Annotated in this window: 54 protein-coding genes (1 of these 54 cut by a window edge); 40 read left to right on the plus strand and 14 right to left on the minus strand. The window is 66.1% G+C overall.

Translation table 11 applies throughout. The features are described 5' to 3' along the window. The first annotated feature begins 655 nt into the window (after positions 1–655). Positions 656–943, plus strand: coding sequence for a putative quinol monooxygenase (locus A9977_RS10920; protein WP_183024859.1), 288 nt, complete (start codon positions 656–658; stop codon positions 941–943). A gap of 304 nt (positions 944–1247) precedes the next feature. On the opposite strand, the gene A9977_RS10925 is transcribed toward A9977_RS10920, so the two are convergent. Further along, complete coding sequence (locus tag A9977_RS10925) at positions 1248–2885, minus strand: argininosuccinate lyase (protein ID WP_183024860.1); 1638 nt, start codon at positions 2883–2885, stop codon at positions 1248–1250. 163 nt (positions 2886–3048) lie between these two features. On the opposite strand from A9977_RS10925, the gene A9977_RS10930 reads away from it, so the two are divergent. Together A9977_RS10930 and A9977_RS10935 are read left to right on the plus strand one after the other, a co-directional pair. Beyond that, positions 3049–3993, plus strand: coding sequence for a LysR family transcriptional regulator (locus A9977_RS10930; protein WP_183024861.1), 945 nt, complete (start codon positions 3049–3051; stop codon positions 3991–3993). Positions 3994–4001: 8 nt separating this feature from the next. Next, on the plus strand, positions 4002–4994 hold the full coding sequence (locus A9977_RS10935; protein WP_183024862.1) for a tripartite tricarboxylate transporter substrate binding protein: 993 nt from the start codon (positions 4002–4004) through the stop codon (positions 4992–4994). 347 nt (positions 4995–5341) lie between these two features. Here the strand turns inward: A9977_RS10935 and A9977_RS10940 are convergent, their stop codons facing one another. After that, positions 5342–6166 carry a hypothetical protein gene (locus A9977_RS10940; RefSeq protein ID WP_183024863.1) on the minus strand — a complete coding sequence of 275 codons (825 nt, stop codon included), beginning with the start codon at positions 6164–6166 and terminating at the stop codon, positions 5342–5344. Between the two features lie 463 nt (positions 6167–6629). On the opposite strand from A9977_RS10940, the gene A9977_RS10945 reads away from it, so the two are divergent. Together A9977_RS10945 and A9977_RS10950 are read left to right on the plus strand one after the other, a co-directional pair. After that, positions 6630–8543: a metallophosphoesterase gene (locus A9977_RS10945; protein WP_183024864.1), complete on the plus strand. Its 1914-nt coding sequence runs from the start codon at positions 6630–6632 to the stop codon at positions 8541–8543. An 89-nt stretch (positions 8544–8632) separates the two neighbouring features. Next, complete coding sequence (locus A9977_RS10950) at positions 8633–9469, plus strand: hypothetical protein (RefSeq protein ID WP_183024865.1); 837 nt, start codon at positions 8633–8635, stop codon at positions 9467–9469. A 348-nt stretch (positions 9470–9817) separates the two neighbouring features. Here the strand turns inward: A9977_RS10950 and A9977_RS10955 are convergent, their stop codons facing one another. The 8 genes from A9977_RS10955 to A9977_RS10990 are packed head-to-tail and all read right to left on the minus strand — an operon-like array spanning position 9818 to position 16423. Next, positions 9818–10204, minus strand: a complete 387-nt coding sequence (locus tag A9977_RS10955) for a RidA family protein (protein ID WP_183024866.1) — start codon at positions 10202–10204, stop codon at positions 9818–9820. 19 nt (positions 10205–10223) lie between these two features. After that, positions 10224–11450: a pyridoxal phosphate-dependent aminotransferase gene (locus tag A9977_RS10960; RefSeq protein ID WP_183024867.1), complete on the minus strand. Its 1227-nt coding sequence runs from the start codon at positions 11448–11450 to the stop codon at positions 10224–10226. Between the two features lie 58 nt (positions 11451–11508). Beyond that, a complete protein-coding gene (locus A9977_RS10965) occupies positions 11509–12600 on the minus strand; it encodes a threonine/serine dehydratase (protein WP_259651910.1) in 1092 nt (363 codons plus the stop codon). Positions 12601–12624: 24 nt separating this feature from the next. Next, positions 12625–13353: an amino acid ABC transporter ATP-binding protein gene (locus A9977_RS10970; protein WP_183024868.1), complete on the minus strand. Its 729-nt coding sequence runs from the start codon at positions 13351–13353 to the stop codon at positions 12625–12627. 29 nt (positions 13354–13382) lie between these two features. Beyond that, entirely contained in the window at positions 13383–14045 is a 663-nt protein-coding gene (locus A9977_RS10975) for an amino acid ABC transporter permease (RefSeq protein ID WP_183024869.1), read from the minus strand. Continuing rightward, the gene (locus A9977_RS10980) at positions 14042–14758 is read right to left on the minus strand and encodes an amino acid ABC transporter permease (RefSeq protein WP_183024870.1); all 717 of its coding nucleotides are present in this window, start codon (positions 14756–14758) and stop codon (positions 14042–14044) included. Before A9977_RS10980 ends, A9977_RS10975 begins: the two co-directional genes overlap by 4 nt. A 25-nt stretch (positions 14759–14783) precedes the next feature. After that, a complete protein-coding gene (locus A9977_RS10985) occupies positions 14784–15671 on the minus strand; it encodes an amino acid ABC transporter substrate-binding protein (RefSeq protein WP_183024871.1) in 888 nt (295 codons plus the stop codon). Positions 15672–15682: 11 nt separating this feature from the next. Beyond that, positions 15683–16423, minus strand: coding sequence for an HAD-IA family hydrolase (locus A9977_RS10990; protein ID WP_183024872.1), 741 nt, complete (start codon positions 16421–16423; stop codon positions 15683–15685). A gap of 102 nt (positions 16424–16525) precedes the next feature. Here A9977_RS10990 and A9977_RS10995 point away from each other — a divergent pair, with 102 nt between their 5' ends. After that, positions 16526–17215, plus strand: a complete 690-nt coding sequence (locus A9977_RS10995; RefSeq protein WP_183024873.1) for a GntR family transcriptional regulator — start codon at positions 16526–16528, stop codon at positions 17213–17215. Positions 17216–17558: 343 nt separating this feature from the next. Here the strand turns inward: A9977_RS10995 and A9977_RS11000 are convergent, their stop codons facing one another. Continuing rightward, complete coding sequence (locus tag A9977_RS11000) at positions 17559–18461, minus strand: DMT family transporter (protein ID WP_183024874.1); 903 nt, start codon at positions 18459–18461, stop codon at positions 17559–17561. Positions 18462–18467: 6 nt separating this feature from the next. Next, positions 18468–20036, minus strand: coding sequence for a class I adenylate-forming enzyme family protein (locus A9977_RS11005; RefSeq protein WP_220811680.1), 1569 nt, complete (start codon positions 20034–20036; stop codon positions 18468–18470). Positions 20037–20254: 218 nt separating this feature from the next. Here A9977_RS11005 and A9977_RS11010 point away from each other — a divergent pair, with 218 nt between their 5' ends. The 11 genes from A9977_RS11010 to A9977_RS11060 all read left to right on the plus strand — a co-directional run bounded on the left by A9977_RS11010 (position 20255) and on the right by A9977_RS11060 (position 31635). Further along, positions 20255–21460, plus strand: coding sequence for an ABC transporter substrate-binding protein (locus tag A9977_RS11010; protein ID WP_183024876.1), 1206 nt, complete (start codon positions 20255–20257; stop codon positions 21458–21460). 196 nt (positions 21461–21656) lie between these two features. After that, positions 21657–22547, plus strand: coding sequence for an acyl-CoA thioesterase II (locus tag A9977_RS11015; RefSeq protein WP_183024877.1), 891 nt, complete (start codon positions 21657–21659; stop codon positions 22545–22547). 178 nt (positions 22548–22725) lie between these two features. Then, on the plus strand, positions 22726–23847 hold the full coding sequence (locus A9977_RS11020) for a hypothetical protein (protein ID WP_183024878.1): 1122 nt from the start codon (positions 22726–22728) through the stop codon (positions 23845–23847). Positions 23848–23867: 20 nt separating this feature from the next. After that, positions 23868–25421 (plus strand): long-chain fatty acid--CoA ligase, encoded by a 1554-nt coding sequence (locus A9977_RS11025; protein ID WP_183024879.1) that lies wholly within the window; start codon positions 23868–23870, stop codon positions 25419–25421. Between the two features lie 25 nt (positions 25422–25446). Continuing rightward, a complete protein-coding gene (locus A9977_RS11030) occupies positions 25447–26652 on the plus strand; it encodes an ABC transporter substrate-binding protein (protein WP_183024880.1) in 1206 nt (401 codons plus the stop codon). 16 nt (positions 26653–26668) lie between these two features. After that, positions 26669–27442 carry an ABC transporter ATP-binding protein gene (locus A9977_RS11035; protein WP_183024881.1) on the plus strand — a complete coding sequence of 258 codons (774 nt, stop codon included), beginning with the start codon at positions 26669–26671 and terminating at the stop codon, positions 27440–27442. Continuing rightward, the gene (locus A9977_RS11040) at positions 27439–28155 is read left to right on the plus strand and encodes an ABC transporter ATP-binding protein (RefSeq protein ID WP_183024882.1); all 717 of its coding nucleotides are present in this window, start codon (positions 27439–27441) and stop codon (positions 28153–28155) included. Before A9977_RS11035 ends, A9977_RS11040 begins: the two co-directional genes overlap by 4 nt. Before the next feature lie 21 nt (positions 28156–28176). After that, positions 28177–29058: a branched-chain amino acid ABC transporter permease gene (locus A9977_RS11045; RefSeq protein WP_183024883.1), complete on the plus strand. Its 882-nt coding sequence runs from the start codon at positions 28177–28179 to the stop codon at positions 29056–29058. Between the two features lie 2 nt (positions 29059–29060). Then, positions 29061–30125 carry a branched-chain amino acid ABC transporter permease gene (locus tag A9977_RS11050; protein WP_183024940.1) on the plus strand — a complete coding sequence of 355 codons (1065 nt, stop codon included), beginning with the start codon at positions 29061–29063 and terminating at the stop codon, positions 30123–30125. Beyond that, on the plus strand, positions 30122–31153 hold the full coding sequence (locus A9977_RS11055; RefSeq protein ID WP_183024884.1) for a phosphotransferase family protein: 1032 nt from the start codon (positions 30122–30124) through the stop codon (positions 31151–31153). The genes A9977_RS11050 and A9977_RS11055 overlap by 4 nt, the downstream gene beginning before the upstream one ends. Then, the gene (locus A9977_RS11060; RefSeq protein WP_183024885.1) at positions 31150–31635 is read left to right on the plus strand and encodes a hypothetical protein; all 486 of its coding nucleotides are present in this window, start codon (positions 31150–31152) and stop codon (positions 31633–31635) included. The genes A9977_RS11055 and A9977_RS11060 overlap by 4 nt, the downstream gene beginning before the upstream one ends. Before the next feature lie 139 nt (positions 31636–31774). Here the strand turns inward: A9977_RS11060 and A9977_RS11065 are convergent, their stop codons facing one another. Continuing rightward, positions 31775–32095 carry a 2Fe-2S iron-sulfur cluster-binding protein gene (locus A9977_RS11065; RefSeq protein WP_183024886.1) on the minus strand — a complete coding sequence of 107 codons (321 nt, stop codon included), beginning with the start codon at positions 32093–32095 and terminating at the stop codon, positions 31775–31777. A gap of 177 nt (positions 32096–32272) precedes the next feature. Here A9977_RS11065 and A9977_RS11070 point away from each other — a divergent pair, with 177 nt between their 5' ends. The 17 genes from A9977_RS11070 to A9977_RS11150 all read left to right on the plus strand — a co-directional run bounded on the left by A9977_RS11070 (position 32273) and on the right by A9977_RS11150 (position 50871). Further along, on the plus strand, positions 32273–33562 hold the full coding sequence (locus A9977_RS11070) for a Rieske 2Fe-2S domain-containing protein (RefSeq protein WP_183024887.1): 1290 nt from the start codon (positions 32273–32275) through the stop codon (positions 33560–33562). A gap of 2 nt (positions 33563–33564) precedes the next feature. Beyond that, positions 33565–34053 carry an aromatic-ring-hydroxylating dioxygenase subunit beta gene (locus A9977_RS11075; RefSeq protein ID WP_183024888.1) on the plus strand — a complete coding sequence of 163 codons (489 nt, stop codon included), beginning with the start codon at positions 33565–33567 and terminating at the stop codon, positions 34051–34053. Positions 34054–34095: 42 nt separating this feature from the next. Further along, a complete protein-coding gene (locus tag A9977_RS11080) occupies positions 34096–34935 on the plus strand; it encodes an enoyl-CoA hydratase/isomerase family protein (protein ID WP_183024889.1) in 840 nt (279 codons plus the stop codon). Beyond that, on the plus strand, positions 34932–35660 hold the full coding sequence (locus A9977_RS11085; protein WP_259651911.1) for an SDR family oxidoreductase: 729 nt from the start codon (positions 34932–34934) through the stop codon (positions 35658–35660). The genes A9977_RS11080 and A9977_RS11085 overlap by 4 nt, the downstream gene beginning before the upstream one ends. Next, complete coding sequence (locus A9977_RS11090) at positions 35657–36595, plus strand: alpha/beta hydrolase (protein ID WP_183024891.1); 939 nt, start codon at positions 35657–35659, stop codon at positions 36593–36595. Before A9977_RS11085 ends, A9977_RS11090 begins: the two co-directional genes overlap by 4 nt. A gap of 2 nt (positions 36596–36597) precedes the next feature. Next, positions 36598–38073 carry a hydroxymethylglutaryl-CoA synthase family protein gene (locus A9977_RS11095; protein WP_183024892.1) on the plus strand — a complete coding sequence of 492 codons (1476 nt, stop codon included), beginning with the start codon at positions 36598–36600 and terminating at the stop codon, positions 38071–38073. Positions 38074–38076: 3 nt separating this feature from the next. After that, positions 38077–39279, plus strand: a complete 1203-nt coding sequence (locus A9977_RS11100; protein WP_183024893.1) for an acetyl-CoA acetyltransferase — start codon at positions 38077–38079, stop codon at positions 39277–39279. Positions 39280–39320: 41 nt separating this feature from the next. Continuing rightward, entirely contained in the window at positions 39321–40880 is a 1560-nt protein-coding gene (locus A9977_RS11105; RefSeq protein ID WP_183024894.1) for a long-chain fatty acid--CoA ligase, read from the plus strand. Positions 40881–40920: 40 nt separating this feature from the next. Further along, positions 40921–41730 carry an enoyl-CoA hydratase/isomerase family protein gene (locus A9977_RS11110; protein WP_183024895.1) on the plus strand — a complete coding sequence of 270 codons (810 nt, stop codon included), beginning with the start codon at positions 40921–40923 and terminating at the stop codon, positions 41728–41730. Continuing rightward, positions 41727–42518 carry an enoyl-CoA hydratase-related protein gene (locus A9977_RS11115; protein WP_183024896.1) on the plus strand — a complete coding sequence of 264 codons (792 nt, stop codon included), beginning with the start codon at positions 41727–41729 and terminating at the stop codon, positions 42516–42518. Before A9977_RS11110 ends, A9977_RS11115 begins: the two co-directional genes overlap by 4 nt. A gap of 1 nt (position 42519) precedes the next feature. Further along, entirely contained in the window at positions 42520–44034 is a 1515-nt protein-coding gene (locus A9977_RS11120; protein ID WP_183024897.1) for a 3-hydroxyacyl-CoA dehydrogenase, read from the plus strand. After that, positions 44031–44894, plus strand: coding sequence for a MaoC family dehydratase N-terminal domain-containing protein (locus tag A9977_RS11125; protein ID WP_183024898.1), 864 nt, complete (start codon positions 44031–44033; stop codon positions 44892–44894). Before A9977_RS11120 ends, A9977_RS11125 begins: the two co-directional genes overlap by 4 nt. Positions 44895–44946: 52 nt before the next feature. Next, positions 44947–45822 (plus strand): CoA ester lyase, encoded by an 876-nt coding sequence (locus A9977_RS11130; RefSeq protein ID WP_183024899.1) that lies wholly within the window; start codon positions 44947–44949, stop codon positions 45820–45822. Further along, positions 45819–47132, plus strand: coding sequence for an NAD(P)/FAD-dependent oxidoreductase (locus A9977_RS11135; RefSeq protein ID WP_220811682.1), 1314 nt, complete (start codon positions 45819–45821; stop codon positions 47130–47132). Before A9977_RS11130 ends, A9977_RS11135 begins: the two co-directional genes overlap by 4 nt. 11 nt (positions 47133–47143) lie before the next feature. Then, a complete protein-coding gene (locus tag A9977_RS11140; RefSeq protein ID WP_183024900.1) occupies positions 47144–48847 on the plus strand; it encodes an acyl-CoA dehydrogenase family protein in 1704 nt (567 codons plus the stop codon). Positions 48848–48860: 13 nt separating this feature from the next. Continuing rightward, positions 48861–50075, plus strand: coding sequence for a CoA transferase (locus tag A9977_RS11145; protein WP_183024901.1), 1215 nt, complete (start codon positions 48861–48863; stop codon positions 50073–50075). A 94-nt stretch (positions 50076–50169) separates the two neighbouring features. Continuing rightward, on the plus strand, positions 50170–50871 hold the full coding sequence (locus A9977_RS11150; RefSeq protein WP_183024902.1) for a nitroreductase: 702 nt from the start codon (positions 50170–50172) through the stop codon (positions 50869–50871). 9 nt (positions 50872–50880) lie between these two features. On the opposite strand, the gene A9977_RS11155 is transcribed toward A9977_RS11150, so the two are convergent. Next, a complete protein-coding gene (locus A9977_RS11155) occupies positions 50881–51504 on the minus strand; it encodes a TetR/AcrR family transcriptional regulator (RefSeq protein WP_183024903.1) in 624 nt (207 codons plus the stop codon). Positions 51505–51673: 169 nt separating this feature from the next. On the opposite strand from A9977_RS11155, the gene A9977_RS11160 reads away from it, so the two are divergent. The 6 genes from A9977_RS11160 to A9977_RS11185 form a co-directional block, all read left to right on the plus strand. After that, a complete protein-coding gene (locus A9977_RS11160) occupies positions 51674–52954 on the plus strand; it encodes an NAD(P)/FAD-dependent oxidoreductase (RefSeq protein WP_183024904.1) in 1281 nt (426 codons plus the stop codon). Positions 52955–53041: 87 nt separating this feature from the next. Next, positions 53042–53794, plus strand: a complete 753-nt coding sequence (locus tag A9977_RS11165) for an NAD(P)H-dependent oxidoreductase (protein ID WP_183024905.1) — start codon at positions 53042–53044, stop codon at positions 53792–53794. Continuing rightward, the gene (locus A9977_RS11170; RefSeq protein ID WP_183024906.1) at positions 53791–54000 is read left to right on the plus strand and encodes a hypothetical protein; all 210 of its coding nucleotides are present in this window, start codon (positions 53791–53793) and stop codon (positions 53998–54000) included. The genes A9977_RS11165 and A9977_RS11170 overlap by 4 nt, the downstream gene beginning before the upstream one ends. 233 nt (positions 54001–54233) lie before the next feature. Continuing rightward, positions 54234–55064, plus strand: a complete 831-nt coding sequence (locus A9977_RS11175; RefSeq protein ID WP_183024907.1) for an ABC transporter ATP-binding protein — start codon at positions 54234–54236, stop codon at positions 55062–55064. After that, a complete protein-coding gene (locus tag A9977_RS11180; protein WP_183024908.1) occupies positions 55061–55852 on the plus strand; it encodes an ABC transporter ATP-binding protein in 792 nt (263 codons plus the stop codon). The genes A9977_RS11175 and A9977_RS11180 overlap by 4 nt, the downstream gene beginning before the upstream one ends. Continuing rightward, positions 55845–56640: the 5' portion of a long-chain fatty acid--CoA ligase gene (locus A9977_RS11185; protein ID WP_183024909.1), read on the plus strand. Its footprint extends 1067 nt past the window's final position; 796 of the gene's 1863 nt are visible here — the first part of the coding sequence; its start codon is at positions 55845–55847; its stop codon lies off the right edge, out of view. The genes A9977_RS11180 and A9977_RS11185 overlap by 8 nt, the downstream gene beginning before the upstream one ends.

Raw genomic sequence — 56640 nt, forward strand, 5'->3', positions numbered from 1 at the left:
CGCGTCTCGGCGATACAAGGACGCTTGTGGTCCAGCATCATCCCGTCGCCGTGGGGAACTGAGTTGCCAGCGGCCATGGCGCCCCGTGGGATTTCCACAGCAATGTAAGCAGTCACCAATATAGACCTTGTCGAGCCCTGGAGGCCGATGATGCAGGAAGGACACGAGTGTAAGGGGCGCGCGCATGGTGCCGGGCGCCTCAAATTGGCGTGATCTTGGCGAACCGACGACCGTAAGTGGGTAGGGTAATCAGCGCAGAACACAGCCCATTCCTCGCCGACGGAGGTACTTGATAGGGGGTCTTAACGTCAGTTAAGGAGAAATCCATAAAGTCGTTTAACACCCGTGGCGCCATACCGACCGGCTGCAGCCGGTCAGAATCGGACCCTACCGACGATGCGCCGGTTGGCCAAGCTCATTCCAGCCGAGTAAGTTTATCGTCACATCGGACGGCTGCTCTAGGCGGACTGCCGCCACTACTTGCAGCGTCAGCATTCACCTCACCGATCACTTCACCCTGAGGAATTTAGTGCCCAGGACAAATCGGTTGGGCTGGTCTTTCGTGTTGACCGTCGCTGAGATCGAGGGAAATATCGGCTGCTTCCGGGAAGCTATAGTTTAAAGCCGGTTCACAGAAATAATAAATACGTCAGCAATGCTCAAAGTCATCGCTCAAGATTTCATCAAGCCGGAGTGCGTTGCAGAAGTCTTGCCTCTGTATCGGGAGCTCGTGGCGAAGACAAAGGCTGAGCCCCTCTGCATATCCTACGATCTTTTTATTCATCAAAAAGATTCGGGACATTTCGTATTTATAGAAGAGTGGCCAGATCGGGAGGCTTTGGCGACACATTGCAATACTGAGCATTTCAAGCGGCTGGTGCCGCTGATCAGTCGTCATGAAAGATCGGCTTCAACCTTTCTGCTAATGGATCCGTTCGAGTGATTGGGTCGAGAAGGACGTGAGATTTGGCTAGTGGCCGAGGTCGGCCTTGCTCGGTGACTTATAGGGCACCCGCGCTCATCATCCGGGCTCGCGCGTCGCCAAGATGTCGAAGCTGGCATACCTGGCCGGGTTGTTCGTACTGCTTAGCATGGTGACGGCCCTCCGTCACTCCAAGGCCATCGTCGGCAAGCTCATCACATCGCTGACCCATGTCACGTTCTAAGCCATCGGATCGGTGCTGCGTGCGGAGATGGTGCCAAAGCAAATCGAGGGGACGATCTTCAACGCTCGATTCGCGTTGCCTTCAGGGCTTGCGGGCCAGTTCAAGGAAGCTGCGGTTCAGAGACGCTTCTGCCTCGATCAGTCGCGAGCGCCGTGCTTCGACCCAAGCCTGGTCGCGTGCCAGCGCTGCGCTTGCTGCGGCCAGCATGCGGCGCACTTCCACCGGCTGCGGCCCACCTGTGCCGGTGCGGGTGCGGACCATGGTGGCAGGCGAGAGCGTGGCCCGGAAGGTGGCCGCGTCCAGCGGCAGTTCTGACTGCGTCAACTGGTACTTCTTGCCGGCTTCGGCGTAGATGCGCTGCGCCTCCGCGTACGGGAAGTCCTTGGGGCGCAGGTTTTGGCTGCGTGCGTACACCACGATCTCAGACGCGAAATGGTGGCCGACGCGGAACGGCACGCCGTGCGCGCGTTGCAGCGTTTCAGCCAGCTCCATGGAGGTGATCCAGTCGGACTCCAATTCCTCCAACGCGCGGGCCGGATCGATCTGCAACGCGCCCAGCACACCGTCGAACTGCTGGAGCATTTCCACGCCGAGCACGAAGGTCTTGGCGCCCGATGCGCTGGCGGTGTTCTTGTAGTCGATCATCCCTGGCGTTACGTTGTGCGCGCGCAGCGTCACGGCCTGTGCGGACGCCACCACGTCGGTGGCCTTGGCGCGCGTGTTTTGAATGACGCCGGGATTTGCCTTCTGCGGCATGGCGCTGCTGGTGTAGGTGTTGTTCGCGCCTAGCAGCAACCATGGGCGCGTTTGGTGGTACTGCACATGCACATCCTGCAGGAAGGCGCCGACCCGGATCGCGGTGGAGCTGGCAATGGCCGTTGCCTCCAGCGGCACGTCATAGGTGCTGATTTGGCCAGCGTCCAGTGAATTGACGATCAATCCGTCAAAGCCCAGCAGCGCCGCCAGCCGTTCACGGTTGACCGACCAACTCGAGTTGGCCAACACTGCCGTGCCCATGGGGCTGAGGTTCAGCCGCACATAGGCCTCGCGGATGCGCGTGGCATCGCGTTCGAAGGAGTCCGCAAAGGCGAGCAGGTAGTGCGCATAACTGATGGGCATGGCCTGAACGCCGTTGGTGTAGGCCGGCACGTAGGTGTCCACGTGCTTGCCGGCTAGATCGATCAGCCGCTTTCGCACCGCGTCCAGCGCATCGGCGTAGTCCAACACTTCCAGGCGAAGTTGCGCGGCGTTCAGCGTCGAGTGGATGTCCTGGCGGCTTCGGCCCGTGTGGATCAAAGTGCCTTCAGGGCCTACCTGATCAGTGATGATTTTCTCGACCTGCAGCACATCCGTGGGTCTCTTGCCCCCGGGTTGTGCGGCTTGGTCGATGGAGTAGCTGACGCCGCGGGCAATGCGTCCGGCCAGCGATGCCGGAATGATGCCTTGTTCGGCGTGCACAACGGTCGAGGCCATGTTGATGCGGCCGAACCAGTAGAAGACATCCTGCTGCTTTGAAAGCGCGCTGGTCGCCTCGCCTTTCACCGTACCCTGGAGGCGGGCCACCTGTGCCTGGCACTCCTCCGTGGTGCGGCAGGCCGTGTCCAATGTATCGGCAGCGCTCGCGGTTCCGATCCAAGCCAGGAGGCCCGCGCTGAGCATGAACGAGGCAGGCAGGCGCAGCGCGCAATGTCTGCGAGCGATCGAGTTGGGGGTTTTCATGGAATCTGTCTCCGATGTTCTTGGGCCTCCGGCCGGTTGGGCGCGAAGAGCTATTTGTTGTTTAGATAGGGGTCTCGGCGAGATCCCGCTCAGCTTCCTCCAGTCTTGAGGCAATAGGAGCCTGGGTCAAATTCATTTATTCTGAGAGACATTCAAAAAACAAATGAGTCACATACTGCCCGCCCAACTCTTCTCGCGCATGGTCGGCCGCGCGCGTATCAAGCACCTGCAGCTGGTGGTGGACATCGCCGAGCTGCAGAGCCTGCAAAAGGCAGCAACGGCCTTGGGTTTGAGCCAGCCTGCCGCCACGCAAGCGCTCGCCGAGTTCGAATCGGTTCTGGGCGCGCCGCTGTTCGAGCGCCATGCGCGCGGTATGCGCCCTTCGGCCTTGGGCATGGCGTTGCTGCCCTTGGTGCGCAACGCGCTGCGGCAGATGCAGGCCTGTGCGCACACCGTGGTGGCGTTGCAGGGCGGCACACGTGGGCTGGTGCGCATTGCCGCCATCGGCGCAGCCGTGGCGGGTTGGCTCACCACGGCACTGCCGCCCTTTGCCGCTACGCACCCGGACATCGCACTCGACATCCAAGAAGTCTCGGCCGACGACCTTCTGGGTCTGATCGAGCGCGACAGCGCAGACCTGCTGCTGTGCCGAGAGCCGGTCTCGCTTCCCGTCAGCCACAGCTTCACACCGGTACTCGAGGACCACTTCGTGGTAGTGGCGCGCGCAGACCACCCGCTGGCCGCGCTCGACGTGGTGCCCGACCGGCTTCTGGCTACGCACATCTGGCTCACGCCCCCACTGACCGGGATCGCGCCGCATGAGTTTGCCGAGTTGTTCGCGCGGTTGGGTGGCATGCCGTCGACCTGCCAGATGTCTACCCGCTCGGTGCTTCTGAGCCTCGCGCTGCTGACCCACAGCGACATGCTTGCGCTGACCCCTTTCAACCTGATCCGCTCCTTTCTCGACGAGGGGCGGATTGCTGTGCTGCGCACGGCCTCCGTGTCCCTGGCGCCCCTGGGCATCGTGGCGCGTGCCGAGGCCCTGTCGCAGCCGGCGTCGGCCGTTGCACGAACGATTCAGGGACTGCGGGAAGGGGTGCCGTTGTGAACCGCCGGATGCCCGCGCAGCCAAGCCTGCGCGAGCGTCGGTCTTTTCTGTTCAGTCTCGGCGCATTCGGCATAGGCTGCAATGCCTCGGCCTCTGCCGCCTTCTCCTTTCCAAAGCGGCCGTTGACGCTGGTCGTGCCGTACGCCGTGGGCGGTGAAGCGGACACGACCGCGCGCCGCATGGCAGCTGCACTGGCGCTGCAACTGGCGCAACCGGTGGTGTTGGACAACATGCCGGGCGCCTCCGGCGGTCTGGCAGCGCGGCGGGTGCTGCGGGCCAGGGCTGATGGCTATACGGTGATGTTCGGCACCCCGAGTGAAGTTGTGGTCGCCCCCGCAGTGAATCCCCAATGGGGCTACCAGGCCTCGGACTTCTCGTTGATCGCAATGTATGGTCGCGCGCCCATGGCGCTGGTCGTTCGCTCAGGCCTGGGTGTGCAGAGCATCGACGCCTTCATCGACAAGGCCCGGGACCTGCCGGGGCGCCTTTCAATTGGCGCGACGGGCCGGCAATCGCTCCAAGCCTTGGCTGCGCAGGCTCTGACAAGGGCTGCAGATGTGCAGTTGCTGCACGTGTCCTACCAGAGCGGTTCACAGCTGATGATCGATCTGGTAAGCGGGCGGATCGATGCGGTGATGGTGCCTCTGCCCGCGGCCTTGCTTCAGGCGCGGCAGTTCGGACACATCGTGCTCGGAACGCTGTCGGCGATGCGGAATCCAGCAAGTCCCCAGACACCTACCGTCAATGAAGGACGAACGCTGAAGGGCGTCGTGTTCGATATGTGGGCTGGCTTGCTGGCACCTGCAGGGTTGGCACCGGAAGTGGCGGAGGCGCTGCATCGCGCCATGCAGGTGATTCTGGCTGATGCGACATTCCATGCCCTGAGGGTGGGGCTGGGCGATCTGCCCGCGCATCCGATGTCGGCGGCCGATTTCGAGCAGTTCGTGCTGATTGAGGAAGCCAGACTACGTGCAGTGTTGCGCCAGTCTCCGCTGATCTAGGGATGGTGAGCACGAATGAAAATGGGCCCGCTACCGAATGAAGACGTGCCTCATCGCCGTTCAGATCCTCGGCGCGCCACTTTTTGAACAAAGACGGCGAGACAAGATCCTTCCCGGTCAGAGAAAACGGTACCTGAACGACACCGGCCATGGAGCGAAGAGGTCAATGGTGGACGTCTGCTCATGGCCGATGGCGAAGCTCTAGCTGATGGAAGCAACTGGCTTCTCCGAAGGGCTGTATGTTCAACATAGCCACTAGTGATAGCGAGCTGATCTAAGGGCAGGCAACCTCTGAAGAAGACGAGCGCTCACGGCGCGCTGAGCGGATTTGCTAGGGCTTGGCCTCGCTAACGGGAAAGGTCCGTCGCCACGGTTTTTACAATGGCTCTAAAAAAGGCGTCACGCGGGAAGTCCGTGGGTGATGCCATGCTTCGGACCAGAAGGCTGGGACTGCGATTGAGTGCGAGCACGTAGGTCCAGTGATCGGACTTTACCTCTGCAAGCAAGGTTGCATTCGGTAGAAGCATGGAACCTGCGAGGACTTGCCCATCATTCAAGCGATTCACTGTGGCCAATGCGTCATATGAGGGAACCAGAGCTGGTGCTGCAGCGTCTCGATGGATGTGGGCGACAACAGAGTACGGCTTGACGCTTTGAGGAACTGCGTTGCGCACTAACCAGGTGGTTCTCTCGCGGACGGTCAGACTGGTGACTTCGCCGCCTGTGGACGCAGTGCAGTCCAGCGGAGAGAGTTTGGCTGCCAGGTTCTCATAGAGCCACTCCATGCGGTCCGCGATTGGCGTTCCCATCACCACGCCGGAGATGGATACCAAAGCTCGGACTTTCGCAGGAAGAAGACGCGTCGAATCGAGGGCGGCTAGCGCGACAAGCGTATCGGGTACGCCCTTCGAGTAGGCCACTAGCACGATATGGTGGACCTCAGATTTTTGAGCCTCTAGCGTCAACTCCCTAGCGATGATCGCGGCGTTGAACTGGCTCGAGGCACGGCCTCGAACTTCTATTGCACGCACGCGAACCCCTAGTTGGTTCTCCAAATGTGCGTATGCCTCTGTGTAGTTACGTGGCCTAACGCGCACCCGCCCATCGCTGAAAGGCAGCGCTTGCCCATCCACGCAGTCGCCAAGAATTCCTGGGACGATGAGCACGCTCAAGCCATGGATACCGATAGTGGGAGCCGCCCTCGGTGCTAACGCCTCTGCTAAGGGGTGCAACCATTTCCACACCTCATTGTCATCACCCGTATTGGGTAGTTCTGCAGAAAAAATATCTGCAAACTGAGCTCGCCCATCACTAATGCCGGAAGCCTGGAATGGTAAGCTGACCACCAGCGGGTCACCCGGTACAGCTGGCATTGCCAAATGGGTGCAACCTGCCGATAGAAGCACTAAGGCCAGGCTTGCGCAGTGCCTGATAGATATCCATTGCATATAGGTCCCTCATTTCCCTAGGTAAGCACTGTAGTGCCCTAGTCGAAATGCTGCTAGGTATTTCCGCTGTGCGTCGCTCAGTATCTGAGAAGGCTGGCATGGCGGGGCCTCTCATTTGCAGAGGATGGCTTCTAAAATTTAGATCCTACGATCGGATCAAAATTTTAAAAATGAGCGAGGAGTTGCAATGCTAGAGAGAAATTTTTCTGGTGATCCTATTCACCGCCTTGGCATCGCGATTTGGGGTAAATCATGCAGTGATGTTCTCACTCGTACGGTGGCGGTTGCGGCTTCATGTGGTGCATTGCTGCTCTGTGGCTGCGTTTCCGTCTCGCCGCCAGCGTCTTGGGAAAAGTCAAATAATTTGCGCGCGGATCGGGGCGAAGCGCCCGGCCAGGAGCAAGCCGATGTGATCTCTCGCCGAGCATCATTGACCCTGCCCATCGCGTTGCTTGCAGATACCCAGATTCATGAGAGCCGTGGAACCGCGAGTCGGTACTGGTCACTTGCTGGAGACGAGTTTGTGCCTGTCACCATTCGGACAGGTCAGCAGGTCATTGGCGCCAGTGACCTTTTACTGGCGGCGCGGCGGCACGCGAAGGCGCTGCCTTTGACAATCCATTTGGGAGACGCGATCGACGTTTCTTGTGAGAGCGAGTGGCAAGAGTTCACGAGAACGATGCAGATGGTGGATGGTCGACCAGGAGCGGGAAGTTGGCTACTCGCTCCTGGAAATCATGATGGATTTCTCGTTGGAAATTGGTACCCACAGAAGACGGATCGCTACAACGAGAATTACTGGAGCAACGTCTGCAATGTTGGACGCGCCACAAAGGACGGTGCTGTACTTCACGATCGCCAACCGAAGCCACAGTTGGTATCTGACTATTTGAAGATGTTGATGGGGCGAGAGAGAGAACGTGATCAGGACACTTTGTGTGTGTCAGATGGGGTTTGCCTATCCTATCGAATCGATGAGAAGTTGGGCTGGACCAGTTATATCGTCCAACTTGTCAGATTGCCAGCAGCGGGTTCAGCAAGCCGGCCCGTATACATGCTTCTCTTCGATACGTCTGACTATGCTCGAAAGCCTCGCGTTGAACTGGTAGGCCTGCGAGCGGGCGAGGAAGCCGCTATCTCAGCTGGGCAGATCTCCGCAGCATTGAGTTTGTTGAAGTCTGTGCCAGCGGACGCCTACGTCATCCTTTCTGGTCATCACCCACTGCAGCAGTGGAACATGGCGGATTGGCCTGATGCGCAGCGCAAGCTGCTCCACGCACTTCTAGCGGATCCGAAGGTAGTTCCGTTCGTGGTGACGGCACATACACACGAAGGAGGCTGGTATCGCCATCAGTTTGAAGGCCGCCCGATCTATGAACTGAATATCGGCAGCCTCAGTGATGCTCCGCTCTATTACAGAACTCTTGCCTTCGAGGAAGTTGGCTCAGACACCCTGAATATATTCTCCCAGCGACAGATGCTCGATGACATGACCCGCCCGACTTGCGACGACTACCGGCCGCCCGCCGAAGGCTCCGGATATGCGGTGAACGATCAAAAGTCCGAATCGGATCGAAACTCGGACAAACTTTCCGTTTGGCGCTTTCTGGCCAGTACCACTAGCGCCGTTCGGCATTTTTTCAAGTTCTGGGGGGCAAAGCATCAAGAGCTCAGACCGCAGCTTCTGACCTACGCTGACGTCGTTGAGAAAGCGATGCCAGCTGATGCAATCTTGAGCTATGAACCTTTCGGCCCCGTAGAAGTCGCTGAGGCGTACTACAAGAAGTACACGCTTGGCAGCGGAAGCGACGTCACAGCCAAGCTTCGCTACCTTGCAAACTGTGTGCATGCCACACAGTGCTCGGTACAGGAGAAGGGCAACCTTCTGCTGCGGGTGCATCAGTACTTCTGGGACTCAGAAACTCCGATCGCGGTGCGGGAAGAAGCGCATCGACTTCGCTATTGCGCCGCACTGCGAAGTGCCGAGGAGTCCGCGGTGGGTTCAGTCGCTATGACAGATGCCTTGAGCAGGAGCCATACCACCAGGCGGCAACTCACTCGGTCGGCTTCGGTTGTCGACGGAGAAGGACACTGGCGATGACTACGGGTGAAAAAGACACTCCTGGCTCGCGCTCCTATGGCGGTCAGCGTTAGAGAAGTAGATCTTCGAAACATATCCAAGGAGCAGCCGTGAAAATGCGTTTGGCCTTTGCCATCGTGGTCCTGATCTTCCAGCAGGGCTGTACGAGCCTGGAACGTCAGATCTATAGCGGCTACGCGGCGCCTCCGCTTGATTCTGTTTCGCTGGATCGAGCTGTGGCTCTCGCCAAGGCACTTCAGGCCGTCGATGCCGGCGGCTCACCGCTTGTGCCTTCCAAGTGCTTCGGCGTGGGAATCAGCGGCGGGGATGTAAGCACGTGCTCGGCTGCGCGAAATCAGGCCGCAGCCGTCATGATCATCGCCTCGACTGATCTCTGTACCTTGCATAGGCAGACGATCTACGGCCGTGATGCTGCTTCCAACATCTCGTTCGGTACCTTGACCAACCTATTCTCCGGTGCCGCAGCCGTGGCGTCTACAGAGAGTGCCAAGACACTTTACGCCGCGCTCGCGCTGTTCTCGAACTCCGAACGTTCCTTGATCAATGAGACGGTCTACAAGCAGACAGTAGTGACAGCAGTCAACCGCAAGATCGGCCAGGCAATGCTGGTGAAGTCGCAGCAACTGGACCAGTCGCTGGCTCTGGATATTAATCAGTTCAGCATGTACAAGACGGTGCAAGCTGTCCTGGAAGTTCACAAGACATGCTCTTTCATGACCGGCCTCGAACTCGTACTGGAAGAAGGCACGCAGAACTCGGCCACGCAACGTCGGATGGAGCTTGAGAAGGACCTGGCCGCTGCCGATTTGAGAGTTAAGGCGAACTGCTCGGCTGCGTTAGCCACCTCCGTGCAATGCGTCGAGGGTAGAAAGTTCTACGAGGCTGTAGCCGAGAGCCTCAAAGTGATGGCTGTTTCGGGAAAGTAGAGTTCTCATATCTACATTCTTTGGGTTGCGGCGAAGTCGGCGCGGCGCTTGCGGGCGGGGCCGTATGCATCGTATTCCTGCTGGTCTAGCAACGAAAAGTTGGTCGGGCGTGCAATCACTCGCGCTCTGGCATCCGCTCTAAGGTCTAACCCTCGTAAACGCCACCTTATGGTGGGTTGAGCGGAGCGCCGTACGAGCACGGGCAACCTGCTTTTGGTACCTTTGGCGAATTCGCATCCCCCGCGCGCATATTGACGGTACGCTTTGACTGGCCGAGGCATGGGCCGCGACGCTTGCGCGCAGCGTGAGGCAAAGGGCGAAAGGCTGATGCGCGCCATTGAGTGCAAGCTAGCGTGCAGCGCCCATCGCCAGTATGGCGTCGACCTCGATGTCGAACGCGCTGAAGCCAGACTGGGTCAAGGTCCTGGCGGGCGGAGGCGATCCGACGTAGGTCGCGTAGATCGCATCGAAGGCCTGGGCGTTCGCCATGTCTTTGAGGAACACGCCGACCTTTACCGCATCGCGCAGGCTCGAACTCGCTGCGTTCGCGGCCGCCTCGAGGTTGTCGAGCGCCATCTTTGCCTGCTCGGCAAAGGGCTTGTCCCCATGTCTGACGTTGTCGCGATCGCGCGGTGTCTGCCCCGAGAGGAACACGAGAGGGCCCGCCTGCATGGCCACGCTGTAGGTGCCGGCGGGTGGCGGCGTCGATTCGCTGGTGAAGGCTTTTCGGATCATGGTCTGGGCTCGAGGTGGATCAGGAGATGCGATGCTTCTCGACCATGGCCGCGATGCGCTCGACCGCCGCGACCGCCGCCTCATGGTTCTGCGAGAAATTGAGGCGGATGCTGTCGCCGGCGTGCGGGCTGAATTCGGTTCCGGGCGTGACCGTCACGTTGGCTTGCAGCCGCAGCGCGCGGACGAAGGCCGGCAAGGGGGTGCGAAGTTCCGGAAGCCGGGGAAACAGATAGCTGCCCGCTTGCGGCGTGCGAACCGCCACGCCTTCGATGCCGCGGAACACCGACAGCAGCGCGTCGCGAATCCGCTGGTGCTTGTCGATGCGCTCGGCCAGCCATCCGGCGGGCTCCGAAAACCAGGTCTGCAGCACGGCCTGGCAGTAGCCGGGGGCGCGCAAGGAGACGATGGCCTGGAGTTTCTCCATGCGCTGGAGGATGCGCGGGCTGCCGAACGCCACGCCCAGCCGGTAGCCGCTCAGCGATTCCGTCTTCGACGGTCCCATGATGGTGACGACGTTGTCGGCGGCGACCGAGCTGCCACGAAGGTGGACGTACGGCTCTCCCGCATACAGCAGCCGTGAATAGAGCTGATCGACGATGACCGTGGCACCGAAGCGCTCGGCGAGGGCGGCGATCTGCTCGATCTCGCTCCGGGCATAGACCGCGCCCGTGGGGTTGTTCGGGTTCGAGAACAGAAACACCTTGGCGCCCTGCTCGAATGCCGATTCGAGTTGTTGCAGGTCCAGGCCGGCGTGTCCCGCGCCGTTCAGGTAGTCGAGCTGCACGGGGATCATCTGCGCCCCCATGAATTCGACCAGCTTGCGATTGGCGAAATAGTCCGGCTGCACGATCGCGACCTTGTCGCCCGCGGCCACCGTGCTCGCGACGGCCAGGAACAGCGCGCTTTGCGTTCCGGGCGTGAGGATGAGTTCTTCCGCGCCCGAGACCGGCCGGCCCGAGAAGGCCGCCAGGTCGCGCGCGAGCTTCTCGCGGATGGCGGCGTCGCCGCGGTACTCGGTGTAGGCCTGCGAGCCGCCGCGATGGACGCCTTGGACGAAGGCTTCGAGCGCGCCGGGCGTGGGCTCGAACGCGGTGGCGTTCACGTCGCCGTGCGAGAAGTCGACGGCGACGCCGGGCAGGCGCTCGCCCAGGTCCGCCGGGCGTTCCTCGCCGCGGCCTTCGCGCACCTCCTGGCCTGGGGCGTTGTCGATGCCCAACTTCAGGAATTTCTCTTCGATGGTGTTCATGGCTTCCTCTTCGTGTTGCGATCAATGGGGGCGCACGGTGCGCGCCGAGACAGGGGCTTCATAGGTTCTGCGAGGCGCGGGAGGGCCGCTCGATGTCCGCGAGACCGTCGTCGGCCTGAATCAGCGCGGCCAGCACCGACAGGTCGACATTGCCCCCGGACAGCACCACCACCGCGTCCTGGCCGCCGAACTGGAGCCGGCCGGCCAGCAGGGCGGCTAGCGCGACGGCACCGCCCGGTTCGACGACCATGCGCAGCTCGATCAGCGCGAAGCGGATGGCGGTCGCGATCTCTGCGTCCGTCACGGCCCATGCTTCGCTGAGGTAATGCCGGTTGATCGCGAATGGCAGTTCTGCCGGCGTTGCCGCCTGCAGGGCGTCGGCGAGCGTGTGCGCGGCGGGGCCATTGAGCTCCCGCGTGCCGCTGTCGAGCGAGCGCGCCGTGTCGTCGAACCCGAAGGGCTCCACCGCGGCGATGCGAGCGTTCGGCTGGAGGGCGTCCAGCACTAGGCTGCAGCCCGCCAGCAGGCCGCCGCCGCCGCAGGGTGCGGCAAAGGTGCCGAGGTTCTCTCTGGACGCGGGTGGCAGCGCATCGAGCGCTTCCAGCGCCACCGTCCCCTGCGCGGCCAGCACGTCGGGGTGATCGCCTGGCGGGACGAGGGTACCGCCGGAGTCCTGCAGCAAGCGCATCCCGATCGCTTCCCGGCTTTCGTGTCGCCGGTCGTAGTGCACCACGCGGGCGCCATGGGCCAGCGCGCGGGCGACTTTGTTGCGCGGCGCATCGATGGGCATGACGATCGTGGCAGGGACGCCCAGGCAGCGGGCGGCCCAGGCGATGGCCTGGCCATGGTTGCCGGTGGAATAGGCCACCACGCCCCGTTGTCGTTCGACCTCGCTCAGGCGCAGCAGGGCGTTGAAAGCACCGCGCGCCTTGAACGATCCCGTGACCTGCAGGTTCTCGGCCTTGAGCCAGACCGGCGCGCCGGCGATGCGGTCGAGGGCGGTCGAGCGGATGAGCGGCGTGCGGATCACATGGGCGCCGATGCGATCGAGTGCTGCCCGGACGTCGTCGAAGCTTGGCACGCGCATCCGTCCCAGTGATTCGTGCGTGATGAAGGCGCTGGGGCGGGTCTTCGGTTCATGTAGTGTCATGGTTTGCTTTCGTGCGCGATGCCTTCAATGGGAGACGAGGCGCGACAGGAACTCCTGAGCCCGCGCGGAGGTCGGCGATGCGAAGAACACTTCCGTTGGCGTGTGCTCCACGACCCTCCCGGCGTCCATGAAGATGACGTGGTCCGCGGCGCGCCGCGCGAATCCCATCTCGTGGGTGACGACGGCCATCGTCATGCCGTCCTGGGCCAGCTCCAGCATCACCGCGAGCACCTCACCGATCATTTCCGGATCGAGCGCCGAGGTGGGCTCGTCGAAGAGCATGACGATGGGGTCCATTGCCAGCGCGCGGGCGATCGCGATGCGCTGCTGCTGGCCGCCCGAGAGTTGCGCCGGATAGGCGTCGATCTTTCCCGGCAGCCCGACGCGGCTCAGCAGTTCGCCGGCCTTGCGGTGCGCGGCCTCGCGCGATCGGCCGAGCACCTTCATGGGGGCGAGGCAGAGGTTCTCGAGCACCGTCAGGTGCGGATAGAGCTCGAAGTGTTGGAACACCATGCCCACGCGGCTGCGCAGGTCGTTCAGCTTCGCTTTCGCCGCGCCTACTTCGACGCCGTCGACGCGCACGCTGCCTTGCTGGAATGACTCCAGCCCGTTGAAGCACTTGATCAAGGTGCTCTTGCCGGAACCGGAGGGGCCGCAGATCACGGCCACCTCGCCGCGGCGGATCGTCAGGTCACACCCGTTGAGCACGGCGGTCGCGCCATAAGCCTTGTGCAGCCCGAGCACTTCGATCATGGGCGCTGCGGTATTCTTTTTCTCTGTTGTCATGGGGCGTTCCGGCGCTTGGCGGCCAGGTGTGCCGCCAGTGAAAGGGATGCGCAAAGCACGAAGTAGACGAGCGCTGCGAACAGATACATCTCGACCAGCCGGTTGTCCCGGTTCGCCACGATGCTGGTGGACGTCATGAAGTCCCGCAGGGAGATGACATAGACGAGCGAGGTGTCCTGGAACAGGACGATTGCTTGAGTGATGAGCACCGGCATCATGTTGCGCAGCGCCTGCGGCAGCACGACGAAGCACAGCGCCTGCGTCGGCCGCAGGCCCGAGGCCGCGGCCGCCTGCCACTGGCCCGAACGCACACTTTGCAGGCCCGCACGGATGATCTCGGAGTAGTAGGCTGCCTCGAAGAGCGTGAAGGCGATCAGTGCCGAGGGAAGCGCACCCACGGGCTTGCCGACGATCAGCGGTACCAGGAAGTAGAACCAGAAGATCACGAGGATCAGCGGCACGGCCCGGAAGCCGTTCACGTACACCGCCGCAGCCCCGGCGAGCAGGCGATGCCCGGAGAGCCGTGCAAGCGCCAGCAACAGGCCGAGCACCAGGCCACCGGCCATGGCCACCAGCGTCAGCAGCAGGCTCAGTCCCAGGCCCTCGAGCAGGAAAGGCCAGGCCTTCAGGATGACGGAGGCATCGAAGGTGCCGTTCATGCCCGTCCTCCCTGGGCGCCGGGGATCAGCAGCTTCTTCTCCAGGCACCGCATGCCTGCGGTCACGCAGAGCGCGATCGACAGGTACACCAGGGTCGCCGCCGTGAATGCCTCGAAGCCGTTGAAGGTGTAGCTCTCGATCTGGCGGCTCTGGGCCGTCATCTCGAACACGCCGATGGTCAGCGCCAGTGCGGAATTCTTGAAGACGGTGAGGAATTCGGAGGTCAGCGGGGGCAGCACCAACCGCATCGCCTGCGGCAGCAGGATGAAGCGATAGGCCTGCGCCAGGGTCATGCCGCTGGCGAATGCGGCGAACCGTTGCCCGCGTGGCAGTGCGGCGATGCCCGAGCGCACCTGGACCGCGACGCGCGAAGCGGTGAACAGGCCCAGCGCGGCGATGGCCGTCCAGAGTTCCGGCATCGGCAGATCCCGCTTGAGCCACCGGCCGGCGTCGCTCGGCAGCAGTTCAGGCACCACGAAGAACCAGATGAACAGCTGCAACAGCAGCGGCACGTTCCGGAACACCGATACGTAGGCGGTCACCAGCCACTTTATGCGGCCGGGCAGCGAGCCCAGCACGCCCAGGGCGAGACCGATTGTGAGAGCGATGGCCCAGGCCGCGAGGGAGATCAGCACCGTCGCTTGCAGCCCGGAGAGCAGCCATCCGGCGTAGGGGTCCTCGAAGAGGACCTTCCAGTTCCATGCGTAGTTCATCGGAGGAAGTCTCGAGCGGGTCGCTTCATTCCGGGAGCGCGGCCAGTTTCAGCGCCGCCGCGAGATCCTTCGACAGCGGTACGTCCAGCGGTGCGAACCATTTGTCGTAGGACGCGTTGAGCTCGCCGGACCGGACACTTCGCGCGATGGTCGCGTTCACCAGGCTGAGGAACACGGTGCTGTTCTTCTGCAGCATCAGGCCGTACGGGTCGAAGGACAGCGGCCGGCCGACCACCTCATAGTCGAGCGGTACGGGGGCGCTCTTGCGCAGCCCGTACAGCAGGATGTCGTCGGTCGAGAAGGCGTCGACACGGCTGGTCGAGAGGGCCAGGAAGCCCTCCGAGTTGTCCTTCACCGGAACGATGCGGACCTTGAGCTTCTTCGCCTCGATCAAGGCCTTGATCAGCCGCTCCGGCGTGGTGTTGATGGGCAGCGCCACCGCCTTTCCATTCAGGTCTTCGACCTCCTTGATGTCCGCACCCTTGCGTACCAGCAGCCGGGTGGTGGAGATGAAGTGCGGCGCGCTGAAGTCGACCTGGGCCTGGCGTCCCAGCGTGTTGACCGTTGACCCGCATTCGAGATCGACGGTGCCGTTGGCCACGAGCGCGATGCGGTTCTGCGGGTTCACCGCGATGTAGTCGACCTTCAATGCCGGCACCTGGAGCCGCTGCTTGACCGCGTCGACCACCTTCAGGCAGAGGTCCATCGCGTAGCCGACAGGCTTCCGGTCGTCGTTCAGGTAGGAAAAGGGAATCGACGATTCGCGGTAGCCCAGCGTGATCGTGCCCTTGGCCTTGATGCGTTCCAGGATCGGGTCGGTGCTTTGCGCGAGCGCGGCACCGCTGCTTGCGAACAGCGCGGCACCAACGACGCCGAACAGGACGCGAGACATGGAATGGATGGCGGTGTTCATTCGGACTCTCCTCAGGAGGCCAGCGCGGCGGCGGGTTGATCGGTGCCGGTCAGGGCGGCCACGAGCTCGGCGAGGCTGGACACGGTGAGGTCGGGCCTGGCCTCGGCCGCGCCTTCGCCCGACAGGCCCAGCAGCCGGCCCGGGCGGTTGACCCAGGCACAGCGCACGCCCAGCCGGTTGGCCGGCGTGATGTCGGCCCGCAGGCTCTGGCCCACGTGCAGGATTCGCTCGCGCGGGATGCCCATGCGCATCAGGTCGCCGATGCCCGTGTCGAAATGCGGCCAGTCCGGCTTGTAGGCGCCCACGCGCTGCGCCGTGACCACCAGGTCGAAGCGGAAGTCCAGGTTGTCGCAGGAGGTGTTGAGCGAAGCCTGGTCGATGTTGCTGAAGGCGCCGACCTTGGTGGACTGTTGCAGGCGCTTGAGGCCGGCATGGCTGTCGGCAAAGGCCGGCCAGGTGTGCGGCGCGGCCGAGAACTGGCGGCGCAGGTCAGGGTCCACGGCCACTCCGAACTGGGCGCAGATGCGGTCGAAGCACTTGTTCAGCACCTCGGGGTAGAGGTGGGCCGGGCGTTCTTTCTGGATCGCCGCCCGGGCGCCGTCGAAGGCCATGACCAGGGTTTCGGCATCGGCGTCGACGCCGTTGTCGCGCGCCCAGCGTGTCAGGAACCTGGCGATCGAGGGTTCCCAGTCAATCAGCGTGCCGTACACGTCGAAAGTCACGGCGTCGAAATCGGAGAGGCGGAGCGTCATATGCAACCTTGATGAAGAGTAATGGGATTCAGCAAATATAATCGATTATCGATAATCGTCAAGATGAGCGAAGTTCGTACAATCCCTGACAGGAGAAAAGTCATGGACTACGTGGAAGCCTCGCTCGCAGGCCAAGTTTTGGGGGATCGGTCGACCTCCGGCGCGGTGGTGGACGCCCTGCGCGGCGAGATCATTCAGGGCCGGCTGAAGCCCGGTGAGCGCTTGAGGCAGGACGCCGTGGCCTCGCGTTTTGGGGTCAGCCAGACAGTCGTGAGGGAGGCGTTCAAGGACCTGATCCGCGAGTGTTTCCTGGCTTCCGAGCCACGCCGAGGCGTCAGCGTGGCGACGATGTCGGCCGCCGAGGCGGAAGAGATGACGCGGTTGAGAAGCCTGGTCGAGCCGCAGGCCCTGGCCTGGGCCATTCCGCGGCTGACCGCCGTCCAGTTCGAGGCCGCCGAGCGGGTGCTCAAGGAACTGGACGACGAAAAGAACGTGGATCGGATCATCCTGCTGAACGCCCGCTTTCACCGCGGGCTGTATGCCGCAGCCGATCGCCCCAGGACATTGACCATGGTCGAAACCCTGCGCCTGGGCTTCGAGCGCTACCTGCGCTATACATGGGAGTTCACATCACACCGGGATCGCTCGCAACAGGAGCACTGGGAACTGCTAGCAATGTGCAAACAGGGCGACGTCGTCAACGCATGCACGCTCCTGACACAGCACATTTCCGCGACGGGGCAACTGCTCGTAGAGTCTCTAGCAAAGCAGCCTGTCCAGCACTCGTCGTAGTTGTAATACGAGATTGAGCCATTAAGAACTAAGCATTCCTGCAACCCCTCCTCGAGCTAACAGACGGCAATAGGACGCTCTCGTGCGCTTGGCCGTCGTTAGTAAGCATCGCACAGTCGACGAACTCTGTGCCGGTGCTGCGCAGGCTGCAAGCTGCATCGGCGCACTCATAGACCGTGCGTGTGCACTCCATCGCTCATAACGGGGTGTTTACGTCGGTGTTGTTATCGTGACCTTGGTTTGCGCTGGCATAGCTTGTCGGTGCCCGCCGTATTCGGTTGTTTGACTTCGCGGTGGAGAGCTTCTTCTCTACGCTGAAGACCGAGCGTTGCGCTCGCACGGTCTAAGTCTTGCGCCTGCCTCGGTCGCGGACGAGCAGAAAGCGGATGGGATTTGCGCCCGTCACCAAAACGATGGCGAATAGTATCGCGACGCACCCGGGCAGCATCCCCTTGCCAAGCGGCTCGTTCAGAAAGATCGATCCCCAGACTATGCCGAACACGGGAATGAGAAATGCGGAAGACGTGGCGGCGCTGGTCGAGACCTCGCGCATCAGGCGCATGCTCAGCCAATACATGAGTCCCGATGTTGCAATCCCGAGGAAGAGCAAAGCCAGAACTGCGGCAATCGTTGGTCGGGCCGAAGGCAGTGCGATGATGGTCGGCCCGGCCAGGATCGCCATGGCCGAGACGTGCACGGCGGCGGAGGCAGACAATGGCGAATGCCGCACCGCGACGCGGCGCATCCAGACGGCGCCCACGCCGTAGGTCGCTGCTGCGGCGATACAAGCCAGTGCCGCAAGCAGCACCGACATCGACGGCTCGATCGGGCCCAACCTGACGAGTAGCAGAACGCCGCCAAAGCCCACGGCACAGCCGAGCGCCTTTCGCAGCGTCAGCTTCTCGTCTCCCATGGCGGCGGCCGTCATCACGCTGAACATGGGCGAGGTCGCGTTCAGCACCGCTGAATATCCGGCAGGGACATGAAGTGCCGCGATGGGAAACAGCACGAAAGGTGCAGCCACGGTCAGCAAGCTCACCGCGGCCAGTTCCGGCCATGCGTGCCAGGGCGGCCAGGGCTGCCGCAGCGCCCGCAGCAGCACCGCGAAGGCCACGGCCGCCAATGCACAGCGCACGCCGCCGAGCACCCACGGGCCGAGCGCCGGGCTGGCGATGCGCAGGAGCACGAACGAGCCGCCCCATGTCGCTGACAGGACCAGCAGCTGCAGCAGGTGGCGCGGATGCAAGAGGGCCTAGCTGCCCGACACGCGAGTCGCGCGCCCGGCCCAATGCGGCTCTTTCAGTGCATGGCGCAGCACCTTGCCCGTCGTCGTGCGAGGTAGGTCCTCGGCGAATTCGACCGAGCCGACCTTCTTCACGCCGCCAACGATCGCTCGGCAGTGCGCGATCAATTCCTCCGCAGTGACCTGTGCAGTCGCGCGCAGTACGACCACTGCATGCGGGCTTTCGCCCCAGCGCGGGTGGGGCACGCCGAACACGCAGACTTCGGCGACGGCGGGATGCGATGCGATGGCTTCTTCGATCTCGGTGGGCCAGAGGTTGTAGCCGCCCGAGACGATCATGTCGTCCTTGCGATCGACCAGGTAGACAAAGCCGTCCTCGTCCATGTAGCCCATGTCACGCGTAAGGATGCTGCCGTCCGAAAGGAAGCGGGCGGCCGTGGCTTCGGGATCGTTCCAGATGCCGGACATCGGCGGGCCGTCCGCTGCGATCTCGCCGATCGCGCCGGCGGGCAGCGCGAGGTCTTGCTCGTCGCGGATCGTGACGCGGCACCTCGGGGTGGCGCGGCCGACAGACCGCATGCGGCGTTTTTCCGCCTCGGTGCCATTGATCACATGCTGGTGCGGCAACAGCATCGTCACGGGCGCCACCTCGCTCTGACCGTACATCTGGTAGAGACACGAGCCGAAGAGTTCAATGGCGCCATGCAACGTGTCCTCGGCGATCGGCGAGCCCGCGTACACCATGCACTGCAGGCCCGGGAATCGCGGCGCCTGAGACCGCTGCGAAGCCTCCCTCACCATGTCGCGGATCATCACGGGGGCCGCCACGGCATGCGTGATGCGCTGCGAGGCCAGCAGATCCAGTGCCATGCGCGCATCGAAGGCGCGCATCGGCACGAGGCAGCCGCCGGAGGCGACCACGCCCCAGATGAAGGCGATGCCCAGGTGCGACAGCGAGGTCGGGGACAGGTAGCGGCTGCGCTCGGTCAGCGGCGGCGTGCACCAGCGCCACTCGTCGTTGTACTCCATCCAACGCGCGTTGCTGTGGAAGATGCCTTTAGGCTTTCCCGTGGTGCCGCTGCTGAAGCGGATCATGTGCACCGCGTCGGGGTCGACGGGCTCCATCGTGTCGTGCGGGGCGGCGAGCGCGATCTCGTGCTCGTAGGCCAAGGTTCCAGGCGCCGCCTCGCCGTCGAACACGATCACCGCAGCCAGCTGCTCCAGACCGCTCAGCAGCGGGGCGATGGCTGCATGGTGGCGAGCCTGGACGATGAGTACCCGCGCGCCGGTCAGTGCGAGCAGGTAGCGGTTCACGGCCGGCGCGTTGTACGTGAACAGGGTGGTGCGGGCGAAGTTGCCGAGCGTGCAAGCCGAAGCCTGCTCGAGGGTCTCGAAGGCATTGTCGGAAAGGATCGCCACCGCATCGCCGGGCGAGGCCCCGGCGGTGCGCAGGGCGTCGGCAAGTCGGCTAGCGCGTTGATAGAGCGCGGCGTAGCTCTGCTCGCGACCCTCGAACCAGACCGCGGTGTGCGACGCATAGCAGGCCGCGGCACGGCGCACGAGGTTCGCTGGGTACATGCGCATAGAAGAGGAGCGTCCGATGGATTATTTAATAGTCCGTTTGGTCGGACTATATATTTTGCGGTGTTTCGCTGCGCTAGGGATTACGTGCATTGCTGGCGAGTACCGCGGCTCATAACCTATAGCATAGTCCGACCTGTCGGACTAATTTTCATGGAAGAAAAGCGCCAGGCCCCCGCGGGCAGGGTCCACTCAACGACTTTCAGGAGATACCCATGAATTCCTCCCGACGCGCGCTGGTCATCGGAGGGCTTGCGGCCGGCATCGCAGGGCCGGCGCTGAGCCAGAAAAAGAAGACCCCTGGCGTGACCGACACCGAGATCAAGATCGGCCAGACCTTTGCCTACAGCGGCCCCGCTGGCGCATACAGTTCGATCGCCAAGAGCGATGCGGCCTACTTCAAGATGGTCAACGAGAAAGGCGGGCTGCGCGGTCGCAAGCTCAACCTCATCAGCCTGGACGACGGCTATGCACCGCCGAAAGCGCTGGAACTCACTCGACGCCTGGTGGAGCAGGATGAGGTGGCATTCATCTTCGGCAGTCTCGGCACGGCCATCAACAAGGCCACGCAGCGTTACCTGAACCAGAAGCAGGTGCCGCAGATCCTCGTCTCGTCGCAGGACCCGAGCTTCAACGATCCGAAGGATTTCCCCTGGACCATGGGCTGGCAGTCGACCACCGAGCTTGAGGGGGTGATCTTCGGAAAGTACATCCTGCAGAACGCGCCGAACGCGAAGATCGGCATGCTCTACCAGAACGACGACTTCGGGAAAGGCTATGTGCGTGGTATTCGAATGGGGCTGGGCGACAAGGCCGACGCGATGATCGTCAAGATGGCGTCCTACGAGACCACCGACGCCACCGTCGACTCGCAGATCACCAGCCTTCGCGCGGCCGGTGCTGACACCTTTATGAACATTGCGATCCCCAAGTTCTGCGCGCAGGCCATTCGCGTGGCCTGGGACAGCGGCTGGAAGCCCTTGCATTTCCTGGTCAGCGCGTCGAGTTCGGTGGGCCTCACGCTCAAGCCTGCGGGACTGGAGCGCGCCGTAGGCATTGTCTCGGCCCAGTTCTACAAGGACCCGACCGATCCGCAGTGGGCCGAAGACCCGGGCATGCAGGCATGGCGGGCCTGGGCCAGGCAGTACTACCCCGAGGCCGACCTCACCGATGCCAATGTTGTGCTGGGCTACAGCCGTGCGGCGACCATGGTGCAGATCCTCACCCAATGCGGCGACGACCTCTCGCGCGAGAACATCATCCGCCAGGCTGCCAACGTGAAGGACTTCGCCATCGGCACCCTGCTGCCAGGAATCAAGGCCAACACCACACCGAGCAACTTCAACGCCATCCGCCAGATGCAACTGTGCAAGTTCGACGGAACGCGCTATGTGCTCTTCGGCGACGTCATCAGCGGTTGAGGCGCATGAAGGCTTGCGAAGTCCTTTCCTGCCGTGAGCCGCTGGCCGCCGGCACGGCGCTGCCACGGCGCACCCTCGAGATGCTGCGAGCGCGGGGCCGACGCAGGGTGCCCGACCTGCGCCCGATCGACTTCGGCCCCGACGCCGCGCAAGGCACCGCTTTGCGCCATGGCCCGAAAGGGCGCCGAGCGTGCCCATGAACGGTGCAGAAGCCGCCCTGCCGCCATGGGATGAGCGCGACCTGTCTGCTCTGCTGACGCTGCGGGAGACAGGACCGTGGCGTTTTCGCAGCTGCCACGGCGACGCGAATCTCAACGGGCGTTCCTACGGGGGCCAGGGCCTCGGCCAGGCGATGCGCGCGGCGGCCATGACCGTGGCGCCGGAGCGTCAGGCCACGGCCATGCAATTCATGTTCCTGCAAGGCAGTGCACCCGACCGTGCCATCGATTTCGAGGTCACGCCGCTGCAGGACGGAAAGCGCTTTTCGTCGCGGCATGTACGTGCCCGGCAGGGCGAGAGGATCGTGTTCGATGCGCAGGTGAGCTTTGCGGTCTCACTCGATGCACCTGCCCACGCGGACGCCTCCACAGCGCTCGAATCGCAACCCGAAGAACTCGCCTCGCTGCCGCCGGCGCCCTGGCCGTGGGAAGAGGCACTGCGCAGACTCGGCGGCTATTCGCTCAACGAGAAGTCCTGCATGGATTTCAGGATTCCGGATGTCGAGCGTCAACTTGCGCCCGCGACGGCCGGCGCGCACCTGCGCTTCTGGTTGCGCGCGCGTGAGCCGCTCGCGCCCGAGCCGGGGCTGCATGCGTCGGCTTTCGCCTACTTGTCGGACTGGTGGCTCAACTTCAGCAGCCTGGGCCCGCACATCGAAGCCCTCCGCGACGGTCGCCGGCTCTACATCTCTAGCCTGAACCACTGCATCTGGTTCCATCGGCCTTTTGCCGCGGACCAGTGGATGCACGTCGACTCCCGCAGTCCCTGCGCCGCAGAAGGGCGAGGCCTGTCGATCGCGCAGGTGCATGACCGCAACGGTCGGCTCGTCGCCTCGGCCTCGCAGGAGTGCCTGATGGCCTACGCTTGAGGCGCACGGCGCGGGGGCGCGCCGTGCCTGCCGCGAGCACCGCTCGCCCGAAGATAAGGAGTCCCGAAATCGTGCTAAGGGATTACACGCATTGCTGCCAACAGGGTGCACTCTTACGCTATCGATAGACCGTCCAGTCGGACTATTCATAGCCACCACGACATTGCAGGACCTTGACATGCTGACCCCGCAAGACGACCTACTCGGCCACCAGACTCCAGCCACCTTCGACCAGCCGTCCAGCAGCGACCTGCGTTGGACCGAGCGCTACTGGTACAGCGGACACTGCGTCCCGGGCGGCGACATGATCTTCGACATCGGGCTGGGTCACTATGCCAACCGCAACGTGATGGACGCGTTCGCGGGCGTGACCGTCGGCAACCGGCAGTACAACTTCCGGGCCTCGCGCCGCTTGCATGACAAGACCCAGCATGCGCTGGACCCGCGCGTGGGACCTCTGCGCTTCGAGATCCTGGAGGGCATGCGCACGCACCGCATCGTGCTCGAGGCGAACGATTCGGGCATCGCCTTCGACCTGCGCTTCATGGCGACCACCGAAGGTGCGCAGGAACTCCAGTCCTTCCGTCGCCGGCTCAGCCGTGTGGAGGAGGATCTCACGCGCATGTCGCAGTTCGCGCGCTGGGAGGGATGGCTCGAGGTCGCCGGCGTGCGCTACGAGATCCGGCCGCAGGAATGGTGGGGGCAACGCGACCATTCGTGGGGCATCCGTTCGGAGATGAAGACGGACTTCGCGCGTCCGCCGATGCAGACCCACAAGGACTTCCTGTGGATGTGGTGCATGTACCAGTTTGAGGACTTCGGCATCTGCCTGTTCACCAAGGAGCGTTCCAAGGGTTCGAACCTCTATCTGTCCGGCACCGAAAGCCCGCGGCTGGGCCGCCATGCCAAGGCGCGCCATATCGTCGGCTTTGAACACGCGTTGGAGTGGGCCAACGATCCGCTGGGACAGTCGATCGCCACGGGCGTGCTGGACTTCCGCTTCGAGGATGGCGACTTGCGGCGTGTGCAGATCGAGATGATGCCCGGGCGCTTCTACCTGAAGGGCGGGCTCTACGGCGGGTTCAACGGCTGGAACCACGGCGATGACCGCGGGGCCTATCACGCCGAACACGACGTCTGGGACCTCGCGGACCCCCTGACCCGCGAGCGTGCACGCACGCTCGGCGACCACGTCACGCGCGTCACCTGTGACGGCGCTGTGGGCTGGGGCATCAGCGAATACGGCGTTGCGGAGGGCTTCCCGCGCTACGCCATCGCCCAAAAGCATCCCGCGCTCTGAGCCGGGCAAGCGAGACGCCAATGCAACTGACCCAATGCCTCGAACGCGCGGTGCAGACGCGCGGCAAATACATCGGCACCATCTACGAGGACCGCCAGCGCACCTGGGCCCAGATCGGCGAACGCGTGCGGCGCGCGGCAGGCGGCCTGCAGGCCATGGGCGTGCAACGCGGCGACCGGGTGGCGGTGCTGGCGCTCAACAGCGACAACTACCTGGAACTCTTCTTCGCGATCGCCTGGGCCGGCGCGGTCACCGTGCCGCTGAACACCCGTTGGGCCGTGCCCGAGAACGTGTATGCGCTGAAGGATGCCGAACCCGTTGTGCTCGTCGTGGACGACGCCTTCGCCGGCCAGCTCGAAGCGCTCAACGCTCAGTACCCGCTGCGCCACTGCATCCACATCGGCGACGCAGCCACACCGCCGGGCTGCACGGGCTACGAAGACCTGATCCGCGCCTCGCATCCGGTCGAGGATGCCTGCGGCATCGACAACGACCTCTGCGGCATCTACTACACGGGCGGCACCACCGGTAACCCGAAGGGTGTGATGCTCTCGCACAAGAACATGGTGTTCGCCTCGGTCACATGGATCGCGACGCTGCATTTCTCGGAAGAGATCACGTACCTGCATTCGGCCGGTTTCTTCCACCTGGCAGGCAGCTCGCCGGCGATGGCGCTGACCATGGCCGGCGGCACGCACGTCTGCCTGCCGAAGTTCGACGCGCTGGCCGCGTTCGAAGCGATCCAGACGCACAAGGTGAACTACTGCCTGTTCGTGCCGACGATGGTGAACATGCTCATCAACCATCCGCGCTTCGCCGACTACGACCTGTCGAGCGTGCGCTATTGCGAGTACGGCGCCTCGCCGATGCCGGACGCGGTGCTGGCGCTGGCGATGGAGAAGCTGCCAAGTTGGGAGTTCATCCAGGGCTACGGCATGACCGAGTGCGCGGCGCTCACGGTGAGCATGCCCTGGCGCTACCACTTCGATGGGCCCGGCTGGAAGAGCAAACGCCTGGGCACCGGCTACGCGGCCTACGGCAGCGACATCCGCATCGTCGACGAGGAAGGGCGCGAAGTGCCGCGCGGCGAGACCGGCGAGATCGCGATCCGCGGCCCGCAGGTGATGCTCGGCTACTGGCGCCAGCCGGAAGCCACGGCTGCCGTGCTGAAGAACGGCTGGATGATCTCGGGCGACGCGGCCCGCATGGACGAGGACGGCTTCGTCTACATCGTCGACCGCGTGAAGGACATGATCATCAGCGGTGGCGAGAACATCTATTCGCGCGAGGTGGAGAACGCCGCGCACACGCATCCCGCGGTGCGCGATTGTGCCGTCATCGGCATTCCGGATGCGCAGTGGGGCGAGAGCGTGCATGCAGTGGTGGTGCTGCGCGACGGCATGGACGCCGGAGCGGAAGAGATCATCGCGCACTGCCGCACCCTCATCGCGGGCTACAAGTGCCCACGCAGCGTGGAGTTCCGAACCGAGCTGCCGACCTCCGCCGCCGGGAAGATCCTCAAGAACCAACTGCGCGCCCCGTACTGGAGCGAGCGGAAGAAAGCCGTGCACTGAGCCACCGAACTGGAGACAAGACGACATGCAATCCTCGATTAAATTTGCAACCGCGGCGATGGCCGGCGTGTTCGCCCTCGCTCTTCCTGCCTGGGCGCAGAAGCAGGCGCCCGGCGTCACCGACACCGAGATCAAGATCGGCCAGACCTTCGCCTACAGCGGCCCTGCGGGCGCCTTCAGTTCGATCGCCAAGACGGACGCGGCCTTCTTCAAGTACATCAACGACCAGGGCGGCATCAATGGCCGCAAGATCAACTTCGTCAGCCTGGATGACGGCTACGCGCCGCCCAAGGGGCTGGAGCTCACCCGCAAGCTGGTCGAGCAGGAGAACGTGGCGTTCATCTACGGCAGTCTGGGCACTGCGGTCAACAAGGCCACGCAGAAGTACCTGAACCAGCGTAAGGTGCCGCAACTGCTGATCGCGTCGCCGGCACCGGATTTCGGCGATCCGAAGAACTTCCCCTGGACCATGGGTTGGCAGTCCAATACCGAGACCGAGGCGGCCATCTTCGGCAAGTACATTCTCAAGACCAAGCCGGGCGCAAAGATCGGCGTGATGTACCAGAACGATGACTACGGGCGCGGCATGCTGGCGGGCCTCAAGCGCGGGCTGGGCGAGAAGAACGCCGGCATGATCGTCTCGGCCGTCAGTTACGAGACCACCGACGCCACCATCGACTCGCAGATGACCACGCTGCGCGCGGCTGGCGCCGACACCTTCGTGAACGCCGCCATCCCGAAGTTTGCGGCGCAGGCGATTCGCCTCACCCACGACTCCGGCTGGAAGCCGACACATTTCCTGGGCAGCGTGTCGAACTCCATCGGTCTGACGCTCAAGCCGGCGGGCCTCGACAAGAGCACGGGCCTGATCTCGGCGCAGTTCTACAAGGATCCGACCGACCCGCGCTGGGCCGAAGATCCCGCGCTCAACGCCTGGCGTGCATGGGCCAAGAAGTACTACCCGGATGCCGACCTGAGCGATGCCAACAACGTGTACGCCTATGCCCGCGTGAACACCATGGTGCAGATCCTCAAGCAGTGCGGCAACGACCTGAGCCGGGAGAACATCATGAAGCAGGCGGCCAGCTTGAAGGACTACGAAGCGCCGGGCCTGTTGCCGGGCATCAGGATCAACACTTCGGCGACCGAATTCCATCCGATTCGTCAGATGCAGTTGCTGCAGTTCGACGGCACGCGCTGGCAACTCTCCGGCGACGTGATCACCGACTGATGCGGGAGCCCCGGACTTGAGCACCGAAACCCTTCTCGAGGTCGATCGCGTCACCGTGCGCTTCGGCGGCATCTCGGCGCTGAGCGATCTGAGCTTCAGCGTGCGAGAGCGCGAGATCTACGGCGTGATTGGGCCGAACGGCGCGGGCAAGACCACGCTGTTCAATTGCCTGAGCCGCCTCTACACGCCCAGCGCGGGCGAGATTCGCATTGGCGGTGCTTCGGTGCTGCGCGAGCCTTCGCATCGCATGGCCGCGCTGGGCGTCGGCCGCACCTTCCAGAACGTGGCGCTGTTCAACACCATGACCGTCCGCGACAACATCATGACGGGTGGGCACAGCACCACGCAAAGTGGTTTCGTTCGCAACATCTTCCGGGCCCGAAGCGCGCGCCGCGAGGAAGAAGCGCTGCGCGAGCACGGCGAGCGGCTGATCGGCCTCATGGACCTGGGCGAGCACGCCCAGCGCCCGGCGGGCGAACTGCCGTTCGGCGTACGCAAGCGCGTGGAGCTGGCGCGCGCCATGGCCACGCGGCCGCGGCTGCTGCTGCTGGACGAGCCGGCAGCGGGGCTGAACCACGAGGAACTCGAATCGCTCAAGCGCACGATCCTGATGCTTCGACAGGAAAGCGGCGCGGCGGTGTTGCTGGTGGAGCATCACGTCGGCATGGTCATGTCGCTGTGCGAACGCATCGTCACGCTGAACTTCGGCAGGAAGATCGCGGAGGGTACGCCGCAGGAGATCCAGGCCCACCCGGAGGTCATCAGCGCCTACCTGGGAACCGTGCAATGACACCGCAACTCGAACTGCGCGGCCTGGTAGCCGGCTACGGCGCCACCGAGATCCTGCACGGCATCGACTTGCGCGTGGCCTCCGGCGGCGTGACGGCGCTGCTGGGTGCCAATGGCGCGGGGAAGACGACCACGCTGCGCGCGGTGTCGGGCCTGATCCGTCCCCACGCCGGCGACATCCTGCTCGACGGCAAAAGCCTGCTCAAGCGTAGCGCGAGCCAGATCGCAGCGCTGGGCGTGGGGCACGTGCCGGATGGGCGCGGCACCATCAGCGAACTCAGCGTGGAAGAGAACCTGCAGACCGGAGGCTACCTGCTCAAGGGCCGCGACGCGCTGCACTCGCGCATGGAACAGATGTTCGTGTGGTTCCCGATCCTCAAGCAGCGGCTGCGGCAACAGGCAGGCACCTTGTCGGGCGGCGAACAGCAGATGCTGGCGATCGCGCGCGCGATGATTGCGCGGCCGCGACTGCTCCTGCTGGACGAACCCTCGTTCGGCATCGCGCCACTGGTCGTGCGTCAGATCTTCGACACGCTGCGCGAGATCAATCGCAAGGACGGCATCGGCGTGCTGCTGATCGAACAGAACGCCGCGCTGGCGCTGGACATCGCGGGCGATGCCTACGTGCTGGAGAACGGCCGCGTCGCCGTTCACGGTGCGTCGGCCGACCTGAAGAACGATGCCGCCGTGCGGCGCTCCTATCTCGGCGGCTGACCTTCGCAACCACAGGCCACTATGAACCAGTTCACCATATTCCTGCAGCAGGTCGGCGGCGGCGTGTCCACCGGGATCATCTACGGGTCGATCGCGCTCGCGCTGGTCGTCATCTACCAATCGACCCACAAGATCAACTTCGCCCAGGGCGAGATGGCGATGTTCTCGACCTACATCGCCTGGTCGCTGATGCAGGCAGGCCTGCCCTACTGGGTGGTGTTCGTGCTCACGGTCGGCGTGGCCTTCCTGCTCGGCGCGGTGGTCGAGCGCTTCGTGATCCGGCCGCTGGCCGACACGCCGGTGCTCGGCGTGGTCATCGTGTTCATCGGACTGCTGCTGATCTTCAACAGCATGGCCGGTGCCCTGTTCGGCCACAACATGCGCGAGTTCCCGAGCCCCTTCGAAGGGCAGTTCAAGTGGGGCGCCGGCATCATGGGCTCGCACCAGATCGGCGCCATCGCGGTGTGCCTCGTGATGCTGTGCCTGGTCTACGTGTTCTTCGCCTTCACGCGTTTCGGACTCGCGATGCGTGCCGCCGCGTTCAGCCCCCAGTCCAGCCTGCTGTGCGGCATACCGGTGCCCCTGATGCTGACGCTGGGCTGGGGCGGCGCCAGTGCGATCGGTGCCGTGGCTGGAATGATGGTCGCTCCAGTGGTCTACCTCGACCCCCACATGATGACGGGCATCCTGCTTTACGCCTTTGCCGGCGCGTTGCTCGGCGGGCTCTCGAACCCCTGGGGTGCGGTGCTCGGCGGCGTGCTGGTGGGAATCATCGAGAACATCCTGGGGGCCTACGTGATCGGAACAGAGTTGAAGATGACTGTCGCACTGATGCTGATCCTGGCCGTCCTCGTCTTCCGCCCGCAAGGGCTGCTGGGGCGGCGCCTCGTGGTGAGGGTTTGAACATGCTGATCAAGATACTGAACCGGCCCGCACCTTCGCGCCGCAACCAGCTCACGGCCGCGGCCGTTGCGGCCATCGTGGCGCTCGCGTTGCCCTTCCTTGTGAGCGACTACCGCCTGCTGCAGCTCTCCTTGGTCGTCACCTATGCCATCGCCTTGCTGGGGCTGGTGCTGCTGACCGGATTCAACGGTCAGATCTCGCTCGGCCACGGCGCCATCTTCGCGCTCGGCGCCTATGTCACGGCGATCCTCATGAACAGCTTCAAGGTGCCGTACTGGCTGGCGCCGATCGCCAGCGGCGCCATCTGCTTCGGCTTCGGTGTGCTGTTCGGGAGGCCGGCGCTTCGGCTTCCGGGGCATCTGTTGGCCCTCGCCACCTTCGGGTTGGCCATGGCGGCGCCGCAACTGCTGCGCTACAAGGGCCTCGAGAAATGGACCGGTGGCGTGCAGGGCATCATGCTCGACAAGCCCGAGGCGCCCTTCGGGCTGCCGCTGAGCCCCGACCAGTGGATGTACCTGTTCGTGCTGGCGATCCTTCTGCTGGCATTCGTGAGCATCGCCAACCTCCTTGATGGGCGCATGGGGCGCGCGATCCTGGCCGTGCGCGACAACCCTATCGCCGCCACCGCGATGGGCATCGACCTGCCGTTCCTGAAAACCGTCACCTTCGGCTACTCGTCGCTCTACACGGGCATCGCGGGTTCGGCCTCGGCGATCGTCGTGTGCTATGTGGCACCCGACAGCTTCAGCGTTTTCCTGTCGATCACGCTGCTGGTTGGCGTCGTCATCGGTGGGCTCAACCTACCGGCCGGCGCGCTGCTGGGCGCTTTCGTCATCCAGTTCCTGCCCAACCTCACGGAGCAGATCTCCAAGTCAGCGCCGGGCGCGATCTACGGGGCATTGCTGATCGTTGCGGTCTACCTCGTCCCGGGCGGCCTCGCGGGGCTGGTGCAGGCCTGCGTGGCCCGACTGACCCGGCATCGACGGCCAGCGCCGCTGCCGCCTGCGAAGACTGCGCCAGCCGAACCTCCAGCCCCGCGCATCGGCAAGACGGAGCCGGCGCGGTGAGGGCGGCCGAAGTTGACCTGAACGATCTCGCGCAGGTCGAGGCCGCATGGCAGCGCCACATCGCGTCCACGCTCGGCCCGGGCGTGGCGGTGCAGCGGTTCCGCCGCTGCTCCGAAGGCTTCTCGTGGCTCACCCTGTCCTTCGACCTGGAGCCGGCGCCGCCCGAGGGCGCGCACTTCATCCTGCAGATCGGCCCGCCCACGGGGCTTTTCTCGCCCTACAGCGTGCGCCCGCAGGTGCTTGCACTCGGCTCGCTCGAAGGCAGCGACGTGCCCGTGCCGCGCAGCTTCTGGTACAGCGATGGGCCCGAGGTCTTCGGCGCCCCTTACTTCGTCACGCAGCGCCTGCCCGGCGATGTGCTCTTGCCGTGGTCGATCAAGCGCGCGCCGGCCGCCGAAGCGGGCGAGCTGATGCGCCAGTTCGTTCGCATCCTTGCGCGCATCCATGCCGCTCCGTGGCAGGAGCGACCCATCGCCGAGATCGGCGACGGCATCGACACGCACGACGCTGCCCTGAGGCAGATCGAGTACTGGAGCGAACACATCGGACGCTGGTCGCCGCGCAGCTTCCCGATGCTGAGCTGGGCCGAGCGATGGTTGCGCGAGCACGCACCCGTTGCGCCGCGCGTGAGCATCGTGCACGGCGACTACCGTATCGGGAATTTCCTGCAGGCAGAAGGCCTTGTCACCGGAATCCTCGACTGGGAAATGGCCCATCTGGGCGATCCGCACGAGGACCTGGGATGGGCTTGCCTGCCGATGTTCAACAGCGGGTCGCGCGAACTGGCGGCGCTGATACCACGCTCGCAGGTGTACGAACTCTACGAAGCGGAGTGCGGCATCCGCGTGGACCCCGCGAGCGTGCGCTTCTACGAGGCCTTCGCGCTCTACAAGTCGGTGGCGATCAATCTGGGCGCGGTTCGCTGCTTCGAGGATGGCCGCTTCCACGACTTGCGCATGGCAGCGATGGGTACGCAGGTGGCACCCACGCTCCGGCAGCTCTACAAGACCATGGAGGCAGCGCTGTGAACAATTCCCCCGACCGCGTCTTCGAAGACATCTTGCGGCTGCTGCGCGACGACGTCATCCCTCAGCTCGAGGGCGATGCCTTGCGCTCGCAAGTCTTCGGCGCCATCTTCATGCTCAAGAACCTGCAGTTGCGGGTGGACTGGGGTGGCGCTCCGCTCATCGACGAGATCCTCGCACAGGACACGCTGTTCGACGCTTTGCGTGCGCTGGACCCGCCGGTCGACGTCGAGCTGCCGAAGGCGCCGCGCCTGGCGCCCAATACGCCGACGGGCGAGCGCCTGCTGGCCCTGCGCGACGAAGGCAACGTCCTGGTGTCGCGCTTCATCGCGGAGGGCGCGGGCCGACAGGCGGGCGATCCCGTTCGCGTTGCCATGGATGCACTGCTGAGCGCCTACATGCGCACCGAACTCGAGCTCGAGATTCGTCACACGCCCAAGCCGATGTTCGCCGAGATGTCGTCCGGCAAGGCACAGGGCGGCTAGGCGCAGCGCACTCGGCCTCTCTCCAGGCGACGCTGCCGCGCAGCGGTGTCGCGAGGGCGACCCTTGCGCCCTCGATCGGACCGGGCGCCGTCGCCCCGAAGTCCGGGGCAATGCGCCCCTTGGCGCACGTCGATCCGTTTCAGACCTGCTCCTGCGGCAACCGAACGACGATGCCGTCCAGCGCCGCCTGCATCCTGATCTGGCAGCACAGCCGGCTGTTCTCGCGCGGGTCCGGCACGCCCTCAAGCATGAAGACCTCCGTTTCCGACACCGGGGGCAACTGATCGATCCAGCGCGCATCGACATAGGCGTGGCAGGTAGCGCAGCTGCAGGACCCGCCGCAATCGCCCAGGATGCCCGGTACGCCGTTGTCCAGGGCGATCTGCATCAGCGTGCGTTCGGGGGGGGCGGCCACCTGATGCGTGGTGCCGTCGTGCTCGATGAATGTCACTTGGAGCATGCGTTCTCTCTGATTCTCTTGGGTTGATCGGTTGCCCGCGCAGGCGGGTCGTGGTCGGCCAAATCACACGTCCGGTGTTGTTGACATAGTCCGTCCAGTCGGACTATTATCGAATCAACAACAGCGCACCGCAATCCCTTTGCGTCCTGCAGCAACACTCTTTGTGAAGGTGACGACATGAGTACCTGTGCCCCGGTGATCCCCATCGCCCGCGCCAACCCGGAACCCCGTGCATGGGGCGATCTGGTCCGAGAGAACGAGGTGCACGGCTCGCTCTATACCGACCCGGCGATCTTCGAGGAAGAGCTGCGGAAGATCTGGTTCCGCACCTGGGTCTACGTCGGCCACGAGAGCGAGGTGCCGCAGCCCAACGACTATGTGATGAAGTCGATCGGACCCGAGCCGATCCTCATGACGCGCGACCGCGAAGGCCGGATCCATCTGCTGCACAACCGTTGCCCGCACCGCGGCAATCGTGTGTGCATGACTGAGAAGGGTTCGGCGCGTTCGTTCACCTGTCCGTACCACGGCTGGACCTTTACCAATGACGGCGCGCTGCGCGGCTATCCCTTTCCTTCGGGCTACGAAGGGGTCGATCGCTCGGAACTGGGCCTGGGCAAAGTGGCCCGCGTCGCCTCCTACAAGGGCTTCGTGTTCGGCTCGATGGCGGCCGAAGGCCCCTCGCTGGAAGAGCACCTGGGTGCCGCAATGGCGGCCATCGACGCGCTGTGCCTGACCTCGCCGGAAGGCGAGATCGAGGTGACGGCCGGCTTCCTCAAGCACAAGGTCAAGTCCAACTGGAAGTTCCTGGTCGAGAACGAGACGGACGGCTACCACCCGTCCTTCGTGCATGCCTCGATCTTCGAGGTCGCGAAGAGCGGAATCGGTTCGCTCTACAGCAGCGACTCGACTGCGGTCTCGCGCTACTTCGGCCAGGGGCATTCCGAGAACGACCTGCGGCCCGAGTTCCGCAAGCGGGACATCCCGATGAGCTGGTTCAACACCACCGCCGACCGCCTGCCCGAATACACGCGCAGCATGGAGGCCGCCTACGGCGTGGAGCAGGCCCGCAAGATCATGATCGACGGCACGCCGCACATCATGATCTATCCGAATCTCTTCATCGCGGAGATCCAGCTCTTCGTGATCCAGCCGCTGGCGTTCAACGAGTCCGTGCAGCACGTCACTGCGCTGCAGTTCAAGGGTGCGCCCGATCTGAACCGCCGCATGCGCCAGCAGACGATGGGGTCGGTCGGCCCGGCCGGCTTCCTGCTGGCGGACGACGCCGAGATGTACGAGCGCACCCAGCTCGGCGTCCAGGCGAAGAGCCCCGAGTGGCTGTACCTGGGGCGCGGCAAGCACCGCGAGCGCACTGACGAGAACGGCTACCTGATCGGCGATGCGACCGACGAGACACCGACGCGCGGCATCTGGCGGCACTACCGATCGCTGATGGAGGCGGCGTGAACATGACTGTCGAAGACCTGCTGCTGCACCACGAGGTGTCGCAGTTCCTCTACCGCGAAGCGCGGCTGCAGGACAACCACGAGTACGACGCCTGGGAGGCGCTGTGGACCGACGACGGCGTCTACTGGATTCCCGCCAACGGCGAGGCCGGCGACCCGGAACAGGAGATGTCGATCGTCTACGACAACCGCTCGCGCATCGCGCTGCGCGTGCGCCAGTTCCACACCGGCAAGCGCTACAGCCAGTCGCCCCGCTCGCCGCTGCGGCGCGTGATCTCCAACGTGGAGATCCTCGAAGACGACGGTGGCCAGCTGGTGGTCACGGCCAACGTGATCCTGTTCGAGGCGCATGCGCGCGGCGACACGCTCTGGGGCTCGCGCAACGAGTACCGACTGCGCCGCGCCGAGGACGGCAGCTTGCGCATGGCCGGCAAGAAGGTGGTTCTCACCAACAACGAAAAGGCCCTGTACTCGATGGCCTTCCTGATCTAGATCCAAGCCGCATACCCCACGCCGCGAGGCAGGAGAAGAACGATGACTGGAGACAAGCCGGGCGACAGCCCCTCGATCGAGGTGCTGGTCGCCGAAGGACCCGCGCGCCTGGAACTGCATGCCGATGGCGTGGCTCATGTGCGGCTCAACCGCCCCGAGGCCTCGAACGGCCTCGACATGGCGCTGCTCAAGGCGCTGCACGAAGTGCTGATGCAGGTGCATGGCGATGGCCGCGTGCGGGCCGTGCTGCTCACGGGTGAGGGCAAGAATTTCTGCGCCGGCGGCGACGTCCACACCTTCCTGTCGAAGGGCGAGGCGCTGCCCGACTACATTCGCATGGCGACGTCCTACCTGCAGTTGGTGGTGTCGTTGCTGATGCGGCTCAACGCACCGGTCGTCTGTGCCGTGCAGGGCTTTGCGGCCGGCGGGGGCGGCATGGGGCTCGTCTGTTCTTCCGACGTGGTCGTGGCGGGCGAGTCGAGTCGATTCCTGGCGGGTGCGACGCGCGTGGCGATGGTGCCCGATGCGGGTGTCTCGGTGACGCTCACGCACCTGGTGGGCTTCCGCAAGGCGATGGACATCCTGCTGTTCAACCCGGTGATCGATGCCGCCGAGGCGCAGCGCATCGGGCTGGTCTCTCGCGTGGTGACCGACGCCGCGCTGGCCGACGAAGCGCTGTCGCTCGCGCGCCAGCTCGCGAACGGCGCACCGGCCGCGCTCGCGGCGACCAAGCGCCTGCTTTGGAACGGCCTCGGCCTGGGCGCCGAGGCCGCGATGCCCGAGGAGAACCGCACGCAGGCGCAACTGGCCGGCATGAAGGACGCGCTCGAAGGCCTGGCCGCGGTGATCGAGAAGCGCGCGCCGCGCTTCACTGGGCAATGAACGCGATGCACAGCGTGTTCCTCACCGGCGGCGCCAAGGGCATCGGCGCCGCGATCGCGCGCCGACTGGCGGCCGACGGCGCACGCGTCACGATTGCGGACCTGGACATCGCGAGCGCGAAGGCCCTGGCCGCAGAGATCGGTGCCATCGCGGTGGAGCTCGATGTGGCCGACCTCGAGCGCGTGCAGCGCATGGTGCTGGACACCGGGCCGCACCAGATCCTGGTGAACAACGCGGGCATCGACCAGCACGCCTACTTCACGAAGACCGAGATCGCCGACTGGCGCCGCCTGCTGGCCGTCAACCTCGAGTCGGTGTTCGCCAGCACGCATGCGGCCTTGCCCGCGATGCAGGCCGCGGGCTTCGGCCGGATCATCAATATCGCATCCGAGGCCGGTCGCATGGGTTCGCGCGGTGCGGCCGTGTATGCCGCAGCCAAGGGCGGCGTGATCGCCTTCACGCGTTCCATTGCGCGCGAGAACGGCCGCAAGGGCATCACCGCCAATGTGATTGCGCCAGGCCCGATCGACACGCCGCTGCTGCGCCAGGCTGTGGCCGCCGGGGGCGAGAAATTGCTGACGGCGATGACGAGTGCGACGCTGGCCAACCGCCTGGGCACGCCGGAGGAGGTGGCCGCCGCGGTCGCCTTCCTCGCGTCCGATGGTGCGGCCTTCATCACCGGCGAGACGCTGGGCGTTTCCGGCGGCATGGGGTGCGGCCAATGAGCGCGCACGAGTCGATCGCGACCGACGAGCAGCTCGACGGCGTCATCCGCCGCGTGCTGTCGGTCTACCGAAGCTGGGGCCGGCACACCACCGTGGCGCAGATGCGCGCCGATTGGGATGCACTCTTCGGCGTGCAGACCGTGGCTGCCACGGTGCAGACCGTGGCCATCGGCGATCTCGCGGCCGAGTGGATCACTGCGCCGGGCGCCGATCCGCAGCGCGTGGTGCTCTACTTTCACGGGGGTGGCTTTCAGGTCGGATCGGTGCAATCGCACCGCGAACTGATGGCCGGAATCTCCAACGCGGCCGCCTGCCGGGTGCTGGGCCTGGACTACCGGCTCGCTCCGGAGCACCGCCATCCGGCGGCGCTCGACGATGCCTGCGCTGCCTACGACTGGCTGATCGCGCAAGGCACAAGGCCCGTCGACATCTTCTTCGCGGGCGATTCGGCCGGCGGCACCCTGGCGCTGACCGCGCTGATCCGGCTGCGCGACGCGGGCCGCGCGCTGCCTGCGGGTGCGGTCCTGATGTCCGCCTGGACCGACATGACGGCATCGGGCGAGAGCTACACCACGCGAGCGCAGAGCGACCCGATCCATCAGCGCCCAATGATCCTCGCGATGGCGCGCAATGCGCTCGGCGCCGAGGGCGATCCGCGCCATCCGTGGGTCTCGCCGCTGTTCGCCGACCTGCACGGCCTGCCGCCGCTGCTGGTCCAGGTCGGCGACCGCGAGACGGTGCTCAGCGATTCGGTCGATTTCGCCGCGAAGGCAAAGGCGGCCGGCGTCGACGTGCGCCTGGAGGTGTGGGACCGAATGATCCACGTCTTCCAGCAGTTCCCGGACGACCTGCCCGAAGCACGCGCGGCGCGGCAGGCCATCGGTGCCTTCGTGCGCCATCTCTTCTCGACCCCTTCCTCTACAAGAAAGTCCTGACCATGTTCGGAATCGTCGGATACGGCGGCTACGTGCCCCGCCTGCGGCTGCTGCGCCGCGCGGCAGCCGAGGCCAACGCCTGGTACGCCCCCCAGTTCGTCCACTCGGCCAAGGGCACGCGTGCCTTCGCCAACTGGGATGAAGACAGCATCACGATGGCCGTGGCCGCGGCGCGCGACTGCCTCGGCGCCGCCGACGACCGCTCGCGGATCGCCGGCGTGCTGCTGGCGTCCGGCACCTTGCCCTTCGCCGAGCGGCTCAACGCCGGAGTGGTGTGCGAGGCGCTGACCCTGCGCGAGGACGTGCAGGCCGCCGACGTGACCGGCTCGCAGCGCGCGGCGCTGTCGGCGGTGGCGCAGGCCATGGCGCAGGTGCGCAGCGGCGGCGGCGACGTGCTGGTGCTGGCCGCGGACAACCGCAAGACTCGCGCCGCCAGTTCGCAGGAGCTGGACTTCGGCGACGGCGCAGCCGCGCTGCAACTGGGCAGCGCCAAGGTGCTGGCCGAGTACCTGGGTGCCGGCACGGTCACGGTCGACTTCGTCGATCACTTCCGCGCCGCGGGCGAAGACATCGACTACGCCTGGGAAGAGCGCTGGGTGCGCGACGAGGGCATCTCCAAGCTGGTGCCGCGCGCGGTCAAGGCCGCGCTGGCCGAGGCGAGGATCGATGCCGCGCAGATCGACCACTTCATTTTCCCAACCACCTTCCAGAAGATGGACCAGCAGCTCGCCAAGGCCTGCGGCGTGCGCGCCGAGGCGGTGGCCGATTCGCTGGCCTCGCGTGTGGGCGACACCGGCCTGTCGCACGGGTTGCTGCTGCTGGCCCATGTGCTCGAACGCGCCGAGCCCGGCCAGCACATCCTGCTGGCCCAGTTCGGCAGCGGCGCTCAGGCGATGGCGTTCCGCGTCACGGAGGAAATCCGTAATTTCCGCCCGGCCAAGGGCGTCGGCGAGTGGATCCGCCGCGGGGTGGAGGAGACGGCCTACACGCGCTTCCTGTCCTTCAAAGGCCAGCTCGACCTCGAGCGCGGCATGCGCGGCGAGCAGGACCGCAAGACCGCGCTGTCCACCGCCTACCGCCATCGTGCGGCGATCCTCGGGCTCGTGGCCGGGCGCTGCGAGGTCACGGGCAGCGTGCACTTTCCGCCATCGCGTATCTCGTACGACCAGGGCAGGCCGCTGCAGGACACGCAGAAGCCGCACCAGCTGGCTGAGCGCCGCGGCACGGTGCTGAGCTGGTCGGCGGAGTTCCTCTCGTTCCACCGCGCGCCGCCACACCGCTACGGGCAGGTCGACTTCGACGGCGGTGGCCGCGTGCTGATGGAGTTCACCGACACCGCCGACGGCGAGATCGATGCGGGCAGCACGGTCGAAATGACGTTCCGCATCAAGGACATCGACGACCGCCGCGGCTACACCCGCTATTTCTGGAAAGCCACGCCGGTGCGCGCAGCCGCCTCGGAAAAAGGATCGGAGTAAATCATGGCCGCAGGTATCAAGGACAAGGTCGCCATCCTCGGGATGGGTTGCAGCAAGTTCGGCGAGCGCTGGGACGCGAGCCCGGAGGACCTCATGGTCGAGGCCTACAACGAAGCCATGGCCGACGCGGGCATCGCGCCCGAGCAGCTCGACGCCGCGTGGTTCTCGACCCACATGGACGACGTCGGCACCGGCCGCGGCGGCACGCCGATGGGCATCGCGCTGCGGCTGCCCAACATCGGCGTGACCCGCGTGGAGAACTTCTGCGCTGGCGGCTCCGAGGCCATCCGCGCCGCGGTGTACGCGGTCGCGGCGGGAGCCTGCGACATCGCGATCGCGCTGGGTGTCGAGAAGCTCAAGGACACGGGCTACGGCGGCCTGCCGGTCGCCACCGTCGGCACCTACATCCCGCAGTGGTATCCCAACGCGGTGGCGCCGGCCAACTTCGCGCAGCTGGCTTCGGCCTACCGCAGCAAGCACGGCGTCGACGCGGCGCTGCTCAAGCGGGCCATCGCGCATGTTTCGGTCAAGAGTCATGCCAACGGCGCGAAGAATCCCAAGGCGCACTTCCAGAAGGCGGTGAGCGCCGAGACCGTGCTGAAGGCGCCCATCATTGCCGAGCCGCTGGGCCTGTTCGATTGCGCGGGCGTGTCGGACGGCGCCGCCGCGGTGATCGTCACGCGGCCCGACATCGCGCGCAGCCTGGGCAAGCGCGACCTGGTGACCTTCAAGGCGCTGCAGATCGTGACCTCCAACGGCTGGGAGTTGCAGTCGAACGAATGGGACGGCAGCTACGTCCATACCGCGCGCATCGCGGCGCAGCGCGCCTACGCCGAGGCCGGCATCACGCGGCCGCGCGAGCAGATCAGCATGACCGAGGTGCACGACTGCTTCTCGATCACCGAGCTGGTGACGATGGAAGACCTCGGCCTTTCCGATGTCGGCGGCGGCGTCAAGGATGTGCTCGACGGCAAGTTCGATGCCGACGGCGCGATTCCCTGCCAGATCGACGGCGGCCTCAAGTGCTTCGGCCATCCGATCGGCGCCAGCGGCATCCGCATGCTCTACGAGATGTACCTGCAGCTGCAGGGCAGGGCAGGTCCGCGGCAGTTGCGCCAGCCTTCCGTCGGCCTGACGCACAACCTGGGGGGGCAGCCCTCGCAGAACGTCTGTTCGGTCTCCATCGTCGGGCTGGAAGGCGCCTGAGTGCGCGCCCATCGCACGACATCGTCCAGGAGCAGATCCACATGACCGTCAGCATCACCCAATCCATCCATCGCGCGCTGCAGCAGAACCCCGGGCGCATCGCGACGATCGCCGGCGGGCGCCGCCAGACCTACGCCGAGTTCGTCGGCCGCGTGCAGCGCCTGGCCGGCGGCCTGCGCGGCCTCGGCGTACGCAAGGGCGACCGGGTCGGCATCCTCTCGCTCAATTCGGACCGCTACCTCGAAGTCTTCATGGCGGTGTTCTGGCTCGGCGCGGCGATCAATCCGGCCAACACGCGCTGGAGCGCGAAGGAGCTCGTCTTCTCGTTCAACGACTGCGAGACCACGCAGCTGTTCGTGGACGACGCACACCTGCCGCTGATGGCGGAAGTGCATGCCGAGTCGCGCACGCTGCGTGACACCATCTACCTCGGCGATGGGGCGTGTCCCGCGGGCATGCGCGACTACGAGGCGCTGATCGCGCAATCCGATCCGGTGGACGACGTGCAGGCCCATGGCGACGACCTGGCAGCAGTGTTCTACACCGGCGGCACCACCGGCTTCCCGAAGGGTGTGAAGGCGTCGCACAGCAGCCTGCTGGGTGCGGCCCTCAACCGCATGGCCATGGGCTACGCGGTGGGGCCGGTGTACCTGCATGCCGCACCCGTCTTCCATCTGGCCGGCGCCATGGGCGTGTGGTGGCAGTTCATCTCCGGCGGCACGCACGTGCTGCTGCCGAGCTTCAATGCCCTGCAGTTCATGGAGACGGTGCAGAACGAGCGGGTGACCGACACGCTGCTGGTGCCGACCATGATCCAGATGGTGCTGGACCACCCGGAGTTCAGCCGCTTCGACCTGAGCAGCCTGACGTTCATGGTGTACGGCGCATCGCCCATCGCCGAGACCCTGCTCGACCGCCTGGGCGCTGCGTTCCCGCAATTGGCGCTGATGCAGGGCTACGGCATGACCGAGCTGTCCGGCTGTGTGAGCTACCTGCCGCCCTACTACCACACGACCGAAGGGCGCGCGCTGGGCAAGCTGCGTTCGGCCGGCCGTGCGGCGGCATTGGCCGAGATCAGGATCGTCGATCCCGAGGGCAAGGAGCTGCCGCGCGGCACGGTGGGCGAGATCGCCGCGCGCGGCATGTCCGCCATGGCCGGCTATTGGAATCGCCCGTCGGACGACGCCAGCACCTTGCGCGACGGGTGGGTGCACTCGGGCGACGGCGCCTACATGGACGACGAAGGCTTCATCTTCATCGTGGACCGCATGAAGGACATGGTGGTCAGCGGCGGCGAGAACGTCTATTCGGCTGAGGTCGAGAACGCCGTGCTCAAGCATCCGGCCATTGCCGCGTGCGCCGTCATCGGCGTGCCGAGCGAGAAGTGGGGCGAGAGCGTGCATGCGGTGGTGGTGCTCAAGCCTGGCCGGAGCGTTTCCGAGGCGGAGTTGATCGCGCATTGCAAGTCGCTGATCGCAGGCTACAAGTGCCCACGCAGCGTGGAGGTACGCACGGAACTGCCGTTGTCCGGCGCCGGAAAGATCCAGAAGAACAAGCTGCGCGAGCCGCACTGGGCCGGCCGCGGCCGCCAGGTCGCCTGAACGCGTGCATCGAACCCTCCAACTGAAAACGCCAAGGCACATGACAGTCCCCGCAAATCCGAATCCGGTGGTGTTGCTCGACCGGCCGGCGCCCCACGTGGCCCGGCTGCTGATCAACCGACCCGACAAGCGCAATGCGATCGACCATGCCGTGCGACAGGAACTCACGGGCGCGATCACCAGCATCGGCGACGACGCCAGCGTGCGCGCGCTAGTGTTCGGCGGCACCGCGGGCGTGTTCTCGGCCGGCGGCGACGTGCCCAGCATGCTGGGCCTGGACGAAGCCGCTGCGCGGGCGCGCATGCAGCACATCGCGGTGCTGTGCCGGATGGTTGCTGCGTTGCGCATCCCCGTGGTCAGCGCCGTCGAAGGCATCGGTGCGGGCGCGGCCGTCGGCCTCGCGCTGCTGGGCGACCACATCGTCGTCGGGGAGGGCACGCGCATCCTGTTTCCCTTCCTCAAGCTCGGCTTGGTGCCCGACTGGGGGCAGATGCTGACGCTGCCGCGCCGTGTCGGCTTGCGCGAAGCCAGGCGCATCCTCACCGCGGGCGAACCGGTGCGCGGCGAAGAGGCGCATCGCATCGGGCTGGCCGACGCCATGGTGGCCGACGAACAGGTGATGGCCTGCGCCATCGCGAAGGCGAGCGAACTCGCGCAGCTGCCGATGGACGCCTTCGCGCGCATGAAGGACCGGCTCACGCGTGTCTCCTCCTCGCTCGATGCAGAGCTGCAGCGCGAGGAAGACGACCAGGCGCTGAGCCTGACCGGCGACGAGTTCCGAGAGGGCTACGACGCCTTCAGGAACAAGCGGGCCGCCGACTTCATCGGCATGCCGGGGGCGAAGGCATGACCGGCAGCATCGCCGCAACGGCGGCCGAGCTGGTGCAGGTCACGCGCGACGGCGCCGTGGGTGTCGTCGCATTGAACCGGCCGGAGAAGCGCAACGCGCTCGACCTCGCGATGCGCCGCGCGATCGCCGAGGCGGTCACGTCGTTGGACGGCGACGACGCGATCCGCGCCATCGTGATCACCGGCGGCAGCGTGTTTGCTGCCGGCGCCGACCTCAACCTGCTGGTCGACAAGGGAGCGCAGCAGGTGGCGGCCATCGACCTCGGCCAGTACTGGGCGCCGGTGGCGCAATGCGGCAAGCCGACCATCGCGGCAGTGGCCGGCTTCGCGCTCGGCGCGGGCTGCGAGCTGGCCATGATGTGCGACTTCATCGTGGCCGACAACAGTGCGCGCTTCGGCCAGCCGGAGCTGGCGGTGGGCATCATGCCCGGGGCCGGCGGCACCCAGCGGCTGCTGCGTGCCGTCGGCCGGCCGGTGGCCGCGATGCTGCTGCTGACCGGCGAGCAACTGACGGCCGAACGTGCCTTCCAGCTGGGGCTGGTGGCCGAACTGGCCGAGGAGGGGCAGGCACTGGAACGTGCGTTGGCCCTGGCACGCAAGGCGGCGCGCATGCCGCCCAAGGCGGTCGCGGCCACGCGCCGGATGCTGCGCCAGGGCCCCGACCTGCCGCTGGATGCGGCGCTCGCGCTGGAGAACCGCGAGTTCCTGCTGCTCTTCGACACCCCCGACAAGACCGAGGGCATGCGTGCCTTCCTCGACAAGCGACGCCCGGAATTCACCGGGGAATGACATGACAGACACACTCAAGATCGCCGTGATCGGCGCCGGCACCATGGGCCGCGGCATCGTCCAGCTGTTCGCGCAGGCCGGCCACCGCGTGCATTGCTTCGACAGTTCGGACGGCGCCGCCGGCAAGGCGGTGGACTTCGTCCTGGGCATGATCGGCCGCGGTGTCGCCAAGGGCCGCATCGATGCCGACGAATTCGACCGCATCCGCGGCCGGGTCTACGCCGCGGCGGCGATCGAGGACCTGGCGGATTGCGACGTGCTGATCGAAGCCATCGTGGAAGACCTGGAGGCCAAGCGCGCGTTGTTTCGCCGTCTCGAAGCCGTCGTGTCGCAGCAGGCCATCCTCGCGAGCAACACCTCGTCGCTGGTGGTCGCCGAGATCGCCGCCGCATGCGCGCATCCGCAGCGGGTGGCGGGGCTGCATTTCTTCAATCCGGTGCCGCTGATGAAGGTCGCCGAAGTCATCGCGGCCGTGCGCACCGACGCCACGGTGGTGACCCGCTTGCGCGACTTGGTCGCGGGCGCCGGCCATCGGGCGGTGGTCGCGGCCGACCAGCCGGGTTTCCTCGTGAACCATGCGGGCCGCGGGCTCTACACGGAGGGACTGCGCCTGCTCGAGGAGCAGGCGGCCGGCGTGGACCAGGTCGACCGCGTGCTGCGCGAGGCGGCCGGTTTCCGCATGGGGCCGTTCGAGCTGCTCGACCTCACCGGGCTCGATGTGTCGAGCAAGGTGATGAGCTCGATCTACGAGCAATTTCAGCAGGAGCCGCGTTTCCGGCCTTCGTCGCTGGTGCCGCCGCGCGTGGCGGCGGGGCTGTTCGGCCGCAAGACGGGGCAGGGCTGGTATGCCTACGAAGGCGATGTGTGCCAGGTGCAGGCAGCGCCGCCGGTGCCGACGCTGCCTGCTGCGCTCCAGGTCTGGGTGGCGCCGGCCGCGGCAGATCGCGAGGCATTGAAGGCGCTGGTGCAGGCGGCCGGCATGCAATGGGTCGAGAGTCCGGTGCCCGATGCGCTGCTGATCGTGCAGCCCTGGGGCGGCGACGCCACCGGCGAGGCCGTGGCCCACGGGCTCGATGCCGCGCGCTGCGTGGCGCTCGACCCGCTGCCCGGGCTGGCGCGCCATCGCACGCTCATGCTCACGGTGGCCACCACGCCGGCCATTCGCGACGCCGCGCACGCGCTGTGCGCGCACGATGGCGTGGGCGTCACGGTGATCAACGACAGCCCTGGCTTCATCGTGCAGCGCGTGCTGGCGACCATCGTCAACATCGCGGCGCAGATCGCGCAACGCGGCATCGCGTCGGTGGAAGACATCGAGGACGCGGTGAAGATGGGACTGGGCTATCCGCAGGGCCCGCTGTCCTGGGGCGACCGCATCGGCGGCGAGCGGGTGCTCGCGATCCTGCGGCGCATGCAAGCCGTGACCGGCGATCCGCGCTACCGGCCCAGCCCCTGGCTCGAGCGGCGCGTGGCGCTGGGCTTGTCGCTGTGCACGCCCGAGGCGGCGCGTCGATGAGCGCCGCGCCCGCCATCGACATCGATCACCTGCGCGAATGGGTCGGGCGGCGCCAGGAAGCCGAGCAGTGCATCAACCCGTTCCCGGCGCAGGCCCTGGCCAGCCTGCTCGATCGTGCGCAGGCGCCGTCGATCGGCGATGCGCTGCCCTTGCCCTGGCATTGGCTTTACTTCCTCGAGACGCCGACACGCGCGGCCATCGGCATCGACGGCCATCCCGGCCGCGGCGGATTCCTGCCGCCGGTGCCCCTGCCGCGGCGCATGTGGGCCTCGGGCGAGATCGAGGTCGAGCAACAACTGCGCATCGGCGACGCGGCGCGCAAGGTGTCGACCGTGCGCTCGGTGGAACTCAAGCACGGGCAGAGCGGGCCACTGGTTTTCGTCACGGTCGAGCATGTGCTCTCGCAGCAGGGCCGCACCTGCCTCAAGGAGCTGCAGCACATCGTCTACCGCGAGGGGCCGACGAGCAGTACGCCGCTGCCGTCAGGCCTGCCGGCGAAGGATGCGGCGATCTGGCAGAGCGACTGGCAGGCCGACGCGGCGACGCTGTTCCGCTACTCTGCGCTCACCTACAACGGCCACCGTATCCACTACGACCGCGATTACGCGACGCGGCAGGAGCACTACCCCGCGCTGGTCGTTCACGGCCCCCTGCTGGCCACGCTGCTGCTCGACCTGGCGCAACGCGCGGCACCGGCGTCGCGCATCGCCCGCTTCGACTTCCGCGCGCAGCGCCCCGCCTTCGACACCGACGCGCTGACCCTGAACGGCGCGCCGGCCGACGATGGCCGAAGCGCACGCCTGTGGACGACCGACAGCCTGGGCGCGCTCGGCATGAGCGCCCACGTGGGGTGGCACTGAGATGGCCGCGACTTCCCTGTCCGACCCGTGTGCGCGGCCTATTTGGCGCTCGATGCTCTTCGTGCCGGCGCACGTCGACCGCTTCGTCGCGCGTGCCCATGAGCGTGGCGCCGACGCCGTGATCCTCGACCTGGAGGACAGCGTGCCGCTGGCGCAGAAGGCGCAGGCGCGCGAGGCCCTTGCCATCCGTGCGGTGGCCGTGTCCGGACACGGAACGCGGGTGCTGGTGCGCGTGAACGCGGAAGCCGGGCTGGCGGCGCAGGATATCGATGCCGCCGTCGGCGCCGCCGTGTGCGCCATCGTGTTGCCGAAGATCGATTCGCCGCAGCAGGTGCTGGCCGCGGACCGGCTGGTGAGCGGGTGCGAGCAGCGCCTGGGCCTGCGGCCCGGCCACACCTGGCTGATCGCGCAGATCGAGGACGTGGCCGCGCTGCCGCAGCTCGACGCCATCGCCACTAGCTCGCCGCGCCTGCTGGGCATGATCCTCGGCTCGGAGGACTTCTGCGCCAGCGCGGGCATGGCGCCCACGCCGGCCATCCTGTTTGGGCCCAACCAGATGGTGGCCTTCGCCTGCCGGCGCGCAGGCATCCTGCCGCTGGGCTTTCCTTCTTCCATCGCCGAGTTCTCGGACCTCCAGGCCTTCGCGGTGCAGATCGCACTGGCCCGCGATCTGGGCTTCGTCGGTGCCTTCTGCATCCATCCGGCGCAGGTGCCCGTGCTCAATGCGGGCTTCTCGCCCTCGGCCGATGAACTGGCCCACGCCCAGGGCGTGGTCGACGCCTTCGAGAACGCGCAGCGCGAGGGCCGAGGCGCCGTCGAGTTCGCCGGAAAGATGGTCGATCTGCCCGTGGTGCTGCGCGCGCGCGACCTGCTGCGCCGCGCCGCACCCATGCCCCGTTCCACATCCCCAGGAGACACATCATCATGAGCGACACCGTCATTCACCCCATCCACTACGACGCCGTCGTGATTGGCGCCGGTGCGGGGGGCCTCAGCGTTGCCGCGCGCCTCGTCGCTGCAGGCAAGAAGGTGCTGGTGGCCGAAAGCCTTGGCCGTGTCGGCGGCCGCGCATCGAGCGAGCAGATCGACGGCTTCACCGTCAACATCGGCGCCATCGCGATCGAGAAGGGATCGACCTTCGAGGAGACTTTCGCGCTGCTCGACGTCGAGCTCGACCTGCGCGAGCCGAATCCCGCGACCGTCTTCCTGATCGACGGCAAGATCATCAACGTCGCCAAGGGCGGCTGGGGCATGCTGCTGGGTGGGTTCACCAAGCAGGCGGCGAAGATCGGTGCCAAGTTCGCGGATGCGCGCGGCGGCGACCTGCCCGAAGCCAAGCTCACGACCAAAGAGTGGCTCTCGCAGTACACCAAGAACGAGACCGTGCATGCGATCTTCCGCAATCTCTGCGCGGCCATCTTCGCGGCCAACTCGGACGAACTGCCCGCGCGCGCCTTCCTGACCTACTTCGCGGTCAAGGGCGCATTCAAGCGCTTCGGCTTCTGCCCGCGCGGCACGGTCGGGCTGTGGAACGACCTGACCGATGCGATCCGCCGCCGCGGCGGCGAGGTCTGGCTCGATGCGCCGGTGGCGGCGCTGAACATCGAGAACGGCCGCGCCACGGGCGTCGACCTGGTGAAGGATGGCGTGACGCTGCGCGTGAACGCGCGCACCGTGATCAGCAACATCGGCCCGCATGCGACGGCGCTGCTGCCGGGCGCGCAAGCCCTCGGTGCCGAGTACATCGCGCTGGCCACCACCGGGCCGAAGCCGGCCGCCAACATCGTGATCAACTTCGCCACGCGCGAGCGCCTCTACGACGCGCCGGGCCTGGTCACCTTCGGCCGCACGCGCCGCCTCTGCAACATCGGCGAGCTGACCGCGACCTGCCCCGAACTCGCGCCTGCGGGCTGGCACCAGTACGTGGCCTATGCCGTGCCGCATCCTGCGCTTGGCGATTTCGACAACGAGGCCGAAGTCGAGGCTTCGCTGCAGGACCTGCGCGATCTCTTCCCCGGCTTCGCGAACGCGAAGATGCTGTCGGTGCGTGTCATGCGCGACGGCTGGCCGGCGCAGCGATCCTGCGGCGGCTACGACCTGCCGCAGACCACGCCGCTGCCGAACCTCTGGCATGTGGGCGATGCGGTCAAGCCCTATGGCGACGGCGGCACGCAGGCCTGCGCGGACACGGGCCGTTCCGTTTCCAAGCTGGCGCTCGACGCGCTGGCTGCGGCGTGAGGCGCCGCGCCATGGCCCCCCACACCGACCTTCAGGTCTGCGCGGCGCTGCTGGCGCGCTTGCGCCCGCTCTTCGAACGGGCCACGCAGGCGCTCGCGCAGTCCTGCGCCGAAACCGGCGTCTTCGATGCGCGGCGCTTCGACGCGCGGCAGGTGGCGAGCTACGAACTGGCCTGGGCCAGCGCCGACCTGCTGGCGGCCGAGACGGCGATCCAGGGCGTCGGCAGTGGTGCCAATGCCCTCGAGACCGGCCTGGCGCTGATCTTCGGCATCGACGCCATCGCCGCGGTGCTGGCGCGAACGGAGATGCTCTTTCTCGAGCTCGGGCTCGAGCTCGCGCCGGTCCAGGCGTTGGCATCGGACCCGGCATGGAACGCCTTGCGCCGTTCGGCCGGCAGTGCCGCCGCTTTGCAGGCCACCGGCCGGGCGCTGGCGGATGCCGAGGGCGAAGTAGGGGGCGTGGTGCTCGACGAGGGCCATGCCATGGCGCAGGACGCCTTCAGGCGCTTCGCCGCCGACGTGGTGGCGCCGCAGGCCGAGGCCCTGCACCGCCACGACCTCACGGTGCCCGAGAGCCTGCTGCAGCCGCTGCGCGAGATGGGCGTGTTCGGCCTGTCGGTGCCCGAGCGCTTCGGCGGCAGTGCGCCGAACGACCGCGACGACACGCTGCTGATGGTGCTGGTGACCGAGGCCCTGTCGGAGGCCTCGCTGGCCGGCGCCGGCAGCCTGATCACGCGGCCCGAGATCCTGAGCCGTGCGTTGATGACCGGCGGGACTGACGAACAGAAAGCCCATTGGCTGCCGCGCATCGCCGCGGGCGACCCGTTGTGCGCCATCGCGATCACCGAGCCCGACTACGGCTCCGACGTGGCCGGCCTGATGCTGCGCGGCACGCGGGTCGAGGGCGGCTGGCGGCTCGATGGCGCCAAGACATGGTGCACCTTCGCCGGCAAGGCAGGCCTGCTGATGGTGGTGGTGCGCACCGATCCCGATCGCTCGGCCGGCCATCGCGGCCTGAGCCTGATGCTGGTGGAGAAGCCCTCGGACGAAGGCCATGCCTTCGCCTATCGCCAGAGCGAGGCGCAGGGCGGCGGCGCCCTCACGGGCAAGGCCATCGCGACTATCGGCTACCGGGGCATGCACTCGTTCGAGCTGTCCTTCGACAACCTGCTCGTGCCCGACAGCCACGTGATCGGCGGCGCGGCGGGCCTGGGCAAGGGCTTCTATTTCACGATGGCCGGCATGATGGGCGGCCGCATGCAGACCGCCGGCCGCGCATCGGGCGTGATGCGCGCGGCCATCCGGGCGGCGCTGCGCTACGCCGAGGACCGCAAGGTCTTCGGGGTACCCTTGCTCGACTGTCCGTTGACGCTCGCCAAGCTGGCGCGCATGGGCGCGCGCTATGCGGCCTGCCAGCGCCTGGCCTATGCGGTGGCCCGGACGCTGGACGAAGGCGGCGGCCGCATGGAAGCCAGCCTGGTCAAGTTGCTGGCCTGCCGCTCGGCCGAATGGGTGACGCGCGAGGCGCTGCAGCTGCATGGCGGCAACGGCTACGCCGAGGAAAGCCCGGTGAGCCGCTTCTTCGTCGATGCGCGCGTGCTCTCGATCTTCGAAGGAGCGGAAGAAACGCTGGCGCTCAAGGTCATCGCGCGCAGCCTGCTCGAGCAGGCGCTGGCCGACGCCGCCTCCGCCAAGGCGGCAGCCGTCACGCACTGAGGAGCGCGACGACATGGACAACGGCAACCTGCTAGAAGGCCTGCGCGTGGTCGAGGCGGCCGCCTTCGTGGCGGCGCCGCTCGGCGGCATGACGCTGGCGCAGATGGGGGCGGAGGTGATCCGCATCGACGCGCTGGGCGGCGGCCTGGACTACCGGCGCTGGCCCGTCGCCTCGAACGGCAGCAGCCTGTTCTGGGCCGGGCTCAACAAGGGCAAGAAGTCCGTCACGCTCGATCTTGGTTCGGCCGAGGGCCGCGAGGTCGCGATGGCCCTGATCGCCGCACCCGGCGAGGACGCGGGCCTGCTGCTCACGAACTTCCCGCCGCGCGGCTGGCTCGACCACGACAAGCTGCGCGAGCGCCGCGACGACCTGATCCAGCTGACCGTGCAGGGCGACCGCCATGGCGGCTCGGCCGTGGACTACACGATCAACCCGCGCATGGGCTTGCCCTATCTCACCGGCAGCGGTGATGCCGAGACCGCAGTCAACCACGTGCTGCCGGCCTGGGACCTAGTCACCGGCCAGATGGCGGCCGTCGGCCTGCTGGCGGCGGAGCGGCATCGGCGGCGGCGCGGCGTGGGGCAGCATGTGAAGCTCGCGCTCGAGGACGTCGCGCTGGCCGCGGTCGGCCACCTGGGTTTGCTGGCGGAAGCCCAGCTCGGCCAGGCACGGGGCCGGCACGGCAACCACCTGTTCGGCGCCTTCGGCCACGACTTCGCGAGCGCCGACGGCGTGCGCGTGATGGTGGTCGGCCTCACGGGCAAGCAATGGCGCGCGCTGTGCGATGCGCTCGCGATGGGCGAAGAGATGGACGCGATCTCACGGCGGACCGGGCGCGACCTGGCCCGCGAAGGCGACCGCTTCTTCGCACGCCAACAGATCGCCGAGGTGGTCGCGCGCTGGATCGGGGCCCGGCCCTTCGCCGAGGTGGCCGCGCAGTTCGACCGCCACGGCGTCTGCTGGGGCAAGTACCAAACGGTGTCCCAGCTCGTGGCCGAGGACGAGGCCTGTTCTCTGGCCAACCCGATGTTCGGCGAGATCGATCAGCACGGCGTCGGCCGCCTGGTCGCGCCCGGCCTGCCGCTGGAGTTCTCGGCGGTGCCGCGGCGCGCGGTGCAGCCCGCGCCGCGGCTCGGCGCGGACACAGAGCAGGTGCTGCATGCGGTGCTCGGCATCGACAGCGCCGAGTTCGGCCGCCTGCACGACCGCGGTGTGGTCGGCGCCTAGCCTCGCGCACCTGCTGTCTGGAATGCGATGGAGAACATCATGAAAAAGAAGACCCTGCAACGGCTGCCGTGCTGGCTGTGCGCGGAGCCCGTGCATGGCTGACGCCTCGCTCGAGTTCGACACGCTGCGCGCGCTGCTGGACCGACGCCACAGCTGCCGGGCGTTCCACCCCACGCCCCTCGCGCGCGAGGACATCGTGCGTGTGCTCGATGCGGCGCAGCGCACTGCCTCGTGGTGTAACGCGCAGCCGTGGCAGGTCTACATCGCGAGCGGGCCCCGGCTGGAGCGCCTGCGCACGGCCCTGCGGGCTGCGGCGTCCGAAGCGCCCGCGCCCGACCTGCCGTGGCCGCGCGCCTACGAGGGCGTGTACCGCGAGCGTCGGCGCGATTGCGCCATGGCGCTCTACGCGGCGGTCGGCATCGCGCCGGGCGACCGCGCCGCGTCGGCGCGGCAGGCAAGCGAGAACTTCAGCTTCTTCGGCGCGCCGCACCTGGCCGTCGTGACGGCGGACGAGGCGCTCGGGACCTATGGCGCCATCGATTGCGGCGCCTATGTGGCCAACTTCCTGCTGGCCGCGCAGGCACTGGGCATGGGCGCGATCCCGCAGGCGGCGGTGGTCGCGTACCCCGCGGTGTTGCGCGACCACCTCGCCATTGCGCCAGACCGCCGCATCGTATGCGGCATCTCCTTCGGCCGTGCCGATGCATCGCATCCGGCGAACGGCTTTCGCACCACGCGCGCATCGGTGGAGGACTGCGTGGTGTGGCGCGACGAAGACGGCGCCGAAGCCGGCTGAGGTGACCGCTCAGCGCTTGCGCGTCTCCGGCGGCACGAAGCGCTGGCCCTTGAAGCCGTGCACAAAGAGCTGCGATATCCGCGCCGCCAGTTCGCGCGGCGGTATCGCACCGCTCTTCTCGTACCAGGTGAAGGTCCAGATGATCATGCCGAACAGCAGCATCGCGTAGGGGCCTCGCGGAGCGCGGGCCGGCATCAGCTCCGGATTGATCTCGTGGAGCACGCCGACCAGCAGGTCCACGATGCGCTTCTCGAGCTTGCGCACTTCGCGCCGCTGAACGTCGGGCAGGAACTTGATGTCGTTCATCAGCACCAGGTGTTCGTTGCGCGAGCTGGCTCCGCGCGCCACGAAGGCCTCGACGTAGCGGTCGAAGCGTTCTTCGGCCGGCAAGGCCTGGTTCACGACCGCCTCGAGTTCGTCGAGCTGCGCCGTGATGTGCACGCGCACGATCTCGAAGAGCAGGTCTTCCTTGCGGGCGAAGTAGTGGTAGAGGTGCGACTTCGAGGTGCCGCAGGCCTGCGCGACCTCCACCATGGTCGAACCCTCGAAGCCCTTGCGTGCGAAGAGCGATGCGGCGTGGTCGAGGATCGACTGTCGTTTGTCGTCGTAGTCGTCTGCGCGTACCCGTGTCATGGCTTGGTCCTGTTGTATGTTGGTGCCGTGGCGGTGCTGTGTCGCGTGCGTCGACGCGGCATGCACGGCTTGTCAATATCCTGCCGCAAGTCTATTATTAGACCGACTAGACGGTCTATAAATTGTTGCCGGGCATGAAAATCGGTGATGGGCATTCTTTGGGGACACCATGCGTGAAAACGAGATTCTTCTGATCGTGGGCGCTGGCCATGCCGGCGCCGAACTGGCGGTGGCGGCACGACAGCAGGGCTGGCTTGGCCGCATCGACCTGGTCGGCGACGAGGCGGTGCTGCCGTACCAACGGCCGCCACTGTCCAAAGCATACCTGCATGGCGCCGCAAGCTTCGAGTCGCTCGCGTTGCGGCCGGCGTCGGCCTACGAGGCGGCGAAGGTCCAGGTGCATTCGGGCGCACGCCTGGTACGCATCGACCGCACGGCGCATGCGGTGCATCTCTCGGACGGCCGGGCCATGCCCTACACCAAGCTCGCGCTGTGCACGGGCGGCCGTCCGCGCGCGCTCGACCTGCCGGGTTTGCAAGCCGGCATCAAGCCGCGCAACCTGCACTGCCTGCGCACCCTTGCCGACGCCGACGCGATCCGCGCCGGGCTGCAGCAGGGGACGCGCCTGGTGGTCGTGGGCGGGGGCTACGTCGGACTCGAACTTGCGGCGTCGGCGCGCAAGTTTGGCGCCGAGGTGACGGTGGTCGAGGCGCTGCCGCGTGTGCTTGCGCGGGTTACCGGTGCGCAGGTGGCGGCCTTCTACGAGGGCGTGCATCGGGAAGCCGGCGTGCAGTTGCGCACCGGCCTGTGCATCAAGCGCGCGGAACTGGCGGACGACGGCGCGATCGCGGCGCTGGTGTGCGCCGCAGGGGAGCGCATCGCGGCCGATATCGTGGTGGCCGGCATCGGCATGGTGCCGAACGTGGAACTCGCGCAGGAAGCCGGGCTCGCCGTCGACGGCGGCATCCTCGTCGACGAACTGTCGCAGACCTCCGACCCCGACATCTTCGCCGCGGGCGACTGCACCGCGCACCACAGCGCGCTCTATGGCCGGTGCATCCGCCTGGAGTCCGTGCCGAACGCGCTGGAGCAGGCCCGGGCCGCCGCTTCGGCGCTCTGCGGCAAGCCCAAGCCCAACCGCGCGGTGCCCTGGTTCTGGTCCGACCAGTACGACCTCAAGCTGCAGATGGTCGGCCTGTCCCAGGGGCATGACAGCTGTGTGCTGCGGGGCGATCCCGCCTCGCGCCGCTTCATTGCCTTCTATCTGCAGGCCGGGCGGGTGATCGCCGCTGACGCGGTGAACCGGCCAGCCGACTTCATGCTGGCCAAGCGGCTGGTCGCAGCCGGCGTGAAGGCCGAAGTCGCGGCGCTGGGAGACGACGCTGTGCCCCTCAAGGAACTGCTTCCGCCGATACCACCCGCGCCCGCCGCAGTCGTTCAACCGGCATAGCGGCACTTCGATTCCGACCGTCGGGGGCGAAATCTCCTCAGGGTAAATCCGATTAATAGACCGCCGAGACGGTCTATTATTTGGGACATGAACATCCTCGTCGTCTACGCCCATCCCGAGCCCAAGTCCTTCAATCGCGCCTTGCTCGACCGATCGCTGGAGGTGCTGCGGGAGGAGGGGCACGCGGTTGTGGTGTCGGATCTCTATGCCATGGGCTTCAATCCCGTGGCGAGCGCCGAGGATTTCCTCCAGCGGCGCTTCCCGGAGGCCCTGCAATACGACCGCGAACAGAAATTCGCCCACGAGCACCAGGCTTTCGCCGCAGACATCCAAGCGGAGCTGGACAAACTGCAGGCCTGCGACCTGCTGATCCTGCAGTTCCCGTTGTGGTGGTTCTCAGTGCCGGCCATCATGAAGGGCTGGTTCGATCGCGTGTTCGTCAACGGCGTTGTCTATGGCAAGGGCCGGCGCTTCGACACCGGCGGCCTGAAGGGGCGGCGTGCGCTGGTATGCACCAGCACCGCGTGCCTGCCCGGCATGGTGGAGGCCGACGGCCTGCTGGCCCACCTGGACTTGAACCTCTGGCACCTGCTCCATGGCACGCTGGCCTATGCGGGCTTCGAGGTACTGCGGCCACATGCGTCGTGGTCCATCCACTACACCACGCCGCAGGCGCGCGCGGACTACATCGACGCGTACACGCAGCGTCTGCGCGGCATTGCCCAGGAGGAGCCGATGCCGGTGCACCGGCTCGACGAGTTCGGTGCCGACTGGCGCCTGAAGCCCGGCATCGAGCCGCGCACCACCGCGCACCGTCGCCCAGCGCCGACGACGGAATGACCGGCCGGACCCTGCGCCGCACGCCCGCGCTGGCGCAACGGATGGCGCTGCACCGGGTGCCGCGCTGCGACGGCTGGCGACACGTGGCGTCCGAGAGCGCGCACGCGGCGCACGGACGAGGCGGATCTCTCGTGCACGACCACGAGCTCGAAGGGCGGCATGGCGCAACGGCCACGCAGGATGGCCTGCTGGCCTGCGTCGACTGACCGGTCGGCACACACGCGGGCGGCGCTGCGGCGGAACAGGGCATCCCGGCGAACGGCCGCCGGGCCCGCGTTCGCGGGACGATGCGCACCACGCGGCGCCATCAAGGGTATTCCCCAGAGGCAGGGCTGCCCAAGCCTCTCATAATTCGCGCATTCTCAGACCGACGAGACGGTCTATAAAAGAACAGTTAGCTTTGTCCGGCCGGCGGCACCGGCTTCCATTTCCTCCACGTATGGTCACCTCACACACATCCTCCGATCCACCGAAGCCCGCGCTCGCGATCCACAACATCCAGGTCGTCTATGGCGGTGCCATCGAAGCCGTGCGCGACGTGTCGCTCGAAGTCCGGCCGGGCCAGATCGTGGCGCTGCTGGGTTCCAACGGCGCCGGCAAGTCCACCGTGCTCAAGGCCCTCTCGGGCGTGCTGGATGCCGAGGATGGCGAGATCGAGAAGGGCTCGATCCTGTTGAACGGGCTGGCGATTGAGAAGACGCCGGCGCCGGCCATCGTGCGCCAGGGCATGGTGCAGGTGCCCGAGGGGCGGCGCCTGTTCGCCACGCTGACTGTGGAGGAGAACCTGATCGCCGGAGCGCATCTGCAGGATGCCGCGACTCTGGCGCGTGCGCGCGAGGAGGTGTTCGCGTTGTTCCCGCGGCTGGCGGTGCTGCGCGGCACGGTCGCGGGTTATCTCTCGGGCGGCGAGCAGCAGATGGTGGCCATCGGGCGCGCGCTCATGAGCCGGCCACGCGTGCTGGCACTCGACGAACCGTCGCTGGGCCTGGCGCCGTTGATCGTCAACGAGATCTTCCAGAGCATCCAGAAGCTGCGCGACACCACCGGCCTGACCATCCTGCTGGTGGAGCAGAATGCCAACCGCGCGCTGGCCATCGCGGACTATGCCTACATCATGGAGAACGGCCGCGTCGTGCTCGACGGCACTTGCGAGCAGCTGCGGCGCAATGCGGACGTGCGGGAGTTCTACCTCGGCCTGAGCGCCAAGCCCGGGCGCACCAGCATGAAGGACGTGAAGCACTACAAGCGCCGCAAGAGGTGGCTGTCATGAGCACGCCCTCGCAGACCCCGGTGCTCGAGGCCAGCAACATCTCCAAGCGCTTCGGCGGCGTCAAGGCCGTGAACGACGTGAGCCTGAAGGTGATGCCGGGCGAGATCGTGAGCCTGATCGGCCCCAATGGCGCGGGCAAGACGACCACCTTCAACCTGGTCAGCGGCGTGCTGCCGCCCAGCGAAGGAACGATCCTGTTCAAGGGTCAGGACACGGCCAGGCTCAAGTCCTCCGAGTTCGCCCGCCTGGGCATCGGACGCACCTTCCAGAACCTGGCCCTGTTTCGTCAGGGCAGCGTGGTCGAGAACCTGCTCGTCGGGCGCCACATCCATTTCAACTACAGCGTGCTGGAGTCGCTCGCGTTCTGGGGCCGTCCGCGGCGCGAGGAGATCGCCGCCCGCGAGAAAGTCGAGCAGATCATCGAGTTCCTCGAGATCGAGGAGCTGCGCGACAAGCCCGTGAGCCAGCTGGCCTACGGCCAGCAGAAGCGCGTGGAACTGGGCCGGGCGCTGGCCTGCGAGCCGAGCCTGCTGCTGCTCGACGAGATCGTGGCGGGCATGAACCGTGAAGAGAAGGAAGACATCGCCCGCTTCACCCTGGACATCCGCGATGAATTCGGCATCGCGGTGCTGATGATCGAACATGACATGCAAGTGGTGATGGACCTTTCGGATCGTGTGTACGTGCTGGATTTCGGTTGCCTGATCGCACAGGGCACGCCCGCCGAGGTGGCCGCGAACCCGGCCGTGCTTGCGGCCTACCTCGGCGAGGAGGGTGGACATGTTTGAGCACGAGCGATTGATCCGTGGCGAAGGCACCTTGCCCGCCTTCCTGCGTGCGCACGCCCGGGAGCGCGGCGAACAGGTGGCGCTGCGCGAGAAGGTCAACGGCATCTGGCGCACGCGCACCTGGGCTGACTACTACCGCGACGCGCGCCGCACCGCGCTGGGCCTGATGAAGCTCGGCCTGCAGCGTGGCGACCGCATCGTCATCGCCGCCGAAGGGCTGCCGGAGTGGTTCTATGCCGACCTTGGGGCGCAGATGATCGGCGTGCAGGTGGTGGGAATCTATCCCACCAACCCCTGGGCCGAGGTGCTGTACATCGCCGGTCACTGCCAGGCCAAGGTGGCGATCACCGGCGACCAGGAGCAGACCGACAAGGTGCTGGATGCGATGGCCACCGAGGCCGGCCTGCCGCACCTGCAGCATCTCTTCTGCGTCGACATGAAGGGTCTGCGCCATTCCGAGCCCGGGCAGCCGCACAGCTTCGCGCACCTGATGGCCCTGGGCGACCAGCTCGCGGCCGAGGACCCCGAAGCAGAAAAGCGGCTCGACGCCAGCATCGAGAGCCTGATGCCGGACGACACCAACATCCTGGTCTACACCTCAGGCACCACCGGGCCGCCCAAGGGCGCGATGCTCACGCACCGCAACTTCATCTACGGCACCTATGCCTACCGGACGGCCCGGCAGATGCACGACAAACCTTTCGAGGCGGTCTGCTATCTGCCCCTGTGCCACGTGGCCGAACGTGCCTACTCCACGGTGCAGCACCTGATCTCCGGCGGTTGCGTGA

Source organism: Variovorax sp. UMC13 (genome assembly GCF_014170375.1).
Classification (GTDB): Bacteria; Pseudomonadota; Gammaproteobacteria; order Burkholderiales; family Burkholderiaceae_C; genus Variovorax.

Bases quoted from the DNA above. Each gene is read 5' to 3' on its own strand.
- A9977_RS11010 (WP_183024876.1), top strand. From the start codon at position 20,255: ATGAATTCCTCCCGACGCGCGCTGGTCATCGGAGGGCTTGCGGCCGGC.
- A9977_RS11075 (WP_183024888.1), top strand. From the start codon at position 33,565: ATGACTGTCGAAGACCTGCTGCTGCACCACGAGGTGTCGCAGTTCCTC.
- A9977_RS10930 (WP_183024861.1), top strand. From the start codon at position 3,049: ATGAGTCACATACTGCCCGCCCAACTCTTCTCGCGCATGGTCGGCCGC.
- A9977_RS10960 (WP_183024867.1), bottom strand. From the start codon at position 11,450: ATGAACACCATCGAAGAGAAATTCCTGAAGTTGGGCATCGACAACGCC.
- A9977_RS11160 (WP_183024904.1), top strand. From the start codon at position 51,674: ATGCGTGAAAACGAGATTCTTCTGATCGTGGGCGCTGGCCATGCCGGC.
- A9977_RS11100 (WP_183024893.1), top strand. From the start codon at position 38,077: ATGGCCGCAGGTATCAAGGACAAGGTCGCCATCCTCGGGATGGGTTGC.
- A9977_RS11080 (WP_183024889.1), top strand. From the start codon at position 34,096: ATGACTGGAGACAAGCCGGGCGACAGCCCCTCGATCGAGGTGCTGGTC.
- A9977_RS10965 (WP_259651910.1), bottom strand. From the start codon at position 12,600: ATGACACTACATGAACCGAAGACCCGCCCCAGCGCCTTCATCACGCAC.
- A9977_RS11145 (WP_183024901.1), top strand. From the start codon at position 48,861: ATGGACAACGGCAACCTGCTAGAAGGCCTGCGCGTGGTCGAGGCGGCC.
- A9977_RS10975 (WP_183024869.1), bottom strand. From the start codon at position 14,045: ATGAACGGCACCTTCGATGCCTCCGTCATCCTGAAGGCCTGGCCTTTC.
- A9977_RS11085 (WP_259651911.1), top strand. From the start codon at position 34,932: ATGAACGCGATGCACAGCGTGTTCCTCACCGGCGGCGCCAAGGGCATC.
- A9977_RS11125 (WP_183024898.1), top strand. From the start codon at position 44,031: ATGAGCGCCGCGCCCGCCATCGACATCGATCACCTGCGCGAATGGGTC.
- A9977_RS11065 (WP_183024886.1), bottom strand. From the start codon at position 32,095: ATGCTCCAAGTGACATTCATCGAGCACGACGGCACCACGCATCAGGTG.
- A9977_RS10925 (WP_183024860.1), bottom strand. From the start codon at position 2,885: ATGAAAACCCCCAACTCGATCGCTCGCAGACATTGCGCGCTGCGCCTG.
- A9977_RS11170 (WP_183024906.1), top strand. From the start codon at position 53,791: ATGACCGGCCGGACCCTGCGCCGCACGCCCGCGCTGGCGCAACGGATG.
- A9977_RS11005 (WP_220811680.1), bottom strand. From the start codon at position 20,036: ATGTACCCAGCGAACCTCGTGCGCCGTGCCGCGGCCTGCTATGCGTCG.
- A9977_RS11165 (WP_183024905.1), top strand. From the start codon at position 53,042: ATGAACATCCTCGTCGTCTACGCCCATCCCGAGCCCAAGTCCTTCAAT.
- A9977_RS11045 (WP_183024883.1), top strand. From the start codon at position 28,177: ATGAACCAGTTCACCATATTCCTGCAGCAGGTCGGCGGCGGCGTGTCC.
- A9977_RS11050 (WP_183024940.1), top strand. From the start codon at position 29,061: ATGCTGATCAAGATACTGAACCGGCCCGCACCTTCGCGCCGCAACCAG.
- A9977_RS11155 (WP_183024903.1), bottom strand. From the start codon at position 51,504: ATGACACGGGTACGCGCAGACGACTACGACGACAAACGACAGTCGATC.
- A9977_RS11110 (WP_183024895.1), top strand. From the start codon at position 40,921: ATGACAGTCCCCGCAAATCCGAATCCGGTGGTGTTGCTCGACCGGCCG.
- A9977_RS11095 (WP_183024892.1), top strand. From the start codon at position 36,598: ATGTTCGGAATCGTCGGATACGGCGGCTACGTGCCCCGCCTGCGGCTG.
- A9977_RS11140 (WP_183024900.1), top strand. From the start codon at position 47,144: ATGGCCCCCCACACCGACCTTCAGGTCTGCGCGGCGCTGCTGGCGCGC.
- A9977_RS11025 (WP_183024879.1), top strand. From the start codon at position 23,868: ATGCAACTGACCCAATGCCTCGAACGCGCGGTGCAGACGCGCGGCAAA.
- A9977_RS10985 (WP_183024871.1), bottom strand. From the start codon at position 15,671: ATGAACACCGCCATCCATTCCATGTCTCGCGTCCTGTTCGGCGTCGTT.
- A9977_RS11020 (WP_183024878.1), top strand. From the start codon at position 22,726: ATGCTGACCCCGCAAGACGACCTACTCGGCCACCAGACTCCAGCCACC.
- A9977_RS10955 (WP_183024866.1), bottom strand. From the start codon at position 10,204: ATGATCCGAAAAGCCTTCACCAGCGAATCGACGCCGCCACCCGCCGGC.
- A9977_RS11105 (WP_183024894.1), top strand. From the start codon at position 39,321: ATGACCGTCAGCATCACCCAATCCATCCATCGCGCGCTGCAGCAGAAC.
- A9977_RS11090 (WP_183024891.1), top strand. From the start codon at position 35,657: ATGAGCGCGCACGAGTCGATCGCGACCGACGAGCAGCTCGACGGCGTC.
- A9977_RS11175 (WP_183024907.1), top strand. From the start codon at position 54,234: ATGGTCACCTCACACACATCCTCCGATCCACCGAAGCCCGCGCTCGCG.
- A9977_RS11150 (WP_183024902.1), top strand. From the start codon at position 50,170: ATGGCTGACGCCTCGCTCGAGTTCGACACGCTGCGCGCGCTGCTGGAC.
- A9977_RS11070 (WP_183024887.1), top strand. From the start codon at position 32,273: ATGAGTACCTGTGCCCCGGTGATCCCCATCGCCCGCGCCAACCCGGAA.
- A9977_RS11180 (WP_183024908.1), top strand. From the start codon at position 55,061: ATGAGCACGCCCTCGCAGACCCCGGTGCTCGAGGCCAGCAACATCTCC.
- A9977_RS11115 (WP_183024896.1), top strand. From the start codon at position 41,727: ATGACCGGCAGCATCGCCGCAACGGCGGCCGAGCTGGTGCAGGTCACG.
- A9977_RS11030 (WP_183024880.1), top strand. From the start codon at position 25,447: ATGCAATCCTCGATTAAATTTGCAACCGCGGCGATGGCCGGCGTGTTC.
- A9977_RS10980 (WP_183024870.1), bottom strand. From the start codon at position 14,758: ATGAACTACGCATGGAACTGGAAGGTCCTCTTCGAGGACCCCTACGCC.
- A9977_RS10935 (WP_183024862.1), top strand. From the start codon at position 4,002: ATGCCCGCGCAGCCAAGCCTGCGCGAGCGTCGGTCTTTTCTGTTCAGT.
- A9977_RS11015 (WP_183024877.1), top strand. From the start codon at position 21,657: ATGAACGGTGCAGAAGCCGCCCTGCCGCCATGGGATGAGCGCGACCTG.
- A9977_RS10995 (WP_183024873.1), top strand. From the start codon at position 16,526: ATGGACTACGTGGAAGCCTCGCTCGCAGGCCAAGTTTTGGGGGATCGG.
- A9977_RS10970 (WP_183024868.1), bottom strand. From the start codon at position 13,353: ATGATCGAAGTGCTCGGGCTGCACAAGGCTTATGGCGCGACCGCCGTG.
- A9977_RS11040 (WP_183024882.1), top strand. From the start codon at position 27,439: ATGACACCGCAACTCGAACTGCGCGGCCTGGTAGCCGGCTACGGCGCC.
- A9977_RS10990 (WP_183024872.1), bottom strand. From the start codon at position 16,423: ATGACGCTCCGCCTCTCCGATTTCGACGCCGTGACTTTCGACGTGTAC.
- A9977_RS11135 (WP_220811682.1), top strand. From the start codon at position 45,819: ATGAGCGACACCGTCATTCACCCCATCCACTACGACGCCGTCGTGATT.
- A9977_RS10920 (WP_183024859.1), top strand. From the start codon at position 656: ATGCTCAAAGTCATCGCTCAAGATTTCATCAAGCCGGAGTGCGTTGCA.
- A9977_RS11130 (WP_183024899.1), top strand. From the start codon at position 44,947: ATGCTCTTCGTGCCGGCGCACGTCGACCGCTTCGTCGCGCGTGCCCAT.
- A9977_RS10945 (WP_183024864.1), top strand. From the start codon at position 6,630: ATGCTAGAGAGAAATTTTTCTGGTGATCCTATTCACCGCCTTGGCATC.
- A9977_RS11120 (WP_183024897.1), top strand. From the start codon at position 42,520: ATGACAGACACACTCAAGATCGCCGTGATCGGCGCCGGCACCATGGGC.